41 protein-coding genes are annotated in these 44,670 nt (G+C 34.9%); 16 read left to right on the forward strand and 25 right to left on the reverse strand.

What is annotated here, in order from left to right; all coding sequences use genetic code 11:
* Nucleotides 1-106: 106 nt before the first annotated feature.
* Both EG242_RS09750 and EG242_RS09755 read right to left on the reverse strand, forming a co-directional pair.
* A complete protein-coding gene (locus tag EG242_RS09750; RefSeq protein WP_124899692.1) occupies nucleotides 107-1,072 on the reverse strand; it encodes a T9SS type A sorting domain-containing protein in 966 nt (321 codons plus the stop codon).
* 333 nt (nucleotides 1,073-1,405) lie between these two features.
* Nucleotides 1,406-1,708, reverse strand: a complete 303-nt coding sequence (locus EG242_RS09755; protein ID WP_235831895.1) for an HU family DNA-binding protein — start codon at nucleotides 1,706-1,708, stop codon at nucleotides 1,406-1,408.
* A gap of 140 nt (nucleotides 1,709-1,848) precedes the next feature.
* On the opposite strand from EG242_RS09755, the gene EG242_RS09760 reads away from it, so the two are divergent.
* Both EG242_RS09760 and EG242_RS09765 read left to right on the forward strand, forming a co-directional pair.
* Nucleotides 1,849-2,388: a hypothetical protein gene (locus EG242_RS09760; RefSeq protein ID WP_124899693.1), complete on the forward strand. Its 540-nt coding sequence runs from the start codon at nucleotides 1,849-1,851 to the stop codon at nucleotides 2,386-2,388.
* A gap of 128 nt (nucleotides 2,389-2,516) precedes the next feature.
* Complete coding sequence (locus EG242_RS09765) at nucleotides 2,517-4,568, forward strand: M13 family metallopeptidase (RefSeq protein ID WP_124899694.1); 2,052 nt, start codon at nucleotides 2,517-2,519, stop codon at nucleotides 4,566-4,568.
* A gap of 206 nt (nucleotides 4,569-4,774) precedes the next feature.
* Here the strand turns inward: EG242_RS09765 and EG242_RS09770 are convergent, their stop codons facing one another.
* Genes EG242_RS09770 through EG242_RS09780 form a run of 3 tightly spaced genes read right to left on the reverse strand, consistent with a single transcriptional unit; the run spans nucleotide 4,775 to nucleotide 7,239 of the window.
* Nucleotides 4,775-5,335, reverse strand: a complete 561-nt coding sequence (locus tag EG242_RS09770) for a DUF3575 domain-containing protein (RefSeq protein WP_124899695.1) — start codon at nucleotides 5,333-5,335, stop codon at nucleotides 4,775-4,777.
* A 37-nt stretch (nucleotides 5,336-5,372) separates the two neighbouring features.
* Nucleotides 5,373-6,101, reverse strand: coding sequence for a metallophosphoesterase family protein (locus EG242_RS09775; RefSeq protein ID WP_124899696.1), 729 nt, complete (start codon nucleotides 6,099-6,101; stop codon nucleotides 5,373-5,375).
* On the reverse strand, nucleotides 6,094-7,239 hold the full coding sequence (locus tag EG242_RS09780) for a DUF5929 domain-containing protein (protein WP_124899697.1): 1,146 nt from the start codon (nucleotides 7,237-7,239) through the stop codon (nucleotides 6,094-6,096). Before EG242_RS09780 ends, EG242_RS09775 begins: the two co-directional genes overlap by 8 nt.
* 153 nt (nucleotides 7,240-7,392) lie before the next feature.
* Here EG242_RS09780 and EG242_RS09785 point away from each other — a divergent pair, with 153 nt between their 5' ends.
* The 11 genes from EG242_RS09785 (at nucleotide 7,393) to EG242_RS09830 (ending at nucleotide 18,362) form a co-directional block, all read left to right on the forward strand.
* Nucleotides 7,393-8,397, forward strand: a complete 1,005-nt coding sequence (locus tag EG242_RS09785; protein WP_124899698.1) for an AAA family ATPase — start codon at nucleotides 7,393-7,395, stop codon at nucleotides 8,395-8,397.
* 83 nt (nucleotides 8,398-8,480) lie between these two features.
* Nucleotides 8,481-9,344, forward strand: a complete 864-nt coding sequence (locus tag EG242_RS09790) for a DUF58 domain-containing protein (protein ID WP_124899699.1) — start codon at nucleotides 8,481-8,483, stop codon at nucleotides 9,342-9,344.
* On the forward strand, nucleotides 9,298-10,947 hold the full coding sequence (locus EG242_RS09795; protein ID WP_124899700.1) for a BatD family protein: 1,650 nt from the start codon (nucleotides 9,298-9,300) through the stop codon (nucleotides 10,945-10,947). Before EG242_RS09790 ends, EG242_RS09795 begins: the two co-directional genes overlap by 47 nt.
* Entirely contained in the window at nucleotides 10,940-11,941 is a 1,002-nt protein-coding gene (locus tag EG242_RS09800; RefSeq protein ID WP_124899701.1) for a vWA domain-containing protein, read from the forward strand. Before EG242_RS09795 ends, EG242_RS09800 begins: the two co-directional genes overlap by 8 nt.
* A gap of 1 nt (nucleotide 11,942) precedes the next feature.
* Entirely contained in the window at nucleotides 11,943-12,977 is a 1,035-nt protein-coding gene (locus EG242_RS09805) for a VWA domain-containing protein (RefSeq protein WP_124899702.1), read from the forward strand.
* Between the two features lies 1 nt (nucleotide 12,978).
* Complete coding sequence (locus EG242_RS09810; RefSeq protein WP_124899703.1) at nucleotides 12,979-13,785, forward strand: tetratricopeptide repeat protein; 807 nt, start codon at nucleotides 12,979-12,981, stop codon at nucleotides 13,783-13,785.
* A 5-nt stretch (nucleotides 13,786-13,790) separates the two neighbouring features.
* Entirely contained in the window at nucleotides 13,791-15,623 is a 1,833-nt protein-coding gene (locus tag EG242_RS09815; RefSeq protein WP_124899704.1) for a BatD family protein, read from the forward strand.
* Nucleotide 15,624: 1 nt separating this feature from the next.
* Complete coding sequence (locus EG242_RS09820) at nucleotides 15,625-16,383, forward strand: SH3 domain-containing protein (RefSeq protein WP_124899705.1); 759 nt, start codon at nucleotides 15,625-15,627, stop codon at nucleotides 16,381-16,383.
* A 56-nt stretch (nucleotides 16,384-16,439) separates the two neighbouring features.
* Entirely contained in the window at nucleotides 16,440-16,568 is a 129-nt protein-coding gene (locus tag EG242_RS15155; RefSeq protein ID WP_262673838.1) for a hypothetical protein, read from the forward strand.
* A 2-nt stretch (nucleotides 16,569-16,570) separates the two neighbouring features.
* Nucleotides 16,571-16,996 (forward strand): type II toxin-antitoxin system VapC family toxin, encoded by a 426-nt coding sequence (locus EG242_RS09825; RefSeq protein ID WP_124899706.1) that lies wholly within the window; start codon nucleotides 16,571-16,573, stop codon nucleotides 16,994-16,996.
* A gap of 67 nt (nucleotides 16,997-17,063) precedes the next feature.
* The gene (locus tag EG242_RS09830) at nucleotides 17,064-18,362 is read left to right on the forward strand and encodes an NAD-dependent succinate-semialdehyde dehydrogenase (protein WP_124899707.1); all 1,299 of its coding nucleotides are present in this window, start codon (nucleotides 17,064-17,066) and stop codon (nucleotides 18,360-18,362) included.
* 6 nt (nucleotides 18,363-18,368) lie between these two features.
* On the opposite strand, the gene recO is transcribed toward EG242_RS09830, so the two are convergent.
* Both recO and porZ read right to left on the reverse strand, forming a co-directional pair.
* A complete protein-coding gene (gene recO / locus EG242_RS09835) occupies nucleotides 18,369-19,079 on the reverse strand; it encodes a DNA repair protein RecO (protein WP_124899708.1) in 711 nt (236 codons plus the stop codon).
* Complete coding sequence (porZ, locus tag EG242_RS09840; RefSeq protein ID WP_124899709.1) at nucleotides 19,079-21,367, reverse strand: type IX secretion system anionic LPS delivery protein PorZ; 2,289 nt, start codon at nucleotides 21,365-21,367, stop codon at nucleotides 19,079-19,081. The genes recO and porZ overlap by 1 nt, the downstream gene beginning before the upstream one ends.
* Nucleotides 21,368-21,519: 152 nt before the next feature.
* On the opposite strand from porZ, the gene EG242_RS09845 reads away from it, so the two are divergent.
* Nucleotides 21,520-21,894 carry a hypothetical protein gene (locus EG242_RS09845; RefSeq protein WP_124899710.1) on the forward strand — a complete coding sequence of 125 codons (375 nt, stop codon included), beginning with the start codon at nucleotides 21,520-21,522 and terminating at the stop codon, nucleotides 21,892-21,894.
* 373 nt (nucleotides 21,895-22,267) lie between these two features.
* Here EG242_RS09845 and EG242_RS09850 read toward each other — a convergent pair whose 3' ends face one another.
* The 4 genes from EG242_RS09850 to EG242_RS09865 form a co-directional block, all read right to left on the reverse strand.
* Nucleotides 22,268-23,809 (reverse strand): acyl-CoA carboxylase subunit beta, encoded by a 1,542-nt coding sequence (locus EG242_RS09850; protein WP_124899711.1) that lies wholly within the window; start codon nucleotides 23,807-23,809, stop codon nucleotides 22,268-22,270.
* Between the two features lie 36 nt (nucleotides 23,810-23,845).
* Nucleotides 23,846-24,193, reverse strand: a complete 348-nt coding sequence (locus EG242_RS09855; protein ID WP_124899712.1) for a hypothetical protein — start codon at nucleotides 24,191-24,193, stop codon at nucleotides 23,846-23,848.
* A 37-nt stretch (nucleotides 24,194-24,230) separates the two neighbouring features.
* Complete coding sequence (accC, locus tag EG242_RS09860; protein ID WP_124899713.1) at nucleotides 24,231-25,676, reverse strand: acetyl-CoA carboxylase biotin carboxylase subunit; 1,446 nt, start codon at nucleotides 25,674-25,676, stop codon at nucleotides 24,231-24,233.
* A gap of 194 nt (nucleotides 25,677-25,870) precedes the next feature.
* Nucleotides 25,871-26,356 carry an acetyl-CoA carboxylase biotin carboxyl carrier protein subunit gene (locus tag EG242_RS09865; RefSeq protein WP_124899714.1) on the reverse strand — a complete coding sequence of 162 codons (486 nt, stop codon included), beginning with the start codon at nucleotides 26,354-26,356 and terminating at the stop codon, nucleotides 25,871-25,873.
* A gap of 115 nt (nucleotides 26,357-26,471) precedes the next feature.
* On the opposite strand from EG242_RS09865, the gene EG242_RS09870 reads away from it, so the two are divergent.
* Together EG242_RS09870 and EG242_RS09875 are read left to right on the forward strand one after the other, a co-directional pair.
* Nucleotides 26,472-27,026 (forward strand): 2'-5' RNA ligase family protein, encoded by a 555-nt coding sequence (locus EG242_RS09870; protein ID WP_124899715.1) that lies wholly within the window; start codon nucleotides 26,472-26,474, stop codon nucleotides 27,024-27,026.
* A 29-nt stretch (nucleotides 27,027-27,055) separates the two neighbouring features.
* The gene (locus tag EG242_RS09875) at nucleotides 27,056-27,910 is read left to right on the forward strand and encodes a CPBP family intramembrane glutamic endopeptidase (protein WP_124899716.1); all 855 of its coding nucleotides are present in this window, start codon (nucleotides 27,056-27,058) and stop codon (nucleotides 27,908-27,910) included.
* Nucleotides 27,911-27,931: 21 nt separating this feature from the next.
* On the opposite strand, the gene pgi is transcribed toward EG242_RS09875, so the two are convergent.
* The 14 genes from pgi to EG242_RS09945 form a co-directional block, all read right to left on the reverse strand.
* A complete protein-coding gene (gene pgi / locus EG242_RS09880) occupies nucleotides 27,932-29,524 on the reverse strand; it encodes a glucose-6-phosphate isomerase (protein WP_124899717.1) in 1,593 nt (530 codons plus the stop codon).
* Nucleotides 29,524-30,771 carry a peptidoglycan DD-metalloendopeptidase family protein gene (locus EG242_RS09885; RefSeq protein WP_124899718.1) on the reverse strand — a complete coding sequence of 416 codons (1,248 nt, stop codon included), beginning with the start codon at nucleotides 30,769-30,771 and terminating at the stop codon, nucleotides 29,524-29,526. The genes pgi and EG242_RS09885 overlap by 1 nt, the downstream gene beginning before the upstream one ends.
* A complete protein-coding gene (locus tag EG242_RS09890) occupies nucleotides 30,771-31,706 on the reverse strand; it encodes a tryptophan 2,3-dioxygenase family protein (RefSeq protein ID WP_124899719.1) in 936 nt (311 codons plus the stop codon). Before EG242_RS09890 ends, EG242_RS09885 begins: the two co-directional genes overlap by 1 nt.
* Nucleotides 31,706-32,476 (reverse strand): DUF3108 domain-containing protein, encoded by a 771-nt coding sequence (locus tag EG242_RS09895; RefSeq protein ID WP_124899720.1) that lies wholly within the window; start codon nucleotides 32,474-32,476, stop codon nucleotides 31,706-31,708. The genes EG242_RS09890 and EG242_RS09895 overlap by 1 nt, the downstream gene beginning before the upstream one ends.
* Nucleotides 32,477-32,728: 252 nt before the next feature.
* A complete protein-coding gene (gene hppD, locus EG242_RS09900) occupies nucleotides 32,729-33,889 on the reverse strand; it encodes a 4-hydroxyphenylpyruvate dioxygenase (RefSeq protein WP_124899721.1) in 1,161 nt (386 codons plus the stop codon).
* Nucleotides 33,890-33,917: 28 nt separating this feature from the next.
* The gene (locus EG242_RS09905) at nucleotides 33,918-35,075 is read right to left on the reverse strand and encodes a homogentisate 1,2-dioxygenase (RefSeq protein WP_124899722.1); all 1,158 of its coding nucleotides are present in this window, start codon (nucleotides 35,073-35,075) and stop codon (nucleotides 33,918-33,920) included.
* Between the two features lie 184 nt (nucleotides 35,076-35,259).
* Nucleotides 35,260-37,467 carry a patatin-like phospholipase family protein gene (locus EG242_RS09910; protein ID WP_235831896.1) on the reverse strand — a complete coding sequence of 736 codons (2,208 nt, stop codon included), beginning with the start codon at nucleotides 37,465-37,467 and terminating at the stop codon, nucleotides 35,260-35,262.
* Nucleotides 37,468-37,586: 119 nt separating this feature from the next.
* A complete protein-coding gene (locus EG242_RS09915) occupies nucleotides 37,587-37,865 on the reverse strand; it encodes a hypothetical protein (protein ID WP_124899723.1) in 279 nt (92 codons plus the stop codon).
* Nucleotides 37,865-39,220, reverse strand: a complete 1,356-nt coding sequence (locus EG242_RS09920; RefSeq protein ID WP_124899724.1) for a TolC family protein — start codon at nucleotides 39,218-39,220, stop codon at nucleotides 37,865-37,867. The genes EG242_RS09915 and EG242_RS09920 overlap by 1 nt, the downstream gene beginning before the upstream one ends.
* 73 nt (nucleotides 39,221-39,293) lie before the next feature.
* The gene (locus EG242_RS09925) at nucleotides 39,294-40,391 is read right to left on the reverse strand and encodes an efflux RND transporter periplasmic adaptor subunit (protein WP_124899725.1); all 1,098 of its coding nucleotides are present in this window, start codon (nucleotides 40,389-40,391) and stop codon (nucleotides 39,294-39,296) included.
* A 128-nt stretch (nucleotides 40,392-40,519) separates the two neighbouring features.
* On the reverse strand, nucleotides 40,520-41,788 hold the full coding sequence (locus tag EG242_RS09930; protein ID WP_124899726.1) for an ABC transporter permease: 1,269 nt from the start codon (nucleotides 41,786-41,788) through the stop codon (nucleotides 40,520-40,522).
* Nucleotide 41,789: 1 nt separating this feature from the next.
* On the reverse strand, nucleotides 41,790-43,037 hold the full coding sequence (locus tag EG242_RS09935; protein WP_124899727.1) for an ABC transporter permease: 1,248 nt from the start codon (nucleotides 43,035-43,037) through the stop codon (nucleotides 41,790-41,792).
* Nucleotides 43,030-43,731: an ABC transporter ATP-binding protein gene (locus EG242_RS09940; RefSeq protein ID WP_124899728.1), complete on the reverse strand. Its 702-nt coding sequence runs from the start codon at nucleotides 43,729-43,731 to the stop codon at nucleotides 43,030-43,032. Before EG242_RS09940 ends, EG242_RS09935 begins: the two co-directional genes overlap by 8 nt.
* A 450-nt stretch (nucleotides 43,732-44,181) precedes the next feature.
* Complete coding sequence (locus EG242_RS09945) at nucleotides 44,182-44,574, reverse strand: GxxExxY protein (RefSeq protein ID WP_124899729.1); 393 nt, start codon at nucleotides 44,572-44,574, stop codon at nucleotides 44,182-44,184.
* Nucleotides 44,575-44,670 lie beyond the last annotated feature (96 nt).

Genomic DNA, 44,670 nt, shown 5'->3' on the forward strand with positions numbered 1-44,670 from the left:
CAAAAAGAAATGAACCTTTTGTAAAATTAATTACTTGATTACTTGTTTTTATCTTAGAATGCTCAGTACAGGTTGAAGGAGGAATCTTCTTAAAAAACTTTAGCTTTTAGTTTTTAATAAATTTCTGCGTGCTGCCCGCAATGCGTAATATGTATGAACCTTTTTGTAATGTACTAACGTTAATTTGTGCTTGTGCAGTATTGTTTAAAGATCCCTTTAAAACTTCGCGCCCCATTAAATCGTAAACAGAATAAGGTTTGTTTACTGCTTCCGGAAACGTTAAGTTTAACACATCGCTTGCAGGGTTTGGAAACATGGAAAACTCAATTTTTTCTTGATCTTTAACCGCTAAAGGGTTAACTGCAAAACGATAAACGGTGTTTGCGGCAGGTAATGCGTTTAGGTTTGTTGTAATTTGGGTTGCATCTGTATATTCGCCATACGTAGGGGTAGTTGTATTACCAGTTACTGCGCCCGCTTTATCACCATTTGTTGCTTCATACAAGAAAATAGACCAATAAGTTGCTTCACTGTTCAGCATAGCAATATTTGTTACATTATTTGGTCCGAATCTAAACTCAATACTCTTATCTGCCTCATAAAACCAGACTTGATAATTCAAGAATAAATTAGTTGTCCCAACAGTATCAAATTCTTCTTCTAAACCGGCATTTTTTAATTCTAATTTTAAAATTCTACTACCTGTTGTGCCTTCAACTTTATATGAAATTGGTGATTGCCCCGCACCTGTTCCAGTAGTATTGCGATCTTGTACATAAGCCGATAATGGAGCTACATACACATACTCTTCACCCGCAGGTAATGTTTTAACTAATACAAAATTATCATCTTCAAAACCAAACGATGGAAATGTTTCACCAAAAACATAAACTGGAAATGCAGAAGCAATAGGTCCAAAATCATCATACATCCATGCTGCATTACCATTCATATTGGTAGGTGTACCCAAATCTGCATAAGTAGCAGTGCTTTGTGTAAAGTTATAATAGTTTTGTGCACTTACTGTTATTGTGGTTAACAACAAGCCTGCTAATAAAGTAATTTTTTTCATTTTTTTAAATATTTTAATTAATTATTCGATATAAATATATATAATGTTTTTCCAATTAAAACACCTTATAAATATTTAACAAATTGTTATACAATATTGTATGTAAAGTAATTGTTTACACCAATTACAATGTCAAACGATCCTCTCTCGGTTAAAAAAACCTGTACACTATTTGACTAAAAGGTGTACAGGTTTTATAATAAAGATGTACATGTTTTGGTTAAAAGCAGTACATCTTTTTTAAAGGTTACTTTTTATACTTTTCGTAAGTAAGGGTTTTAACCATATCTTTTAAATCGGCACCAGGCTTAAACTGTATTTTTGCCGTTTTAATTAATTTGGCGTTAAAGCTTGTTCGGTATTTGCGCCCTCACTGCTAAGCGTTAAGCCAAATGCCCCAAAATCGCCAAAACGCACTATTTTACCATTGCTTAAATGGCGCGATAATACTTTTATTAAATCGTTTAAAACTGCCATAACATCGGTGTCGCTTACCGTGGTACTGCCTTGTGCAATTTCTTTACTTAAATCGCGAAAGGTTACTTCGCCATCGCTTTTTGCGGTTGCATACCATTTCTTTTCTGCGGCTGCATTTATTGGGTTATGCTTTGCCGTTACATTGTACTTTACTGCCATATCAACAAAATTTTCAAATTAACTTTTATAAATATAAAAAAATACTTAAAATATTTTGAAGGTGTATTATTTTATTTAGTTCTTTTGCTACAGAAAAAAATTGTAAAACTCCTGATTGGACGTTTTAAATCTTAACAATTATGAAAAAAACATTTCCTTTTTTACTACTTATTCTTATTACAGTTGGTTGCAAATGTGAAGAAACTTTGACGGTTTACACTTTAACAGATCAAGAAAAAACTATAGTACCTTATAGATTAAATGATGTTGTAAAATGGACAGACGATAACATTGGGTATAATGGGAATGTTATTAAAATTACCGATGATTATGCTGAGAGGAACAGAGATTGTGATATAACAAAATTTAACCAAAGAATTTCATATATCTCATTTGATGACTTTGAATACAGTATTTTATTAAATAAAAATAATTTATCATCTATAGATTTGGTTGTGCAAGAAATTGTTAATTCTAAAGTAACAAAATCTTTTGGTAAATCGGTAACATTAGATAGTTTTACCACCATAGAATTTAATGGAGAAACCTATAATAATTCTGTGCTGTTAAAAGAAAATGTGTTAGATGGAGAACCTTTTGGTCATTTGGTTTACAGCAAAACCAATGGCATTGAATTTATATTGTTTGAAGACGGTACTTGGTACAAACAGGTAGAGTAAAATTAAGAAAACAACTCTAACAGAGTTTCAAACTCTGTTAGAGTTTAATGTAAAAACGAAAACAAAAACGGCAATGTAACAATTGCCATTTTTTTATACTAATTTTAAAAAATTAACTTTTTGTACTAATGAAAAAAATAACACAACTAAGTTTGGTGGCTGTTTTGGCATTGGCATCTTGTAAAAAAGACAAGCCCGATACAGACAACCAAACACACGGTATCGCTTTACAGTATATGGATACTACCGTTAAACCGGGCGATGATTTTTACCGTTTTGTAAATGGCAAGTGGTTCGATAAAACCGAAATTCCTGCAGATAAATCAACTTGGGGTAGTTTTGACGAGCTTGCTAAAAACACCGATCTAGATGTTTTAAACATGCTGAAAGAAGCTGCTAATAACAAAGATTTACAATCGAGTTCTGATGAAGGTAAAGCGGTAAATCTTTATAAAACCTATTTAGATACGGTTTCGCGTGCCAATTTAGGTATTAAACCTATCGAAGCTGATTTAGCGAGAGTTGCAGCCATTAAAACAATTGATGATGTAAACGCATTGATTCAGGCTACTATTTTTGAAGGTGGAACAGGATTATTCGGTACGTATGTAAGTGCTGATGCATTGAATTCAAACAAAAATGTAGTATATGTTTACGGAACATCAACCGGATTAGGCGAACGCGATTATTATCTTTTGAAAGATGCCGAAACAACAGAAATTCGTAAGAAATATGAAAAACACGTTGCCAGAATGCTGAAAGCGGTAGGCAATAATGAAGCAGATGCTACGGCGAAAGCAGCAAAAGTTTTGTCTTTTGAAACAAAAATTTCTGAAGCAGAATTAACAAAAGTAGAAATGCGTGACGATCGTAAAACCTACAACCCAATGCCTGTTACCAAACTGCAAAGTATAGCATCAAACATTAATTGGACAGCTTATTTTGATAAAACAGGTTTAAAGAAAATAGATTCTGTAGTGGTTTCACAGCCAAAAGCATTGGCTAAAATGAACGAATTACTTAAAACTACTCCTATCGAAGATTTAAAAGCTTACCTAACATGGAACGTGATCAATGGTTCGGCTTCTATGTTGTCGCCAGAATTAGAAAGAGCAAACTGGGAGTTTTTCAGTAAAGTTTTATCGGGTGCACAAAAGCAAAAACCAATCGAAGAGCGCGGTGTGAACATTGTAAATAGTTCGTTAGGTGAAGCTTTAGGAAAATTATATGTAGATAAAAAATTCCCGCCTGAAGCGAAAGAAAAAGCACAGGAAATGATCGAAAATGTGGTTAAAGCATACGAAAATCGTATTAAAAACCTTCCGTGGATGGCTCCTGCAACGCGCCAGGGTGCATTAGATAAGTTGGCAAAATTGAATATTAAAATCGGATATCCAGACAAATGGGAAGATTATTCAAAATTAACCGTTAAAAGTCCGACTGAAAAGGGAACTTATTTCGATAATATGAAAGCCATTACACAATGGAACATTAAAAAGAATTTTGACGAATACGGAAAACCTGTTGATAAAACCAAATGGGGAATGCCGCCACAAATGGTAAATGCATATTACAACCCGGCTTATAACGAAATTGTTTTCCCGGCAGCGATTTTACAACCGCCTTTCTATGATTATAAAGCAGACGAAGCTGTGAATTATGGTGGAATTGGAGCTGTAATTGGTCACGAAATTTCGCATGGTTTTGATGATTCTGGTGCACGATACAATGCCGATGGTAATTTAGTTGACTGGTGGCAAGCAAGCGATTTAACGCAGTTTACCAAATTAGGAAAAAGCTTGGCAGCACAATACAGCGCATTACAACCTTTCAGCGGAATTTATGTTGATGGCGATTTTACTTTAGGAGAAAACATTGGAGATTTAGGTGGAATTACCGCTGCTTACGATGGTTTACAGATTTTCTTAAAGAATAATCCACAAGAAAAAATCGACGGATTTACTCCGGAACAGCGTTTCTTTATTTCGTGGGCAACTGTTTGGAGAACTAAATCTCGTGATGAATATGTGAAAAATCAGGTTAAAACTGATCCGCATGCACCGGGAATTTACCGTTCGTATGTTCCTTTACAAAATTTAGATGCTTGGTACGAAGCTTTTAATGTTACACCAGAAAACAAGTTGTACATTAAACCGGAAAACCGAGTTAAAATTTGGTAAAAGTCACTAAAATAGAAAATAAAAAACTCTATCAGAGTTTAGAACTTTGGTAGAGTTAAACATAGAGTTTTAAACAAAAAAAGCTGTTTCAATTTGAAACAGCTTTTTGCTTTATGATAGTATTTAATCTTCGTCAGTTCGAGCTTGTCGAAAGGCTTTACTGCGTTCCGCTACTCGAAGCGACGAAATGAATCTAAAAAATCTAATTAAAAACGGTAACCAATATTAATACCCGCATTTAACTCAACGCCCATAAATTCTTTGGCTACATCTTCATTAAAGTTTCTTCCAATATTTACAAAAGGTGCAACAGTAAAAGCATCGTTTTTAACTAATTTGTAACCCGCTCCTACTCCGATAATGAATGAATTCATATCGGTTGTAAATCTTTGGTAAACACCTTCGGCTACTTTTTTATCTTGCTCGTAATCACCAAAACGGTATTTTAAGAACGGCTGCGCGTAAAAGCCCGATGCATGCTCACCTTCTTTACCGCCAAAATAAAAACTGTAATTTACAGCAATAGCATTGGTGTTAAACTGCTTAAATTTTCCTTCTTTTTTGTTTTGCCCGTAATAAGAAAAACGATCGTTAATTAACAAATCTACTCCAACAGACTGGTCTTGATCAATAAAATGCTCATAACCAATTTCAACCGACTGGTTTACAATGGTGTTAAAAATGTTTAATTCTACTTCGTTTAATGCCTGTGCTTGTGCGTTTGCTGTGCCCACTAAAGCGCAAACTGCTAATACTAATCTTTTCATAATCATGATATTTTTGACAAATATAAAATTTTTGTAATTAATTTCTTCCTTTTTCGGCAGGATATAAATCGGGCAGTGAATCACTTTGCCAATATTCTTTGGTATCAACGTTTAAAATAGATAGTTTTCCGGTAAAAGCTGCACCTGTATCAACATTCCAAACATTAGCAAAATTCATGGGTGCCGATGCGCCAAAACGTATAACTGGCGTGTGCCCAACATAAATTTCTTTGTACAGTTTTAGTCTTTGAGGATATCGTACACTTTCCGGACTTAAATTACCGTCAACAGCCATCGCGGTTTCCCAAAGCGTTCTGTCCCACCAGAACATTCCTCGAAAGTATTCAAATGCCACGCCTTTTAAATGTGTAAAACCGGCATGTACAAACAATCGGTTTTTATCATCAATATAATATTCATTCAATTTTTGTAAAAAGACAATATGTTTTTCAATAACACCTAACGAAATATTTTGATATGCTTGAACAGTTGCTTCGCCACCATGAAAACGCCAAAGTTCGTTATCGTCTTCTTTTTTTAACCATTTCAACAACATTTCTTCGTGATTTCCTTGCATAAAAACACAGGAATAGGTTGCAGATAAATCAATCAAAAAATCTAAAACAGCAGGTGTTTCGCTCCATCCGTCAACATAATCGCCTAAAAAAATCAATTGATCATTGGTGGTAACGTTTGCTCGGTTTAAAACCTGTTGCAATGCTTTTAAGCCTCCGTGAATATCGCCAATTACAAATGTATTACTCATTTTGTGTTTCGTATTTTAGTTTTCTAAGAATGCGCATTACTTCTTTAAAAGAGGTGTTTAAAAAAGGGTGTTTGTAATTTTTAAAGACTTCTTTATGATTGATCAATACTTCTTTCGCTTTCTTGAAGCCGTGAAGATAACATAACATTAATGAATAACAAAGGTTTTGTAAATCGTTTTGTTCTGTTAAGCTTAAGCGTTTGTAATGCGACAGTTTGTTTAATATAAGCGTGTAATAGTTGTATAGGTGATACAAATGACGTTTGTCTATTTCGGGAGTTTCAAAAATAATCTCTGATGTAATTTGATACGTCATAGAATCGCTAAAGATAATTTTCTGTACGCTAAACGGAATGTATCTGTTGTTTTTTCGAAAGCCGATTTTCACGTATTCGGTAATTATAAATTCATCATCATTAAAAGTGATAGAAACCTCATCGAGTGCCGAATAAAATATTTTCACCTGTTCGTTGATTAGTTCGATATCAACCCTAGACAGATAAACATCTCCCTTTTTTACTTTTTCGATACCAGCCCAACATAGCGTAAAATATTCTTTAAAAACATGATATTTCGGTTTCATGTCGGGATGTTTGTTGGTCATAAAATCAAGTACGCTGTCAATAGTATTTTGTAAATTGGTAACCGATGCCTTTAAAATACTATCTACAATTTCACTGTTGTTTATTTTTACCGTTAGATATTGCGGATGCGATATACTGCCAATTCGTGAAAACGATGCACCTTCATCAATAGTATAAATTCGTTTTTTAAAGTAACATTTTCCTTTCTTCGGATAAATCGTCACCAAGCCAACCACCATTCCGTTTTCCAGATGCGGAAAAATAACGTTTTCGTACTGAATCTGTGGCGGATTTTCCAAATAAGCATTCAATAGGTTTTGAATATGACTGTCGTCGTAAAAATCAATACCCATTATGGTATTTTTCTCGTCTTCAATTCCCACCAAAATAAAAGACTGATTGTAAGGGTTTGAATTGGATAAAGAACAAACATGTTTTAAAAATTTGGCTTTTCCTTCTAAAGTATGTAAGTTTAGCTGCTGCTTTTTATCAAAGAAGCTGTTTTCTGTATGGTGAGCCAGTAAATTCTTTATTAAAAGGCGTTTGTTTATCACAATTAAAGTTTTATCTTAAAATTATAAAAAGAAAATGATAATACATACTTAAAACAAATATACAAATGTGTATTTTAACCATTTGTTAACAAGTTAAGCAAATAAATTTTAATCAATTTGTAAGGAAAATTAATACATAGAGAAAACAATATAATGGAAGCAACAACATCCACGACTGACATTCGTTCTATCAACGATAAAATAGAACGTGAAAGTGCATTTATTGATTTGCTTACTGCCGAAATGAACAAAGCAATTGTGGGGCAGAAACACATGATTGATCGCTTATTGATTGGCTTGTTAGGGCAAGGGCATATTTTACTGGAAGGTGTACCAGGTTTAGCTAAAACATTAGCTATTAATACACTTGCTAAAGCTGTAGACGGATCTTTTAGCCGCATACAGTTTACACCCGATTTATTACCTGCCGATGTGGTTGGTACCATGATTTATAACGTAAAGGTTAACGATTTTAGTATTAAAAAAGGACCTGTTTTTGCTAATTTTATTTTAGCCGATGAAATTAACCGTGCTCCTGCAAAAGTGCAGTCGGCGTTGTTAGAGGCTATGCAGGAAAAACAAGTTACCATTGGCGATACTACACATAAACTGCAAAAACCATTCTTGGTAATGGCTACGCAAAACCCGGTGGAACAAGAAGGAACTTATCCGTTACCGGAAGCGCAAATGGACCGTTTTATGCTTAAAACCGTGATCGATTATCCAAAGTTGGAAGAAGAACGATTGGTAATCCGTCAAAATTTGGCAGGAACCGTTCCAACCATTAATTCGGTGGTTTCTATTGAACAGATTCTTCGCGCACAACAAACTGTGAAAGAGGTTTATATGGATGAAAAAATCGAAAAATATATTTTAGATATCATCTTTGCAACGCGTTATCCGGAACAATTCAAGCTAGAAAGTTTAAAACCTTACATAAGCTACGGTGCATCTCCTCGTGGATCTATCAACTTGGCTACAGCAGCAAAATGTTATGCGTTTATTCGCCGTCGCGGTTACGTAATTCCAGAAGATGTACGTGCAGTTGTATTAGATGTGTTGCGTCACAGAATTGGTATTACTTACGAAGCCGAAGCCGATAACGTTACCAGCGTAGATATCATAAACAAGATTGTTAACGAAATTGAGGTGCCTTAATACTTAAGTCAAAAGTCAAAACGACCAAAGTCATAAAGGCACGGAAGTTCGACTTTAAGACATTTGACATTAAGACTAACAAGATGGAAACAAAAGATATTTTACAAAAGGTTCGAAAAATCGAAATAAAAACCCGTAGGTTAAGCGATCATATTTTTTCGGGCGAATACCATACCTCTTTCAAAGGAAAAGGAATGTCGTTTTCCGAAGTTCGCCAGTATCAGTACGGAGACGATATTCGTGCAATCGATTGGAATGTTACCGCGCGCTACAGCGAACCTTACGTAAAGGTTTTTGAAGAAGAACGCGAGTTGACGTTGATGTTGATGGTTGATGTAAGCGGATCGCAGGATTTTGGTTCTACCGACGATTTTAAACGTGATATTGTTACAGAAATTGCCGCAACACTGGCTTTTTCGGCAACAACGAACAACGATAAAATTGGTCTGATCTTATTTTCAGATCAAATTGAGTTGTTTATTCCGCCCAAAAAAGGAAAATCACATATTTTAAGAATCATTCGCGAACTGATCAATTTTCAGCCAAAAAGCAATCAAACCAATATTGGGCAGGCGTTTGAATATCTTTCTAAAGTAATGAAAAAGAAGGCAATTGTATTTGTACTGTCTGATTTCATGACGAAAGATTACGACCGTATTTTGCGCATTGCAGCCAAACGCCACGATGTTACCGGCATAAAAGTGTACGACAAACGTGAACAAGATTTAAACAATGTTGGCTACGTTTTAATGCAAGATGCCGAAACAAACGAGGCACAATATGTAAACGCAGGCGACGCCAATGTGCGTAAAGCCTACCGCGAACATTACCAGGAATTAGAAGATTATTTTACAACAACATTTACACGCAGCGGCGCCGGAGTTATTAAAACAGCTACCGATGACAGCTACGTTAAAAAACTATTGGCTTACTTTAAAGCACGATAATATGAACAAATTAGTAGTTGCGTTATTTTTAAGTTTATGTACTTTGGCAGGTTTTGCCCAGGTAACATCGGCGGTAGATTCAACTCAAATAAAAATAGGTTCGGCGTTTAACCTAACCATTAAGGCAACCGCTAACGAAGGCAGTAAAGTGGTTTTTCCTAATCAGCAGAATATTGGTCCGTTTGAAGTTTTGGAGCAATCTAAAACCGATACTATTTTAGACGGAAAACGCATGGAACTGATCAAAAAATATACGTTAACCCAGTTTGATTCTGGTGCGTATGTAGTTCCGCGTTTATCGGTTTATATCGACGGAAAAAATCATCAGACCAATTTGTTCAACATAAAAGTGAACAATGTTACGGTTGATACGCTAAAACAGCCAATGCACGATATTAAAGCACAGATTGGCAGCGAAACTGATACAGATAAATTATGGAAATATTTATTTGGTATTCTATTTTCTATCATTGCGGGTGTGGTGGCTTATTTTATAGTTAAACGCATTCAAAATAAAAATTTAACCGAAGAAGATCTATACAAAACGCCATTAGAAAAGGTAACTAAAAAGTTACAGTTGTTAGATTCTAAACGATTGGTTTTAAACGGCGATGTAAAATCGTATTATTCTGAAATGACCGATGTTATTAGGGATTATATCGAAGAAGTCTTTGAAATTCCTGCAAAGGAATCAACAACATCAGAGGTGATTCAGATGCTTTTTCAAACGATAAAAACAAAGAAAATACAATTAAGCAAAGAATCGATTAACGATTTAAAACGTGTTTTGCAAACTGCCGATTTGGTAAAATTTGCAAAATCGGAGCCAATGATGAACGAGATCGAACAAGATCGAAGAGCATCAGAAGTTATTTCGGTTTCAATTGATAAAGCCATTCCGCGTTTTTCAGAAGAACAGTCAGAACGTGTAAAACTGCGTGAACGTCGTTTCAAAAAACGTCAGCAAATGCGTTTGTGGATTCCAATTGGCGTAACAACATTATTGCTTTTTGTTACCAGCATTGTGTACATAGTTCAAGCGGTTCGTTCGGGTGTTGAATGGAGTATTTTTGCATCGAACAAAAGCTTATACGAACGCGAATGGGTAACGTCTGATTATGGTTTTCCGGCAGTTATCTTAAGCACGCCCGAAGCGTTAACGCGTGTTCAAATGCCACAATCTGACAAAGAAAAACAACAATCGCAAACCAGCGTTTTTGCATATTCAAACCTTAAAACTCAATTAATAATCGCAATTGGTACAACCGTAACGCAAACAAATGATTCTATTAGTTTAGATCAAATGTTGAAATATAAGCTTGATCTAACAGCAAAACAATACGGTGCAAAAGATGTTACCTATAATGCCGAAGAATTTACCCAAGACGGTGTTCGCGGAATTAGAGGTACCGGAACTTTGGTAGCGCAGAACTTTATATCGGGCGAAGCAATAAAAATGCAGTACGATATGTACGTTTTTGTGCAACAGAACGGTATTCAGGAAGTTAGTGTTTTGTTTAAGGAAGGTGATGAATACGGAGCAAAAATAGATCAACGAATTATTGAATCCATTCAATTAAATGTAGCAAATACAAATGAGTAATATAACCTTTTTAAATCCGCAGTTTTTTTGGTTGCTATTACTTTTACTGCCTTTGGGCTGGTATTGGTACGTTAACAGAAAAAACGAAAAAGTTCCTGTAAAAATAAGCAGCATACAAGGTTTTAAAAACAGTAAAACCTTATTAACAAAAATGTATCCGTTGCTTTTTGTATTACGTGCTGTAGCATTTGCTGCATTAATTGTAGCTTTGGCGCGACCACAAACGGTAGATAAAAGCACAAAGTCTAAAATTACAAACGGTGTTGATATCGTTTTGGCTACCGATGTTTCTGGTTCGATGTTATCACGCGATTTAAAACCAAACCGTTTGGAAGCCTTAAAAAGTGTAGCTGCCGATTTTATTAAACAACGTACCGATGACCGTTTGGGAATTGTTGTTTATGCTGCCGAAGCCTATACAAAAGCACCTGTAACAAGTGATAAAAATATGTTGTTGAATCAGTTGGCAGATATTAAGTACGACAGAATTATTCAAGATGGAACAGGGATCGGCGTTGGTTTGGCAACAGCGGTTAATCGTTTAAAAGACAGCAAAGCGAAAAGCAAGGTGGTTATTTTAATGACCGATGGTGTGAACAATTCCGGGTTGATCGATCCGCAAATGGCTGCCGATATTGCCAAAGAGTTTAAAATTAAGGTTTACACAATTGGTATTGGTACCAACGGAATGGCAGAAACTCCTGTATCTATCAAAGCAAACGGCGATTTGGAATACAAACGCATGAAGGTGGAGATTGATGAAAATTTAATGAAAAGCATCGCACAAAAAACAGGCGGTAAATATTTCCGTGCAACAGATACCAAACGATTAGAAAATATTTATGAAGAGATAAATCAATTGGAAAAAACAAAAATCGACGAGCAGAAGTTTGTGCAACGTACCGAATTATTTCGCCCGTTAGTGCTTTTAGCATTGGTTTTATTACTGGTTGAATTTATTTCGAGAAAAACATTATTTAAAGGATTCGTGTAAAATGTGGGGATTAGATACACCTTTTTATTTCTATTTACTACTGTTAATTCCAATATTAATAGCAGTTTACCTATGGAATACCGTTTGGAAAAAAAAGAAAATTGCCGAATTTGGTTCAGGTAACTATTTAAAGCGTCTGGCTCCCGAAGCATCAACCACAAGCAAACCGCTTATAAAAATGGTATTGCTAGCTGTAACAGTTTTCGCTTTAATCATTGCATTGGTTAATCCAAAATTCGGAACAAGAATAGAAACCGTAAAACGCCAAGGTGTTGATATTGTATTTGCAATTGATGTTTCTAAAAGTATGTTGGCAGAAGACATTGCGCCATCACGTTTGGGAAAATCAAAACAATTGGCGTCGCAAATTATCAATAATCTGGCATCCGATCGTATCGGAATTGTAGGTTATGCAGGATCGGCCTTTCCAATGTTACCAATTACTACCGATTACAGCATGGCAAAAATGTATATTCAGGATATGCATACCGATATGGTTTCAAGTATGGGAACGGCTTTGCGTGAAGCTATTGAAGTTGGAAGTAATTATTTTGATGATCCAAAAACCAGCAAAGTAATGATCTTGATTTCTGATGGCGAAGATCACGGCGAAGGAATCAGCGATGCTATTGCAATGGCGAAAGATAAAGGCATTAAGATTATTACTGTGGGAGTTGGAACTCCGGATGGCGGACAGATTCCTATTAAGCAAAACGGCAGAACAATCGATTATAAAAAAGATACCGATGGATCTATCGTGGTTACCAAATTAAACGATGCTACTTTAAAGGAAATTGCCAAAAGTACCGGTGGTGTTTTTATTTACGGAAGTAAGACGGATGAGGTGTTGCAGTTGGTAGATCAAACCTTACAAAAGATAGAAAAAACCGATTTTGAATCACAACAAATTGCCGATTTTCAGTCGCAGTTTCAATGGTTCATCGGTTTGGCTTTATTGCTGTTGATTATTGACAGTTTGGTGTTAGAAAGACGTACAGCTTGGATGAAGAAAATTAATTTATTTAACGAGAAATAACATGAAACACTTTTGGTATATCATATTAGTACAACTAGTTATGCTGAATGCTGTTGGGGCACAATCATATAAATCGGAATTAGCGAACGGCAACCAGAGTTTTAGTGTAAAAAATTACACCAAAGCAGAGCAAACCTATCGCAAAGCATCGGCAAAAGAAAAACAAAATACTGCCGCACAATACAACAAGGCAAATAGTATCTACAAGATGCAGTCTATGAACGAGGCTGTTTCGTCGTATCAAACTGCATTAAAATCGGCAAAGAGCAAAGAAGAAAAACATCAGATTTTTCATAACATGGGCAATGCCTTTATGAAATTGAAAGATTACGGAAGTGCTGTTGAAGCTTATAAAAATGCTTTGAGAAACAATCCGAACGATGATAAAACACGCTACAATTATGCGTTAGCAAAGAAAATGCAGAAAGAAAATCCTGATCAGAATAAAGATAATAAAGACAACAAGCAAAATCAGGATCAAAACAAAGACAAAAAAGATCAGGACAAGAAAGACGATCAAAACAAGGATCAGAAAGACAAGAACGATCAAAATAAAGATAAAAAAGACGATAAAGGCGATCAGGATAAAAAAGATCAACAAGATAAAGACGGAAAAGATGACAAAGGCGATAAAGACAAAGAACAGCCTAAACCAAATCCGCAGCAACAAAAGCAAAACCAGTCTAAACAACAAATGGAAAACATGTTAAAAGCGTTAGACAATCATGAACAAGGCGTTCGCGAACGTATTCAGGGTCGTGAGCAAAAAGGCAAACCGGTATCGTCACCCACACAAAAAGATTGGTAAAAACTATGTACGCAAAACATTTCATATATACGTTTTTAGCTTTATTTACAAGCATAGCTACTTGGGCACAGTTTCAAATTAAAACCCAAGTTAGCAGTCAGTCTATTGGAATTAATCAAGTAGTAGAAGTACGTTTCACCATGACCGATGACGGCGACGATTTTAAACGACCATCGTTTGATGGATTTGAAGTTGTTGGCGGACCTATGCAGTCTGTTAGCCACAGTTGGGTAAATGGAAAAACCAGTATGGAAAAAAGCTTTTCGTTCTTTATTCAACCTAAAAAGAAGGGAAATTTAGTGATTGGATCGGCTTCTGTTGTGTTTGAAGGCAAAGTGTATAAATCACAACCTGTTACTGTAAAAGTGGGTGATGCTGTGCAAGAACAACCAAGACCACAACAACGTCGTCGCGATCCGTTTGCTATTTTTGATGAAATGGAAGAAGAGTTGTTACGCCGTCAACGTCAGCAACAACAGCTTCCAAAAAACATGGGACAAGGCATTCATTTGGTTGCAAAAGTATCAAAAAGCAGTGCCTTTGTTAACGAACCCATTACTGTTGAATACGGTTTATACGTAAGCGATCAGGCAGGATTTAACACCATGGCTGTGAAAAACATGCCAAAGTATCAGAATTTCTGGAACCACATGATCGAACAAAAACAGCAAGGCGTAACGCGTGCCGAATTAAACGGTAAAAGTTACCGCTACCTTGCCTTGCATAAAGCTGTTTTATTACCACAAAAAGACGGAACTTTAAAAATTGATCCGCTAGAAATTGAGTTAGACGAACAGTATTATACAGGTCGTTCGGATGTTTTTGGCACGCCCGAAATTGGCATTCGCAAAAAAGTATATTCATCGGGAACAAAAACCATTCAAGTAAAACCATTGCCGTTAGACAGTCAACCAGCAGGTTATACCGGTGCTGTTGGTTCGTATCAGTTTAGTGTTCAAGCAAACAAAACATCGGTAAAGGCAAACGAACCTTTAGAGTTAACCCTAACCGTTCAAGGAAAAGGAAATTTAGATTTGTTGACCTTGCCAAAACCGGTTGCGCCAACGGCGTTGGAATTGTACGATCCTGAAAAAATCAACCGTGTAAACAAAAGTATATCGGCAGGAATGGAAGGTTCAAAAGCCGAAAAATATGTAATTGTGCCGCAATACAAAGGTACTTACACTATTGAACCGATTACTTTTTCGTATTTCGATACGGCTTCAAAAACCTATAAAACCATAACATCGCAACCTATCACCATTGAAGTAACCGATGGTCCCGAACTGCCTACAAACGCTTCTATGAACAACAAAGCCGAAGTGGTAAGTAGCAAAACAGAAATACAACCTTTAAACAAAAACATTGAATGGTTTAACGGCAATTTCATCACGCACAACAATTCGTTTTACGTTTGGTGGTTAGCGCCTTTATTGCTGTTGCCAATGGTGTTTGTGGCTAAAAATGTATCCGACAAAAAAACGGGCGATGTGAGCGGGAATAAACTAAAAGCAAGCAATAAACTGGCTAAAAAATACCTTTCGGCTGCTAAAACCCAAATGGGAAACAAAGAAGCTTTTTACGAGGCTTTGGAACGATGCCTGCACAACTATTTAAAGGCGAAATTGAAAATTGAAACCACCGAAATGAGTAACGATACCATTACCGAATTGTTACAAAACAATCAGATTAGCGATCAGGATATTTCGACCTTTATATCGATAAAAACAACCTGTGAAATGGCTCGATACGCTCAAATGGATATTCAAACCATGCAGAAAGATTACGATCTGGCGGTACAGTTGATTAATTCAATCGATAAACAAATAAAAAAGTAATATGAAACAGTTATTGATACTTTTTTTAAGTTTTTGCTTTTCGTTGGGTTTACAAGCTCAGGAAAATAACGATGCGCTTTTTACTAAAGGAATAAACGCTTTTAACCAGAAAAATTATGCTGCATCTGCACAGGTTTTTGAAAAATTGGTTAAGACAGATTCTTTAAATGCTGCGCTGCATTACAATTTAGGTACAGCCTATTTGCGTTTACAGAGTACGGGGTTAAGCATTTATCATTTGGAAAAATCGTTGAAACTGCAACCAGATTACGAACCTGCACGTATTAACCTGAATTTTGCCGAAAAGCTTAAAACCAAAGTTACAAAAGGCAATTTACCCATTCCACAACAGCAAATGTTGTACAGTGTTTTTAATTTTTTAAAACCAAATACGTGGGCTTATCTGGCAATTGCAAGTATGTTTTTAACGGTTATTGCACTTGTAATTTATCGTTTAAACAATAATGCAACGGCTAAAAAAGCACTTTTTACCTTAAGTATTTTTACGTTGGCAATTAGTATCGGAAGTTATTTTATATCGAAAAATCAATCTGATTATTTGTTGATGAACAATTACGTTATTGTAAAAGATAAAGATGTTTTGTTAATGAATGAACCAAGATCTGTTGCCAAGATAACAGCCACGTTAAACGAAGGCGAAAAAGGATTTATACAGGAAGAAACCAATCAATGGATTAAAATTCAGCTGCAAAACGACACCATTGGCTGGGTTGATAAAAGCAACGTATTAATGTATTAGAACACTAAATATCAATTAATTACTTTTTTATATCTTTGTAAATAATGATTTGCCAAATGAAAACAAAAACAGAGAATAAAACCGTTGAAAAAACAAACAAAAAAAGAATTTCTAAAACATGGCTTACGGCATTAAAATATGCCGGTACAGGTAAGATTTTGGATATGAGAGCCGTCTTGAAATAAGTATGAGTCGCTATTTATTAGATACAAATATTTTAGTTTTTTTAGTTTCGGGACAGTTAGATAATATATCTGAAGAAACCAGAGATATTTTGGACGATTACAACAATCAACTCTATACAAGTTCTATATCTGTAACAGAGTTAGTACAGTTGTATCGTATTAAAAAAATACAGCAAAGTAAAATGTTTAAAACTTCATCTGAAATGGTTTCTGTGATAGAAAAAGATTTTTTTATAAAAATTCTACCCTTTTCAAAAGAGCATATAAAAAAACTAACTACAATAAAAATTTCAGAAGGTCACAACGATCCTTTTGACCATGCAATCATTGCACATTCTATTACCGAAAAACTAACACTTATTTCTTCAGACCGTCGTTTCAAAGAATATATTCCACAGAAACTAAAATTTGCTTTTAACAAACGATAGTCTTTGTTCTTCCATTTAGACTGAAATCTATTCGTTTTTTGTAACTTTATCAAAAGATTGATTTATCATGATTTCAGATTCTCCAAATACTATATTAGAAACTCTTGAATGTTCCTTTTTAAAATGGCGCGATTTTTCGTTGAATGACCGTATTTTAGTGTTAAAAGACATTAGAGAAAAGTTGCTTAAAAACAAACACGATTACGCACATGCCATCACAACCGATATGAACAAGCCTATAAAACTAGCGCTTGCCGAGGTGGAGAAATGTGCTTATTTGTGCGATTATTACATAGAAAATGCAGCAAAGTTTCTGGAAAACCAAGAAATAAAAACCGGTTTTAGTAAAAGCTATATTACGTTTCGTCCGTTGGGAGTTTTATTGGGTGTTATGCCTTGGAATTTTCCGTTTTGGCAGGTGTTTAGGTTTGTTGTTCCTAGTTTACTTACCGGAAACGTATTTGTGGTGAAACATGCAAGCAATGTGCCGTTAAGTGCCAAAGCATTAGAAAATGTTTTTAATGTAGATACCATTAATTTCCCGATTTATAAAGATCTTTTTATAAAAAGCAGTGAAGTTGCTAACGTCATTTCCAATCCAATTATTAAAGCCGTTTCACTAACAGGTAGCGAACATGCAGGAAAATCGGTTGCAGAAACGGCGGGGAAACACCTTAAAAAGTGTGTGTTGGAATTAGGCGGAAGCAATGCTTTTATTGTTTTAAACGATGCCGATTTAAACTATGCTGCCGAAAAAGCTGTTAGCGCACGCATGCAAAATGCCGGACAAAGTTGTATTGCCTCTAAACGATTTTTAATTCACGAAGATGTTTACAGTCAGTTTGTTGATTTGTTCAAACAGAAATTAAGCAGTTTGATTTTTGGCGATAAATACGATGAAACGGTAACTTTTGGAGCAATGGCTCGAGAAGATTTAGCGATTGAATTAGAAAATCAATTGGAAAGAAGTGTAGCAAAAGGCGCAACAATAATTGCAGGAGGTAAACGTAACGGAGCTTTTTTTGAACCAACAATCGTTACAAATGTTTCTGTTGATATGCCTGTTTTTGCCGAAGAAACTTTTGGTCCGGTTGCAGCCATTATGCCTTTTAAAACCATTGACGAAGCTATTGAATTAAGCAACAAATCGAACTATGGATTGGGTGCAAGTATTTTTACTGATAACCCACAGCAGTTAGATAATTACCTGCATTTGTTTGATGAAGGCGCTTTATTCATTAACGAAATGGTAGTGTCAGATCCGCATTTACCGTTTGGAGGTATTAAAAATTCCGGCTACGGGCGCGAATTATCACACTTTGCTTTGTACGAATTTGCGAACATTCAAACGGTTGTTGTGAAGTAAAATTTATTAAAAAAGTTCCGATAAAATCTCTATTGATTTGACTTGTTTAAATCCTACAATATGGGTTTGATAATAAAGTATCAATAATTTTAAAAGCGATCTGCGTTGCGTGTTTGTCAGTACCACTTTTTTATCGTTTACAGAAAGATCGAACAATTTACGGAATAAAGCCGTTTCGTCTTCATTAAAACAATTGGGTGTATAATGCATGGTAAAACTGCCATCGTTCGGATTGAAATAAATTGAATCTTTATCGGAATCGTCAGGATAAAAACCTAAATATTTTGTAAGATTAATTAAAATCCACAAATGAAAATCGGGCGAAAAAGAATGCTCATCAAACCAAACCAAAGCGGTTTTTAAAAATAGAAATAAGTCATTATTTGGCTGCTCTTCTTTTATGCTGTGACTTAAAACTTCGGCAATAAAAATGCTGACACTGTTTTTGTAAAATTCCAACGAAATGGTCTGATAAGGATATGCCAGCTTCAATTCAGAAATATACTCTAAAGCGCCTTTGTTTTTGTGAACAGCATCAATATACAACTGATTCAACGGTTGAAAATATGCACTGTTTAATCCTTTATTTTTTGCCGAAAACGCATTGCGTACAAAATAGGTTTTTAAGCCAAAATGTTGGGTAAAACATTTCACAATCAGACTTTTTTCCTGATAACGCAAGGCACTTAAAACAATGGCTTCGGTTTTAATATGCATTACCGAATAATCATCACTTTTTTAACTGCGTCTAATTCGCCATCTTGCGAAGTAATAAAAATCATGTACACGCCAGAAGGCACTTTAGATCCTGAAAAAGAAAGCGTGTTCCAAGTTACGGTTCCGCCTAATGATTTTGTTTCGTGTACTAAATTTCCGGCAATATCGGTAATTTTCACAGTAGCATCGCTTACCAATCCACTTATTTTAACATCGCCCGAAAAACCAGGTTTCACTGGGTTTGGATACACTTTAATATTGTCTAAATCTGTCAATGGAGTAGTTGCAAAGTTTTTAAAAGATACCATACCTTGGCGTGTTACAAAATATACTTCGCCAGTAGAACCGTTTATAGTAACCGCCGTAACATCGTTACTAGGTAATGGCGAGTTGGCTGTGGTAAAATTGTAAAGCGTTTCGTATTTATCTGAAATTAAGAAAACACCCGATTCTGCAACCGATACCCATTTATTGTTAGATCCATCAACAGTTATATTTAAAATATCTTGTTCAAAAAATAGTTCTTGTGCTTTACCTTCTTCTTCAATAATAATATTTGTTGTTGTTAATTGAGGTGTAGTTAAAAACTGATCAATGTTTCTTACCACTCTTAACCCCCTTGCTGTACCAATCCATAATTCGTTTTTATAGTCTAAAGCAATAGATCGAACCGAAATATTTGGCAATGCGCCGGTACCAGCTCCGGTATCAATCTTCATTGCTTTATTACTTTTTGTTTCGTTAAAAGCATATAAACCACTTAAGCGGCTAGCAAACCATTTTGTGTTGTTTTTATCTATTATTGGACTAAAATACGCATCACTTCCTGGGTTGTTGCTCACAAAAATATCTGATGTATATTTATTAAATTGATTGTTTTTATCAATAGTAATCAAAGTAGGATTCATTCCTGCCGTGTTGGTCATCCAACCTGTTCCGTTTCTATCAAAAGTTACACCGTAAATACGTAAATCGGTTGGGATAATAGGTATAAAAACATCGGTATTTGTATCGTCATAAACCGTTATTTGCTTTTCGTTTATATTAAAAACCCCTAACCCATCGTTAAAAGTACTTAGGTATGCAAAATTTGGTTTTTGTGGGTTAAAACTGATATTGACTGTTGATTGCAAGCCGTTTAATTGTTCGTTAGAAATATGTTCCCACGACAGCATGTTTTTGTAAGTGCTGATGCCGTATTTGGTTAAACCGTTAGGTTCGTATGGGTTCATATCAATACCGTAACCCCCAAAAGTTAACCAAAGATCTTTATTATTAACTACAGCAGAAGAAATATTGTTGCTTAACGGACCACTTGGTGAAACAACTTCGATATTTTCTTTATTTTCTAACGGTACTTTTAGTCCACCGTTTTTATTAGCTGCTAGATAATAATTTCCGTTTGAAAAAGTAGCATCACTTATTCCTCCTTTTTCATCAAATGAATATATAAATTCGTTGTAAACAGATAAATCTGTAGAACGTAAACGAGCTGCTTCTTTTGTAATTTCAATTAAAATATCGCCAGAAACACTAAACTTTAAAAATCCGCCCCAAACATCACCTACTTCGTCAATTTGGTTTGAAGCAGAAATAGTGTTTAAGAACAAATCATCTTTAACTCCGATTAATTTATTTGAAAAGGTTGTCAATTCTATCCAATTATCAAAATCAATTACCTGCCAATTGTTATAATCTATTAAATTGGTGTTCATTGATGCTTTTTTAAGACCTTCATTTTCTACCGCTGCATAAATATGATTATTAAAAACCGCGATACTTTTTACATTGATCATTTCTCCGCCAACAGCAACATAATAGGTATCACCAAAATGATTGTCGTTCAACCGAACCGCCGTTATACCATAGCCTGTAGCCAAATAAGCATAACCAGCATGTATAATGATTTTATTTATTTTCTTTTGATTATCTGGAATGTTGGTTTTTAAAAAAATGTCGTTTAAATGATAAATCTTATCTGCAGCCAAATCAATAATGGCTATTTTTCCGTTGGCACTTCCTACAACCAGTTTTTTATAATCTTTGGCATAAGCCAATGTGCTAATTTCATTAATTTTTAAGCCGCTTACGGTATTAAAAATCTCGGTTTCTTTACTATACTCGTTATAAGCAAAAACACTGTTATCTGTTGCAACGTATATGTTTTGATCGTCTTTTTCAATAGCTTTAGTTTCTTGGTAAGAATAATAACCTTTCCACAATTGATTTGTTTGTGCTACCGATACAAACGATACTAAAAAGAAAAATATTTGATAATAAAATTTCATACAGACTTGATTTCAAAGATTGAAACGTTTTTTTTATAAAAATAGTATAAATTGGGATATGTAATGCTTCTTATTCCTTAAAATTTGATAAGCATTATGTGGATTTATATTTGAATATAAAACAATGTAACTATAAGAGAAGCTATCTTTATTTGAATTTAAACGAGGTTTTAATGACTAAAATCTCTATTTTAGATTACAAATCTTTTATTTTTAATCTTGTACTCCTTACGGTTGATTTTGTGTTCCTCAGACTTAATCTTGTATTCCTCGGACTTCATCTTCTATTTCTCGGACTTGATCTTGCATTCCTCAGACTTGATCTTCCATTCCTCAGACTTGATCTTGCATTCCTCAGACTTGATCTTGCATTCCTCAGACTTAATCTTCTATTCCTCAGACTTGATCTTGCATTCCTCGGGCTTGATCTTGCATTCCTCGGGCTTGATCTTCTATTGCTCAGGCTTTATCTTGTATTCCTCTCGTTTAGCATTGTTGTGCTACCCAGTGGTTTTCAAATTCTTTGAACTAGTAAGATGCATGCGTTAGCGTGAGAAATATGAAATCGAAATAACTGAAATGAAAAAGAATATGATAAATTGAATTTTCATTTTCTTGCAATATACCAAAAAAATTGTTCAAAATATTTTCGACAAAACTCAGTGACCGTGGAACGGTTTTCTATTTTGTCAAGCTAAACTTGTTTTACTTCGTACTATTCGCAGACTCGGGTCAGTTTCGCATAGCATAGATTTTGAGATCCTGAAACAAGTTCAGGATGAACTGTGTTAATTTATATCTGTGAATCTGTGGGAAATAAAAAAACCGTTCCTATCACTTCGACAAGCTCAGTGAACGATGAACGGTTTTCTAATATCTAATATCTCACATCTAAAAAGACTACAACGGAATGTTTCCGTGTTTACGGTTAGGTGTAGCTACTTCTTTATTTTCTAACATTTTGAATGCTTTGATTAATTTGCGGCGGGTATCTTGTGGGAAAATTACCTCGTCAATAAATCCACGTTGAGCTGCACGATATGGATTGGCAAATTTTTCGGCATATTCTGCTTCTTTTTCTGCTAATTTAGCGGCTGGATCAGCTGCTTCGGCAATCTCGCGTTTAAAGATAATTTCTGACGCTCCTTTAGCTCCCATAACTGCAATTTCTGCACCTGGCCAAGCAAAGTTCATATCGGCACCAAGGTGTTTTGAGTTCATTACATCGTAAGCACCACCGTACGCTTTACGTGTAATAACCGTTACTTTTGGCACAGTAGCTTCCGATAAAGCATATAATAATTTCGCTCCGTGTACAATAATTCCGTTCCACTCTTGGTCTGTTCCTGGTAAGAAACCTGGTACATCTACCAATACTAACAATGGAACGTTGAACGCATCACAGAAACGTACAAAACGAGCCGATTTAATTGATGAATTTACATCTAAACATCCTGCCAAGAACATTGGGTTGTTTGCAACAATACCTACTGATTTTCCAGCGATACGAGCAAAACCAACGATGATGTTTTCTGCGTAGTTTTTGTGAATTTCATAGAAAGAATCCTCATCGATCACGTTGTTGATTACGTCGTGCATATCGTAAGGTTTGTTCGCGTTATCAGGAACAATCGTATTTAATTGCTCACGTAACTCGTCACCTAATTGGTATGGCAAATCTTCAACAACTTCTTGGTTATTTTGAGGAATATAGCTTAATAAACGTTTCACATCTTCTAAACATTCTACGTCGTTCGCAGAAGTGGTATGAGCCACTCCGGATTTAGTTGAATGCGTTGATGCTCCACCTAATTCTTCAGCAGAAACGGTTTCGTTAGTAACGGTTTTAACCACATTTGGACCTGTTACAAACATATAAGAAGATCCTTCAACCATCATCGTAAAATCGGTCATAGCAGGCGAGTAAACCGCACCACCAGCACAAGGTCCCATAATAGCAGAAATTTGTGGAATAACTCCCGATGCCTGTACGTTGCGGAAGAAGATATCTGCATATCCACCTAACGAACGAACGCCTTCTTGAATACGAGCTCCACCAGAATCGTTTAATCCGATCATTGGCGCACCCACTTTCAATGCCATATCCATTACTTTACAGATTTTCTCTGCATGTGTTTCAGATAAAGCTCCACCGAAAACCGTAAAATCTTGAGCGAAAGCGTACACTAAACGTCCGTTTACTGTTCCGTAACCTGTAATTACACCATCACCTAAATAATGTTCTTTATCTAAACCAAAATCTTTGGTACGGTGGGTTACAAAAGCTCCGATTTCTTCGAAAGAACCTTCGTCAAAGAAGTATTCAATACGCTCACGAGCCGTTAATTTCTTTTTACCGTGTTGCGCTGCAATACGTTTTTCACCTCCACCTAATTTGGCTTCAGCTAATTTTTTATTTAAAATATCGAATTTTGTATTCATAGTTTTTATTCTTTTTTTCCACAGATGCACAGATGATTATTTCTTACCCGAATGCCCAACTAAATCAAAACCTACATCAAAAACAATAACAGTATTAATATTTTGATTATATTCTCTAATCTCTTTAAGCATTCCTTCACTTAATTTTTGTCCTTCAACCTTTGAAATATTAGCTCTAATTGTTAATTTATCATCTAAAATATCAGCGTCGATAACACCATCCATATTCTTACAAATTTCAATTAACTTTCTGTTAATTTCAGAATCTGTATTTTCCTTACTTATTTCCGTGACAACAGAATTATCAGTTTTTTCTACTTCAGAATTGTTTTTACAACTGAAAAGAACAAAACTAATTAATATGAATGTGATTTTGTTTGACATAATACTTAATTGATTTTATTAAATCTGTGGTATATAATTATAACTTCGTTGGTACGCGTAAAACTTTTTGATCTGCAAAATATTGTTTCAAAGCTACTAAAGCAGCTACTTCTGCTTCTTTTGCTTGGTTTTCTTTAATGATATCTGCGCTATAAAATTTCTTAACGAAATTGGTATCAAAGTTTCCTGAAACAAATGCATCATGTTCAAAAACAAACGTTCCGAATGGCAACGTAGTGCTTACACCTTTTACTTTGTATTCTTGAATGGCTTTCAACATTAATTGAATCGCCTCGTTACGATCTTTACCATACGTAATCAATTTTGATAACATGGGATCGTAATAAATAGGCACATCCATACCTTGTTCAAAACCATTGTCTACACGAACACCTTCACCTGTTGGTAAAATGTACGTTTCTAAATTTCCAACTGATGGTAAGAAATCGTTTAATGGATCTTCGGCATAGACACGTAATTCTAATGCGTGCCCTTTAATTTGTAAATCGTCTTGAGTGATTGGTAACACTTCGCCACGAGCTACACGAATTTGCATTTCAACCAAGTCGATTCCTGTAATTAATTCTGTAACAGGGTGCTCTACTTGTAAACGTGTATTCATTTCTAAGAAATAGAAATTTTTGTTTTCGTCTAATAAGAATTCAACCGTACCCGCACCCACGTAATCACAAGATTTAGCCACTTTTACAGCAGCTTCACCCATGGCTTTACGAATTTCGGGAGTTAAAACAGCCGAAGGAGCTTCTTCAACCACTTTTTGGTGACGACGTTGAACCGAACATTCACGTTCGAATAAATACACTACGTTTCCGTGTGTATCAGCCATAACCTGAATTTCGATGTGACGTGGAGATGCTACGAATTTTTCAATAAAAACCGATCCGTCTCCGAAAGCTGAAGTTGCTTCAGAAATGGCACGTTGCATTTGAGATTCGAAATCTTCTTCTTTCTCAACCAAACGCATTCCTTTTCCACCACCACCAGCAGATGCTTTAATTAAAATTGGGAAACCAACTTCTTTCGCCACTTGTTTCGCTTCTTCGATATCTGTGATGGCGTGGTCTAAACCAGGAACCATAGGAATATCGTACACTTTTACGGTATCTTTTGCAGCTAATTTATCTCCCATTACGCGCATAGCGTGCGATTTTGGTCCGATAAACGTAATATTGTTTTTCTCTGCTAATTCTGCAAATGTTGAATTTTCTGATAAGAATCCGTATCCTGGGTGAATCCCATCAACACCTAATTCTTTACATACTTCAATAATTTTATCACCTAATAAATACGATTGATTTGAAGGCGCCTCACCGATACAAACTGCTTCATCAGCAAATTTTACGTGAGGCGATTGACGGTCGGCAACCGAATAAACAGCAACGGTTTTAATTCCCATTTTCTTTGCTGTTTTCATTACGCGTAGTGCAATTTCACCACGGTTTGCAACTAATATTTTTTTCATTTTTTTATCAAGATAAAAGAGAAAAGAAATTTGTACTAAAACGAAAAATAAACTGCTTTTGTTGTCAAGCTGAACTTGATTCAGCTTCTCATTACGCTTATAAAATTTTTGAGATTCCGAAACAAGTTCGGAATGACAATATTATTTGATTAATTTTTCTGAAATAGTTTTAATTCCTTTTTTCTATGAAATTTTTACTCAAATTCAATTAACAATTGACCTTTATCTACTGCTTGTCCTTTTTCAACAGCGATCGATTTTATTACTCCTGCACGAGGAGAATCAAAACTATTCTCCATTTTCATAGCTTCTAAAATCAATAAATTATCACCTTCTTGAACTTCCTGACCTACCGCAACATTAATCTCTAAAATCAATCCTGGCATAGGTGCTTTAATTGCGTTCACTACTTTTGCCTTACCTACTTCAAAGCCCATTTCTTTAATTAATTGATCTAAATGGTTGGCGATAGACACTACATACTCGTTGTTATTTACAACTACTGTATATGTTTTGTTGATGAAATCGGTGTTCACAACTTCGGCATGATACGAAGTATTGTTGTGTAACACATGAAAGTTTTTTTGATCCAAGCTCACTGCATCAGCAGTTTGCATTTGCTCTTCTGTAAAATCAAAGTGGTGTTCTTTATTTACAGAAACTTTAAGTGTGTTGTTCATTTTTAAAAAATTGTTTGAGGGTAAAGTTATTTAAAAATTCGCAATTATTTAATTAAAAACCAGCTTTAATTCTTTAATTAAAAGGTTATTGCGATATTTGAATAAAAAAAATTATATGAATAAATATTCGGTTGTTTTTATGCCAGATGTTCAAACAATTACATTAGTTAAAGAGATGAAATTGAATTTAGCAGCCAAAACCGGAAGTTTTAAAAGTAAAAATGCATTGGCACATTTTTCTATTTTTGAATTCTTTAGCGAAGTATCGCAAGAAGATCGATTTTTTATACAATTAGAACGGATTGCATCTGAAATTGAACCATTTGAAATGCATTGTAACAGTTTTAACCAATATAATAATGGTGCTTTTTATATAAAACCAAGTGAGGATTCAACAGATAAAATGTCATCTATTATGAAGCAAATTTTAAATGAAGTAACAACGATGAAAAAAGAGCATCAAACAACCACACCGCATTTAACTATAGGTAGGCAATTAAGTCAAAAACAATTACAAATTGCTCAACAAATGTTTCAAAATATTGATATTTCGTTTCCTGTTACTCATTTAAGTTTGCGAAAATTTAATCTACAAATTAAGCAATACGAAGTTTATAAAGAGTTTCCGCTACTTGGAAAACCCAAAGAAATACAAGGAAGTTTGTTTTAAGGTTTATATTTGCAAAAATTCAATTTTTAATGAAGCAGATATTACTTGATTTTTGGCAGTTTATTAAACACCCTAAAGATTTACGCGATTCTTCAGGAAATAAATGGAAAGTGTTTTTTACGCTTTTCCTAGCAGAATTAGCTCTTCTCGCAATTTACCTTCCCGTGATCTATTTAATAGATAAATACTTTGCAATTGAAAATGCTACTGAATTAAATTTTAATATTGTACTAAGTTTTTTACTACTAATTTTACTTGTTCCTTTTATTGAGGAAGTTTTTTTTAGATTAGGTTTACGCCGTAAAGGATTAGTCGAAATTTTTTTTACTGAGCAACAATGGGAAAAATATTTTCCAATATTTATTTATTCCTCATCTATTATTTTTGGAATAGTTCATATTAGTAATTATGCGAATTTTAGTTGGACATTTATAGTACTCTCGCCCATTTTGATACTCACACAACTTACTGGCGGATTTATACTTGCTTATTTACGTGTACGTTTTAATTTTTGGCTAAGCTTTCTGTATCATGCCTTATGGAACTTTACAGCAATATTTTTATTAGGAAGCTTATCTATGTTTTTTGTTGATACTATTGATATTAAAACGAACGATTACGAACTGCAAGTTAAGCATCAATTATTTGTAAGTTTAACGGATGATAAAACCATTACTTTTGAACAAACAGAAGAAGGTAAAATAAAGATTATTCAATCTGATGAATATAGTGTAAGTGAAATGCTTGAAATTTTAAATGTAGATTTTGACAATTACGTTCCAGAATCGGTTATCATCGACTTAAATTTTAAATCAAACAACGGGATATCAAACGATAGTTTGTTAATCATATTAGAAGAAAATAAACTATTAAAAAAACGTTGATAAAACAAAAGCGAAAACTAATTAGTTTTCGCTTTTGTTTTTTAAGTAATGATTCAGCAAAAAAGTAGTTGAACAATCGTGCTTTTTTATTTCGTTAGCTTGCAATTCGGTTTTAATGTTGTTTGCCAAAACCTTTCCGTATTCTACACCAAACTGATCAAAACTATAAATGTTCCAAATAAAACCCTGCACAAACGTTTTATGTTCATACATAGCCAGCAAACTGCCTAATGATTCTGGTGTAAGCTTATCAATTAATATGGTATTTGATGGTCGGTTACCTTTAAAATCTTTATAAACAGCATTTTTATCGGTTTGGTCATCGGTATGATAATTTCCTTCTTTACCATTCATCAATGCTTCGGTTTGAGCAAAAAAGTTCGCCATTAGCAAATCGTGCAAATCACTTGGATAAAATGGATTTATGAAACCAATAAAATCTGTCGGAATAATTTTTGTTCCTTGGTGAAACAACTGAAAAAATGCGTGTTGTGAGTTTGTACCAACTTCGCCCCAAACAATGGTTCCTGTTTCATAATTTACCACACTACCGTTTCTATCTACACTTTTTCCGTTACTTTCCATAATTACCTGTTGCAAATAAGCAGGTAACATTTTTAATTTATCTACATACGGAACAACTGCTTCGGTTTCAAAACAAAAAAAGTTGTTATACCAAATAGATATCAATGCTAAAATAACCGGAATATTTTCTTTAAAAGGAGTTTTAGAAAAATGTTGATCCATTTTATTGGCTCCGTTTAAAAGTTCTTTAAAATCAGCAAACCCAATAGACAATGCGGTACTTAAACCAACGGCACTCCATAATGAATAACGTCCGCCCACGTAATCCCACATGGGAAATATATTTTTAATTTCGATACCATATTTTACCGCTTCCGGAATATTTGATGAAACCGCCACGATATGATTTTCGGCCTTTAAACCATTTTGCAACAACCAATTTTTAAAAATATCTGCATTGCTAATAGTTTCTAAGGTTGTAAATGTTTTTGAAACCATTACAACTAAAGTAGTTTCGGCATTTAATTTGTTTTTTAAACATTCTATACTATCATTATCAATGTTTGATATGTAATGAACATTTAAGTGATTTTTGTAATCTGCCAAGGCTTCGGTAACTAATTTTGGACCTAGATCTGAACCTCCGATCCCGATATTTATAACATCTGTAAACGCTTTTCCTGTTGATCCTTTAATATTACCCGAAATTACGCTTTCTGTAAACTGTTGCATTTGTTTTAAAGCTGTAGCAACTTCTTCGGTTTGGTTTGCAGGTTCTTTTCTTAAATCGGTATGTAGTACTTTTCGATCTTCGGTTTCATTAATGGTTTCTCCGCTTAAAAGTGCGTTGATTCCCGATTTTAAATCTACTTCTTCTGCTAGCTGCACCAACAAATCAATAGTTTTATTGGTAATTCTGTTTTTGGAAAAATCGACTAAAAAATCATTCCAAACAATATTAAAATCGTTTACACGATTAGGATTAGCGGTAAAAAGCTCTTGCATCTTTACAAATTGAACTTCGTAAAAATGTTCGCGCAAATTTTGCCACGTTTTTGTTTCGGTAGGGTTATTTTTTGGTAACGACATTAATTTTCAAATTTTTCTATAAGTTTGTCTTCTATAGCTTTTTTTACTGGTTTTATCTGTGATAAATAGGTTGATAAATCGCTTTTATCCATTGCTAATGATGTGGGCAATTTTTGTTTTAATGGATCAACTTGGATGCCATTTTTCCAAAAACGATAACAAACATGAGGTCCTGTAGCTAAACCGGTGCTTCCTACTTTACCAATTACTTGACCTTGAGTTACACTTTGCCCACGACGAACCAATATTTTAGACATGTGCAAATATTGGGTGCTGTACATGTTGTTGTGTTTTACTTTTACGTAATTTCCGTTTCCAGAGGTTCTGCCGGTTTCAACCACTACGCCCGATGCCGTTGTCATAATAGGTGTTCCGTGTGGGGCTGCATAATCGGTTCCGTTGTGGGCTTTAAAGCGTTTTTGAACGGGGTGAAATCTGTTTTTAGAAAATTTAGATGTAATGGTAAAATATTTTAAAGGCGATTTTAAAAACATGGTACGCATTTGCTTGCCGTTTTCATCAAAAAACTGCGCTTCTTTTACGCCTTCTTGTTTGTACGGAAAACCATACACATCTTTACCGTTGTAATTAAAATAAGCCCCTAAAATTTCTTCGGTTCCTACATAAATAGAATCATTAATAAATTTTTCTTTTACAGAAAGTGCAAATTTATCGCCCCTTTTAAATTTAAAAAAATCTATTGTCCAAGCAAAGCGTTTTGCTAAACCTGCTGCCAAACCTGGATCTAATCCTTCTTTTTGAATAGATGCCGATAAAGACCCATCTATTTCCCCTGCAATTGTTTTTATTTTATACGATACAGGATAATCTACGGTATATGCGTGAATAGAATCGCGAAAATCTATTACTTGAAAACCCATTTTGTCGGGTTCGTAAATTAAAATTTCTAATCTGGGAATAGTTTCTTTTGATTTTAACAATGTAAAGGTTTTACCTGCTTTAATTTTTCGAACATTGAACGAATCTTTTACTTTACCAACAATATCATGAATTTCGGTAGCATCGTAATTATGACGTGCCAATATCAAACTTAAATTATCTCCACGCTCAACCGTATCACGTTCTACATGATATTCGTTCAAAGAAAAACCATAAGCAAATTCTGGTTTTACTTCTTCTTTGTCTTTTACAGATAGTTCGGCAAATTCAGGTTCTGATTCCTTTTTATTGCACGCAAAAAGTATCGTAAAAATTGTTAGAGATAATATGAGTTGAAAAAACTTCATTACAAAGCGTCTTTTCCCCAGTTTGCCAATTCTTCTTCGCTCCATAATTCCGGGAAGAAAATTCTGCGTTGGTATTGCGGTAACATGTATTTTTTCCAATCGCTTCCACCGGTTGCTTCTTGCGGACCTGCTTCGCTTTCGATGTATTTTTTTGCAGCTTTAAAATGTCCCATAACCCATGTAATGTTCACGGTTTTGTCATAATGACGCATCGCCTGACGCAAATCTTCGTTCTGCTGATCTTCTATTGGAAGCTGTTTGAACTTTTGCCAAAGATTAGCTGTATTGTATTTCTGCATAAAATCAATGAATTCTTTTTTGTATTTCTTTTCGAATTCATTAATTAAGTAAGATTTTTTTCCTGTTTTGTAATCTTTACCCGCAGCCTGCCAATACATGTGTTCAAAAGCATGTTCGTACGGTGTATTTCTGTCGATTGTTTCACGGTAACGTGCATCAATCAAATTAATTAAATCGGTTGAGGCAAATTCTATCAAACGATACTGTGCGCTTTGAAATCCGCTGGCTGGTGTTAAGGTGTTACGGAATTTTAGGTATTGTTCTGTTTCCATTCCATCGCCCATAATGGTAAACGATGTGGTTAACATATCAAAATAACGAGAAATTCTACCTAAACGTTCTGTAAAAAATGGAGTTGTTAAATTTTCTGCGAAGCAAACCTGTTCTATTTCCCACAAGATCATTTTAAACAACAATTCGTTTACCTGATGGTACATGATAAATACCATTTCATCTGGCAGGGTTGATCGTTGGATCTGTAAATTAAGCAAGGCGTCGGTTTGTATGTAATCCCAATAAGTAATTGGTTTTTGCCATAACATTCCTTCTAAATGCGTGTCTAATTTTTGATCTATTTTAGTAAATTTATCCTGTAAGGCTTCTATTTTTTGTTTGCGTTCGTTTGAAATTTCCATTATTTTACGACTTTCAAAGGGGTTTTTAAATTTTTATGTTGAATTAACTCTGCCTTTAAAGAACCAACCAGTAAACTTGCCTGAATTTTCAATGGAACCCTGTTCTCATCGTTTGAAACCCAAAGAGTTAAACTTTCTTCTGCTTTAAAAACACGTCCCGACATAACATACGGACGGAACTTCATGCTGTTAATTGTCCCAAATTTAGTTTTAATTTTTTCATAACCCATAAATTTTAATTTAAATTTAAAGATTTCATCATCAAAAAACATATCAATCTGTATGGTTTCGCCTGCTTTAATGTTGTCTAGCTTTTCGTGATTACGTAAATAATAAAAAGCCGAAATAACATCTTGTATGTTAGAATGTATGTTGTATGTTTTTTCTGTTTTAGCTTTATAATCTTTTAGTAATACGGTATTTGTTTTATAGTTTATAAAACCTTCTTGATTTTTGGTGTAGCCACCTTCGTTAATTTTGCGAACAAAGCGGTAAGGTTGTCCCGTGTTTTTATCGAAATAACTTTGATAGTCGTCTTTAACTTTAAAAAACGTTTTAGACAAACCCGTAGTGTACCCATCGCCTTTTGCATGATACACACTTTTATCGTTATAAGTTGTTTCTTTAAGATCTATTGTAGCAATACCCGCATTTATAAAACCATACGAAACTTGAAATTTTAAATATTCGCCCGATTTAAATGCAGAAGATTGCCCATAACCAACAAAGGTTAGTAATAAAACTACACAGGTTAAAAATGTATTTTTCATATTTTCAATTTTTTAGGAAAGATACAAAACAATATCTGTTCCAAAGTTATTAAAAAACAAAAAACCCAGTTGTTACCAACTGAGTTTTTATGCTATTAACCAACCAAAAAACTATAAATTATGAAAAATTTATTACATAAATAAGGCTTTATGAGTACCTTATTTTTGTGGGTGCAAAGGTATATTAATATTTAATATTTTTTTAGCTAAATTTACATTTAACTTTTATTTAACTTTCTAACAGCGTTCTTATTAAAGTGTACCGCGTTTTTCTTGCTCTCTTTCAATAGATTCAAACAATGCTTTAAAATTACCAGCGCCAAATCCGCGAGCTCCCATACGTTGAATTACTTCAAAGAATAATGTAGGACGATCTTCTACCGGTTTGGTAAAAATTTGTAACAAATATCCTTCTTCATCTGCATCAATCATAATTCCTAATTTTTGCAATTCGTTGATATCTTCTTTGAATTTATCCATGTGGTCTTTTAAACGCTCTGGAATTGCATCATAATAACTTTGAGGTGGAATTGATAAAAACTCAACACCGCGTGCTTTCATATCAGCAACCGTTTTTAAGATATCGTCTGTTGCAACTGCAATGTGCTGTACACCTTCGCCTTCATAAAAATCTAAATATTCTTCGATTTGTGATTTTTTCTTACCTTCTGCTGGCTCATTGATAGGGAATTTAATTCTTCCGTTTCCGTTTGCCATTACTTTAGACATTAAAGCAGAATATTCGGTAGTAATTTGTTTGTCATCAAACGATAAGAAGTTTACAAATCCTAAAACATCTTCAAACCATTTTACCCAAACGTTCATTTGATCCCAACCAACGTTACCTACCATGTGGTCGATAAATTTTAAACCTACCGGTGCTGGCTGGTAATCAGATTCCCATTTAACGTATCCTGGCAAAAATAAACCGTTGTAGTTTTTACGCTCTGTAAACAAGAAAACAGTTTCGCCATAAGCAATAATTCCTGCTTGAATTACTTCACCGTTTTCATCTGAAGTAACTGTTGGCTCGCTGAACGATTTTGCACCACGTTTTGTAGTTTCTTCGTAAGCCGAAACGGCATCTTCTACCCATAAAGCTACCACTTTAACTCCGTCACCATGTTTTTTAACATGCTCACCAATTGGAGAATCAGAGTTTAAGGCTGTTGTAAGTACAATGCGGATTTTATCTTGTTTAATTACATAAGAAGCACGATCGCGAACACCAGTTTCTAACCCTGAATAAGCTTCGGACTGAAAACCAAATGCCGTTTTGTAATAATGTGCTGCTTGTTTTGCATTACCTACATAAAATTCAACATAATCTGTACCTAAAATTGGTAAGAAATCTTGTGCTCCTTCAAATATTTTTTCTAATCCGTACTCAACAGATTTTAATTCGTTTGACATAATAATTATTGTATTTAGTTTTGTAAAATTAATCTAACCATGATTGATAGTACTGCTCATCAGCTATCTTCATGGCCTCTTCTGTAACCATTAAAGGTTTAAAGGTATCAACCATAACGGCTAATTCTTGTGTATCTACTTTGCCTATGCTTCGCTCCATTGCACCTGGGTGTGGTCCGTGTGGAATTCCTGCTGGGTGTAAGGAAATATGACCGGCTTCGATATCGTTACGACTCATAAAATCACCATCTACGTAATAAAGAACCTCATCAGAATCAATATTACTGTGATTGTACGGAGCTGGAACAGATTCCGGATGATAATCATACAAACGCGGAACGAACGAACACACTACAAACGCATCAGATTCAAAAGTTTGATGCACCGGTGGCGGCTGGTGAATACGACCTGTAATCGGTTCAAAATCGTGGATTGAGAATGCATACGGGAAGTTGTATCCATCATAACCAACAACATCAAACGGATGTGATGCGTAAACCATATCGAAGATTTCGTCTTGTTTGCGAACTTTAATTAAAAAATCGCCTTTTTCATCGTAGGTTTCTAATTCTTCTGGTCGGCGGATATCGCGTTCGCAAAATGGCGAATGTTCTAATAGCTGACCAAACCAGTTACGGTAACGTTTTGGCGTATAAATTGGTCGGCGCGATTCTACGATAAACAAACGGTTATCGTCTGTATCAAAATCTATTTTATAAATAATTCCGCGCGGAATCAATAAATAATCACCATATTTAAAATCTAAATTTCCTAAAATGGTGCGCAATTTACCGGTTCCTCTGTGAATAAAAATCAACTCATCGGCATCAGTATTCTTATAAAAATAATCTTGAGTTTTATCTGAAGGCGCAGCCAAAACAATGGTTAAATCACTGTTTGTTAATACGGCTTTACGGCTTTCTAAAAAATCTGCTGTTTTTGGAACCTGAAAACCGCGCAAACGGTACGATTGTATATTATTTGCACGTGCAATTTTTGGCGCAACACTGTAAGATCCTTTAATTTCTTTTACTTGCGTTGGGCGTTGTTCATGATACATGTTAGACGACATTCCATCGAAACCAACAGTACCAAACAACTGCTCATAATAAAAATCGCCGTTAGGCTTACGAAACTGTATGTGGCGTTTGTGTGGAATTTTTCCTAATTTATGATATAAAGGCATATTTCTTAGTTTTTAATTAATAGTAAAAGCATAGCACTGCCTTCTTCATTCGGGATTCCGCTTAATGAAGTATTTAAGTTTTGATAATAATCCTTGCCATGTTTTCATACCTAACAAATATAAAAACTATTTTTTGAATTATAAATTTTCAGATAAAATAAAAGAAGCTTATTTTAAGTAAAAGTTAAAACCAAAATCCTAAACTAAACCAGGTATAATGAATCTTTACTTCGGGCGAATACGATTGTTTTATTTCTAGCGGACCAACAACGGTTTGAAAGCCATATCCTAATGCGTAACCTGAATTTATAGGCAATTCTAACCAATCGTTGTACTGAAACATAGCATCTTTTAAATACATATAATTTGCGGTAAAATTTAAATGATGCTTTTTGTAAAAGCGATAATCTACCCGTAAAAGTGCTTTAAGATAGGTGTTTGAATTAAGGCTTAAAAAGTCGTAGCCGTAAAAAGGTTTTATGTTTGATATGGATTGAAAGCCGTACCCACCCAAGAAATAGTTCATGTTTGTAGATGGAACACTACCAATTGTTAAACCAACATCGGCTTTTGCTTCTATTGAAACTCGATCAAAAAATGTTTTAACCGTTCCTAATTCTCCATTTATTTGGGTAAAAGGTTCGAAGTTTTGGTTATAGTCGGATGAAATAATGGTGTGCTTCACTTCGGCATTAAAATTAACGCCTCGGGTTGGGAAATACTTGTTGTCATAAGTATCTAAAACAACAGTAAAATACGGACTTATGTAATGGCTGTTGTCTAACCAGCTTTTCTGCAAATTTAAATTTGCGATATCTACTATTTGATATTTATGCTCTAATCCTAAACCAATTACAAATTTATCGTTATAATAATTTTGCAGATACAAGCGGTTTGTTAGATCGTTCCAATCGGTATTAAAAACATCAAAACCAAGTAATTCTTGAGGCACAACTCCTGTTTCGTACGGTTTTGCGTTGTATTTGAATTTATTGAAACGACTTTGTGCGCCAAAACTCCAACGAAAACCGTTATCTACCAAATAATTAAAATTGTATCGAATGTTATCGCCAAAAATAAAATCGAGCGATGCCAAATCATTTTTAAAAAGTAATTTTTTCTGTGTAACGTTGACTAATGCTGCACTTTTATAAAGATTATCGAAATGCAGACCAAATTTTAAAAAACGATTTACTGTATTTTCTTTCAAATTCAAAACTAAATTGTCTCCTTCTTCATCGGTTTTTTCAAAATGATACGAAATTCCGCTAAAGTTCTGGGTGGCGTTTAAATTGGTGATACCGTTTTCTAATCTATCAAACGATACACATTCGTCTTTAAAATAACCCAATTTACCAAAAACATAATCTTTGTTGTAGTTTTTTAACTTGTTCATACTAACCGAATGTACATGAATATCATCGTTAAACATATAATCGGGCAAGTTTGGTTTTTTGTAATTACTGCTGATTTGTTGCAATTGCGGTATTTTTTCTTTGGCAGCTGCTATTCCTTTTTGAATGATTTCGTTTCCTTTATCAAAAGTTACTACCGAAAAAGTAGAAATATCGGGTTTAATATAAATATCGGTTTGCTTTTTCTTCTCTTCCATGCCACCGTACATGCCGTAATTGGCAATCTGCATTAAAATATCTAAAGCACCTTTTAAGTTTTCGCGATCCTTTTTACCGTCTTGCACATCAACACCAATAATTATGTCGATACCTTTATCACGAAGCTCCTGAATGGGATAATTATTAACCACACCACCATCAATCAACAAACGATCACCAATTTCTACAGGTGTGTAAAGCGACGGAAATGCACCACTTGCCAAAATACTCTGCGGTAGATTTCCTTTTTCCAACACAACAGCTTCGCCCGTAACAACATCCGTTGCAATGCAAAGAAATGGAATGGGAAGTTTAGAAAAATCGTGTTCGTAACGTACGTGTGCCAACAGTTTGTTTAGCAGATTGTAATTGTACATTCCTTTGGAAAGCGATACGGGACTGCCTATTTTGAAATCATCAAACGGAAGCTGTAACGCATAAATTTCATCGTTTCGTTTTTCATAAAACGATTTTGAATTTCTAGGGATATAATCCTGCAAAAGTGCATCGGCATCAACCGATTTAAAGATAGAGTCTAACTGTGAAGCGGTGTAACCTGACGCGTACAAACCGCCAATAATAGCACCCATACTGGTTCCGCCAATATAATCGAACTTAACACCTTGCTCTTCTAACACCTTTAAAACACCTATATGCGCCAAGCCTTTTGCCCCACCACCACTTAATACCAAACCAACTTTAGGTCGTTGATTTTCTTGAGCAAAAGCTGAAGTGCATGCCGTAAATAGTAACAAGCATCCAAGAAAAAGTTTCATCATGGTTTTTTAGGTTTTGGTTTTTGGTGCTCATCAAATTTAAGCAAAAAATTGAAGCAACCGTATTACCAAATGCTAAAGTATGTTACAAAAAAAAGCTTCCGATGTAGGAAGCTTATCTATCATTTATTTTCTGTAATAACCATAATCAATAGTGTAAGTAAAAAAGAAGCTGTAAACGCAATTACATTTCTATCACTAATTTCCGGTTTAAACTTCTTGAGTATAAAACGGAAGATAATTCCACCTAAAAGAGTAAAAACTAAGATCTGAACAACAATAAAAACTGAATTAGTGAAATTTATAATATCGGAAATTCCTGCTTGTCCTTCCGCATAACAGTTGTTATTGAATAAAACAATCGTTAGTAATGAAACTATTAAAAACTTCTTGCTAATCATTAATTTCTCTGAATAATCGGAATACCAAAATAGAACTCTAATATTCTGGTGCGGAACAAATAATCGTATTTTGTACGCAATAAATCAGATTGTGTGTTTACCAAAAGCGTTTGCGACTGATTGTAATCAAACGCCGTTGCCATTCCGTTTTCGTAACGTTCTTTGGTATAGCGAAAAGCTTCTTCACGCGCTTTCAACATTTCTTCGGTTGCCAAATAGGTTTCCATTGCTCCTTTTGCATCAGAATAGGCTGTGTAAATGTTTCGTTCCAAATCCAATTCGGTTTGTTCAAACGTAAGTCGGTTTTTTTCCAAATTTACCCTACTGCGTTCAATATTGTTTTTAGCTGCAAAGCCGTTGAAAATAGGAATATTTAACTGCACGCCAAAACTATGACCTTTATACATATCTAACTGATCAAAAAACGGCATCGGGTTAATTTCGCCACCTCTTCCATCGGGAATTTTAGCGTACGAAACACGCGAGCTGAAACTGTAAAATCCGGTTAACGACGGTAGATTTGCACCTTTAGCAATATCCACATCTTTCTCGGCAATTTTTACATTGTTTTCGGCAATCTTTAATTCGGTACGTTCAAAACGCGCTTTTTGAAAGATCGATTCCGGAGTTTCCAACAAAATCGTCGTCGGTTCAAATTCATATTCCACATCGGCGATATCAAAATCTTTGAAATCTTCCATTTGAAGCAGTTGTGCCAAACTCATTTTTGATACAATCAACGCGTATTCTGCTTGAATCATTCGCTGTTTATCGGTCGCCAAAGTAGCCTTCATATCAAACAAATCGCCACTTGGAATCATACCGGCATCAACCAAAGCTTCGGATCTTACTAACTGTAAACTATCGGTTTGAAACTGCTGTTTTTGAACTTTTTGATTTTCTTTGTTGAACAAGATCTGCAAATACGCATTTACTACGTTTAAGGCTACATCTTCTTCTATTTTTAAATGTTGATATTGTGAGGAAATCAATGCCAGTTTTGATTTTCTAAAGCGGTTTTGATTTTGTAATCCTTTGAAAATATCAACAGCAGACGACGCACCCATTGACGTAAACTGCGTGGTTTGATTTTCCAGAATTCCCGTTGTAATATTGGTATTTAAACCTACGTTCCACGAATGCGATGCGGTTGCATTTAGGTTTGGAAGGAAATTTCCGAACGCATCTTTTATATCGATTTCTGCCAGTTTATTGTCTAATTCTATCTGTTTTATAGACACGTTGTTGTCAATGGCATGTGCCACGCATTCTTCTAACGTCCATTTTTTCTGGGCAAACGAATTTCCTGTCCAAAAAACACAAATCGCAATAATTATTTTTGATATTATTTTCATGTTTTAAATTGTTTAGTTGTTTAAATGTTGATTTGTTTAACCGATTCAGCGATTCAACAAAATCAACGATCAACTACTTTTTAATCTGATTCCAAACTTTAATCTTGTCGTTCTTGGTAATTCCTTTTTTAATTTCCACGTAAATACCGTCGCTAACGCCTAATTCCACATCGCGACGTTCAAATTTTTGCTCGCCAACCAACACCTCAACAAATGATTTTTTTGTTTTTTCGTCGTACTGAACCAAACCTTCTTTTACCGCCAAAACATTATCGGCTTTTGAAAGGATGATTGACGCATTGGCACTTAAACCCGATCTAATAAAGGTATCGTCTTTATTCACCAACGTACCTTTAATTGGGAACTGCATGGCGCCGTTTTCGTTTACACCTTTTGGAGCAATATAATCTAAGACAGCATCGAATTTTTTGTTTTCTATGGCACCAACGGTGATTTCTAACGGAAGCCCCAACTTGATTTTTCCTACTTCAGACTCATCTAATTTTCCTTCAAAAATCATGTTACCAACATCAGCCAAACTCGCAATGGTAGTTCCTTCGTTAAAATTATTTGCTTCGATAACCTGATTTCCTTTTTTAACAGGAATATCCAGAACCATACCCGAAACCGTAGAACGAATAAGGGTTTGCGCAATATTACCCATTCCGCTTGTTGTACCAGTTCTGATAATTTCGGCACTTTGAACCATTGCATTATAGGTTTGTTGCGATTGCTTGTACGCTGTTTCGGCAGTATCGAAATCGTTGGCAGAAATAACACCTTTATTGAACAATGTTCTTTGACGTTCGAACACTTTTCTTTGATTTTCTAAATCGATTTTTGCTGTACTGATCTGATTGTTTGCCGAGTTTAAGCTTGATACATTTGGTACTACTTTAATCTTTGCAAGCAAATCGCCCGATTTTACGTAATCGCCAGCCTCTACATAGACTTCATCGATAATTCCTGAAATATTCGGTTTAATTAATACTTCTTCTTTTGGGTTGATGTTTCCTGTAGCAACGGTGCTTTTAGAGATCGATCTAACTTCGGCTTTCTCTGTTTCATAAACTACTGGCGGCTGTGCGTTTTTTTGATACAACCAAAATAATGCCCCTGCAAAAGCTATCGCTAAAAAGACTAAAATTGAAATGGTACAACCTTTTTTCATATATATTTTTATTTGTTTATTCGTTGATTTATTTAATCGTTGATTTGTTGATTCGTTTATTAGAATACTCTTTTATTCTCTATATTCTATTTTCTTTCCTCTTTATTCTTTCCTCTTTATTCTTGATTCTATTCCGTTCTTAATGCATCAATCGGTTTTACTCTAATAGCTGTAATCGCCGGGATTAATCCTGCTAAAAGTCCCGATACTACTAATATTAACAATGCAATTACCACTACACCTAAATTTACACTTGGATTTACAATTGGAATTTGGTCGCTGTTTGGAGCTTGCTCTAATCCAAAATTTATCAACCAAAGCACAACCGATGCAAAAATAATTCCTGCCATACCAGCAATCAGCGATAGCGCAACCGATTCGGTCAAAATTTGTTTTATGATCACAGCCGGCGTGGCACCTAACGCTCTACGGATTCCTATTTCTTGGGTTCGTTCTTTAACTATGATCAGCATGATATTTATGATACCGATAACGCCCGAGAACAGAATTAAGCCACCTACCAAATAGGAAACCGCCGTTAAGATTGAAAATAAGCCGTTGATTTTTTTAAATTCCTGATACAAATCAAAATGCCCAATGGCTCTTTCATCTGTAGGATCTACGGTATGACGGTTTTTTAAGAACTTAAAAATATCTTCTTTTAAATCGGTAATTGGTTTATCGTCTTGCGCAGTAATTGTCATCCAACCCACAATATCGCCATAATTAAAGGCTTGCTGAAAGGTTGTAAAAGGAATATACAATTGTTTTTGACTTTCTTCGGCATCGCCACCCATGTTCGAAATACTTTTATAAACGCCGACTACCAAAAAGTTAACACCTTGAACTTTAATGTACGTCCCCAAAGCTTCTTCGCCTGGTGCATACAATTCCCTGATAACACCTTCGCCAATTACAGTTACCTTGCGGTTGTTTGCAATGTCGCCGTAATTAATAAATCGACCTTTAAGAATGTTCATTGGCTGTTGTAGGATAAATTCCGGGTAATCGCCATAAACGTTATATGCTCCGGTTTTTGTACCACGAACCACATTGTTGCTTCCCCTGAAACCGCCTAACTGATTTCGTGGCGATACATACAACAGACCGTCAATGTCTCTTTTCAACGCATCAACATCGGGGTTTTTAAAATTGAAATTTCTTCCTTGCGGTAAACCTTTATATGGTTTTGATGTTGCCTGCGTCCACATGAACATGGTATTAGTTGACAAGCCGCCCATTTGCCGTTTAATACCGTTTTGCAGACCCTGACTTGCAGAAAGAAGAATTACCAGGATAAAAATTCCCCAGAAAACTCCGAATGCAGTGATCAGCGTTCTGAACGGATTGGCAGAAAGCGCCTCTATAATTTCATTCCATTTATCTCTGCTAAACATACTATTCTCCTCTTAATGCTACAATTGGTCTAATTTTCGCGGCACGGTATGCAGGAACAAATCCAGCAAATGCCCCGGCAACAATCAATATAATCAGTGTGGTAAGTGCCACGTTAAAATCTACTTCAGGTCGGGTAAAGAAATCAGCTTCCACATACGGCGCTACCACTTCCCAAACAACCAAACCGAAAATAAGTCCCGAAAAACCTGCAATAACGGTTATAAAAACAGCTTCTTGCAAAATCATAGTAATGATTGAAAAAGGCGAAGCGCCCAACGCTTTTCGTATCCCGATTTCTTTGGTTCGTTCCTTAACAATAATCAGCATAATGTTACCTACACCTACTACACCGGCAATTATGGTACAAATTCCCACAAACCAAAAAAACGCTTGTACGCCACCCGTTATAATGTAGATGTTCTTTGCTTGTTCTAAAGAATTGTTGATAAAAACTGCTCCATCGTCATCTGGTGCAATTGTATGCCGTGCTTTTAAAAACGTTTCTAGTTTTTGAGTAAATTCATTCGATTCTGCCACAGCGGTATCAAAATTTTCACTGGTTTTAAGTGTAAAAGACATACTGCGTATGCTGTCGCCAGCACTATATGCTTTTTGTGCGGTAGAAATTGGAATAAAAACTCGGCTTTCTTCACGTTCGCCACCCGGATCGGTATAAACACCAACCACTTTGTAGATCATTCCAGAAACATTCAATTCTGCGCCTAAAGATTCTTTGCCGTTTTTAAAAAGATCGATTTCTACTTTTTTACCGATAATTACATTTTTTTCGAAGTTTAAATTATCAGAATGATTAATAAATCGACCTTTAACTATGGAAGCATTTTCGATAAACTGATAATCGGGATGAACGCCTTCTACCCTGTAATTTCCGGTTTCTTCCTTATAAACGATGTTTCCGCTCCAAACCGAAAAAATTGCCGATTTGTATTCAATATAATCTTTAAATAAATTAGTGGCTAAGTCGTAATCGCTATTGCGTAGCTGCACTTGTCTGCCAACGCCCAATCCTTTATATTCTTTCTTTGTTGTTCCTGCCCAAACCGAAACCTGGTTGGTTGCATCTTTTTCGAATTGTTTTTGAATTCCGTTCTGAATTCCGTTTCCGGCACCGAGAAGAATCACCAAAATAAAGATTCCCGATGAAACAGAAACGCCTGTTAAAGCAGTTCGGAGCTTGTTTTTATAAAGCCCTTCAAATATTTCTTGCCAGCGTTCGATGCTAAACATATTGCGATGCTCTTATCTGGTTTACCAATTTATCCGATTCTATCTGTCCGTCTTTTAAGAAAACGATACGTTTGGTCATTTCGGCAATATCGGGTTCGTGAGTTACCACTAAAACCGTTTTACCTTCGTCGTTAATCTGCTGAATCAGATCCATAACCTCGTACGAAGTCTTTGTATCTAAAGCTCCCGTAGGTTCATCTGCCAACAAAACTTTAGGATCCGATGCCAATGCACGTGCAATTGCCACACGCTGTTTTTGTCCGCCCGAAAGTTCATTAGGTAAATGTTTTGCCCAGTTTGCTAAACCTACTTTTTCCAGATAATGCATAGATCGTTCCATGCGTTCTTTACGCGCCATACCTTGGTAATACAACGGCAACGCCACATTATCTAACGCGGTTTTGTAATTGATAAGGTTAAAAGATTGAAAAACAAATCCCAGAAATTTGTTACGATATTGCGATGCAAGGGTTTCGTTCAGGTTTTTAATAGGCACATTATCTAAAATGTACGAACCTTCATCGGCTTCATCTAAAATACCTATAATGTTTAAAAGAGTAGATTTGCCCGAACCAGAGCTTCCCATGATAGAAACAAACTCGCCTTCTTTTACATTGAAATTAATTCCTTTGAGAACATGCAGTGCATTTTTTCCCATTTGATACGATTTGTGAAGGTCTTTTATTTCTATCATAATTATGGTTTTTAATGATTTTAAAGATACTGCTTTGTGCCAAAACAATTATCTCTTTAATAGTAATTTATAAAGTAGGTATTGTTTTTTTGTAAAACGTTACAATAGCTATGGTGTTTTTTGTTTTAGTTTTATAAAAGTCGAAACTATTAAATGTACAATAACAGTAAAGTATTATAAAAATACAGCCTCAATACGTTCGTAAAGAGGCTGTTGTTTTTAATAGCACGATTTGAAATCCGCGCGATCGAGTTTTTTCACTCTCTTTACTTGATAGTCCTATAATCTGCGTTATCTGCGTGTTATTATTTGAACGCTGATAACGTTGATTAGTTATGATCTTTTATCTTCACTCTTTACGTGATAAACCTATAGTCTGCAAAATCTGTTTCATCTGCGTGCTATTGCTTTTCTCGGATAATGCTGATTGAATGGTTCTTAAAAAACAACTTATGTGTGTGGATATTCATTAGAAAACACTTTTCTTCTAAGCTCAGGTTTTTTTCCGAAATTCAACAATAATCCTACTTCCATATCCGTTGCTTTTAAATAATTAATCAACTGATATTCATGTTCTTTAGATAAGTATTCAGAAGCCTTTAATTCAATAATAATAAGATTATTAACGACCAAATCAGCAAAATAGCTCCCTACTTCATTTCCTTCGTAAAATACCTTGATGCTTTTTTGTTTTTCTACTAACAATCCACTGCTTTGAAGCTCTATAAACATTGCATTTTCATATATTTTTTCGAGAAAACCGTACCCTAAACGATTATAAACCTTATAGAAAGCTTTAATAATTTCTTCGGTGACTTCTGTGTATAAATAATTTTCTTGCATATTCTAATATATATGATTGGTTTTTAATAATTTATACCCATAGTGCATTATTAAACGAGATTAATTTTTAGGTTGTTAATATTTCTGTCGAATACA

This window comes from Paenimyroides viscosum, from assembly GCF_003858535.1.
GTDB lineage: Bacteria > Bacteroidota > Bacteroidia > Flavobacteriales > Flavobacteriaceae > Flavobacterium > Flavobacterium viscosum.

Coding starts and splice junctions, on each gene's coding strand:
- EG242_RS09750 (WP_124899692.1), bottom strand. CDS start 1,072: ATGAAAAAAATTACTTTATTAGCAGGCTTGTTGTTAACCACAATAACA.
- EG242_RS09755 (WP_235831895.1), bottom strand. CDS start 1,708: ATGGCAGTAAAGTACAATGTAACGGCAAAGCATAACCCAATAAATGCA.
- EG242_RS09760 (WP_124899693.1), top strand. CDS start 1,849: ATGAAAAAAACATTTCCTTTTTTACTACTTATTCTTATTACAGTTGGT.
- EG242_RS09765 (WP_124899694.1), top strand. CDS start 2,517: ATGAAAAAAATAACACAACTAAGTTTGGTGGCTGTTTTGGCATTGGCA.
- EG242_RS09770 (WP_124899695.1), bottom strand. CDS start 5,335: ATGAAAAGATTAGTATTAGCAGTTTGCGCTTTAGTGGGCACAGCAAAC.
- EG242_RS09775 (WP_124899696.1), bottom strand. CDS start 6,101: ATGAGTAATACATTTGTAATTGGCGATATTCACGGAGGCTTAAAAGCA.
- EG242_RS09785 (WP_124899698.1), top strand. CDS start 7,393: ATGGAAGCAACAACATCCACGACTGACATTCGTTCTATCAACGATAAA.
- EG242_RS09790 (WP_124899699.1), top strand. CDS start 8,481: ATGGAAACAAAAGATATTTTACAAAAGGTTCGAAAAATCGAAATAAAA.
- EG242_RS09795 (WP_124899700.1), top strand. CDS start 9,298: ATGACAGCTACGTTAAAAAACTATTGGCTTACTTTAAAGCACGATAAT.
- EG242_RS09800 (WP_124899701.1), top strand. CDS start 10,940: ATGAGTAATATAACCTTTTTAAATCCGCAGTTTTTTTGGTTGCTATTA.
- EG242_RS09805 (WP_124899702.1), top strand. CDS start 11,943: ATGTGGGGATTAGATACACCTTTTTATTTCTATTTACTACTGTTAATT.
- EG242_RS09810 (WP_124899703.1), top strand. CDS start 12,979: ATGAAACACTTTTGGTATATCATATTAGTACAACTAGTTATGCTGAAT.
- EG242_RS09815 (WP_124899704.1), top strand. CDS start 13,791: ATGTACGCAAAACATTTCATATATACGTTTTTAGCTTTATTTACAAGC.
- EG242_RS09820 (WP_124899705.1), top strand. CDS start 15,625: ATGAAACAGTTATTGATACTTTTTTTAAGTTTTTGCTTTTCGTTGGGT.
- EG242_RS15155 (WP_262673838.1), top strand. CDS start 16,440: ATGAAAACAAAAACAGAGAATAAAACCGTTGAAAAAACAAACAAAAAA.
- EG242_RS09825 (WP_124899706.1), top strand. CDS start 16,571: ATGAGTCGCTATTTATTAGATACAAATATTTTAGTTTTTTTAGTTTCG.
- EG242_RS09830 (WP_124899707.1), top strand. CDS start 17,064: ATGATTTCAGATTCTCCAAATACTATATTAGAAACTCTTGAATGTTCC.
- recO (WP_124899708.1), bottom strand. CDS start 19,079: ATGCATATTAAAACCGAAGCCATTGTTTTAAGTGCCTTGCGTTATCAG.
- porZ (WP_124899709.1), bottom strand. CDS start 21,367: ATGAAATTTTATTATCAAATATTTTTCTTTTTAGTATCGTTTGTATCG.
- EG242_RS09850 (WP_124899711.1), bottom strand. CDS start 23,809: ATGAATACAAAATTCGATATTTTAAATAAAAAATTAGCTGAAGCCAAA.
- EG242_RS09855 (WP_124899712.1), bottom strand. CDS start 24,193: ATGTCAAACAAAATCACATTCATATTAATTAGTTTTGTTCTTTTCAGT.
- accC (WP_124899713.1), bottom strand. CDS start 25,676: ATGAAAAAAATATTAGTTGCAAACCGTGGTGAAATTGCACTACGCGTA.
- EG242_RS09865 (WP_124899714.1), bottom strand. CDS start 26,356: ATGAACAACACACTTAAAGTTTCTGTAAATAAAGAACACCACTTTGAT.
- EG242_RS09870 (WP_124899715.1), top strand. CDS start 26,472: ATGAATAAATATTCGGTTGTTTTTATGCCAGATGTTCAAACAATTACA.
- EG242_RS09875 (WP_124899716.1), top strand. CDS start 27,056: ATGAAGCAGATATTACTTGATTTTTGGCAGTTTATTAAACACCCTAAA.
- pgi (WP_124899717.1), bottom strand. CDS start 29,524: ATGTCGTTACCAAAAAATAACCCTACCGAAACAAAAACGTGGCAAAAT.
- EG242_RS09885 (WP_124899718.1), bottom strand. CDS start 30,771: ATGAAGTTTTTTCAACTCATATTATCTCTAACAATTTTTACGATACTT.
- EG242_RS09890 (WP_124899719.1), bottom strand. CDS start 31,706: ATGGAAATTTCAAACGAACGCAAACAAAAAATAGAAGCCTTACAGGAT.
- EG242_RS09895 (WP_124899720.1), bottom strand. CDS start 32,476: ATGAAAAATACATTTTTAACCTGTGTAGTTTTATTACTAACCTTTGTT.
- hppD (WP_124899721.1), bottom strand. CDS start 33,889: ATGTCAAACGAATTAAAATCTGTTGAGTACGGATTAGAAAAAATATTT.
- EG242_RS09905 (WP_124899722.1), bottom strand. CDS start 35,075: ATGCCTTTATATCATAAATTAGGAAAAATTCCACACAAACGCCACATA.
- EG242_RS09910 (WP_235831896.1), bottom strand. CDS start 37,467: ATGATGAAACTTTTTCTTGGATGCTTGTTACTATTTACGGCATGCACT.
- EG242_RS09915 (WP_124899723.1), bottom strand. CDS start 37,865: ATGATTAGCAAGAAGTTTTTAATAGTTTCATTACTAACGATTGTTTTA.
- EG242_RS09920 (WP_124899724.1), bottom strand. CDS start 39,220: ATGAAAATAATATCAAAAATAATTATTGCGATTTGTGTTTTTTGGACA.
- EG242_RS09925 (WP_124899725.1), bottom strand. CDS start 40,391: ATGAAAAAAGGTTGTACCATTTCAATTTTAGTCTTTTTAGCGATAGCT.
- EG242_RS09930 (WP_124899726.1), bottom strand. CDS start 41,788: ATGTTTAGCAGAGATAAATGGAATGAAATTATAGAGGCGCTTTCTGCC.
- EG242_RS09935 (WP_124899727.1), bottom strand. CDS start 43,037: ATGTTTAGCATCGAACGCTGGCAAGAAATATTTGAAGGGCTTTATAAA.
- EG242_RS09940 (WP_124899728.1), bottom strand. CDS start 43,731: ATGATAGAAATAAAAGACCTTCACAAATCGTATCAAATGGGAAAAAAT.
- EG242_RS09945 (WP_124899729.1), bottom strand. CDS start 44,574: ATGCAAGAAAATTATTTATACACAGAAGTCACCGAAGAAATTATTAAA.